This is a genomic window from Microbispora sp. CSR-4, assembly GCF_008033685.1.
In the GTDB taxonomy this organism is placed as follows: domain Bacteria; phylum Actinomycetota; class Actinomycetes; order Streptosporangiales; family Streptosporangiaceae; genus Microbispora.
Genome location: NZ_VJVX01000037.1, coordinates 1 through 56,967 on the forward strand (window position 1 = coordinate 1; position 56,967 = coordinate 56,967).

At 71.1% G+C, this 56,967-nt stretch carries 51 protein-coding genes and 1 pseudogene (1 of these 52 only partly in view); 29 read left to right on the forward strand and 23 right to left on the reverse strand.

The features are described 5' to 3' along the window. Positions 1–1,279, forward strand: a 1,279-nt coding sequence (locus FLV34_RS24855; protein WP_147944218.1) for an alpha-L-arabinofuranosidase B, incomplete at its 5' end; no start/stop codon positions are given. On the opposite strand, the gene FLV34_RS24860 is transcribed toward FLV34_RS24855, so the two are convergent. Both FLV34_RS24860 and FLV34_RS24865 read right to left on the reverse strand, forming a co-directional pair. Beyond that, positions 1,186–1,632 (reverse strand): hypothetical protein, encoded by a 447-nt coding sequence (locus FLV34_RS24860; RefSeq protein ID WP_142648741.1) that lies wholly within the window; start codon positions 1,630–1,632, stop codon positions 1,186–1,188. The two genes, FLV34_RS24855 and FLV34_RS24860, sit on opposite strands and share 94 nt — an antisense overlap. After that, entirely contained in the window at positions 1,629–2,015 is a 387-nt protein-coding gene (locus FLV34_RS24865) for a PadR family transcriptional regulator (RefSeq protein WP_261985888.1), read from the reverse strand. Before FLV34_RS24865 ends, FLV34_RS24860 begins: the two co-directional genes overlap by 4 nt. A gap of 116 nt (positions 2,016–2,131) precedes the next feature. Between FLV34_RS24865 and FLV34_RS24870 the strand changes: the two genes are divergently transcribed. From FLV34_RS24870 to FLV34_RS24890, 5 genes are all read left to right on the forward strand, one after another. Beyond that, positions 2,132–2,701, forward strand: a complete 570-nt coding sequence (locus tag FLV34_RS24870; RefSeq protein ID WP_147944219.1) for a TetR/AcrR family transcriptional regulator — start codon at positions 2,132–2,134, stop codon at positions 2,699–2,701. A gap of 19 nt (positions 2,702–2,720) precedes the next feature. Continuing rightward, the gene (locus FLV34_RS24875) at positions 2,721–3,896 is read left to right on the forward strand and encodes a GDSL-type esterase/lipase family protein (RefSeq protein WP_142648743.1); all 1,176 of its coding nucleotides are present in this window, start codon (positions 2,721–2,723) and stop codon (positions 3,894–3,896) included. 230 nt (positions 3,897–4,126) lie between these two features. Next, positions 4,127–5,476, forward strand: coding sequence for a TrkH family potassium uptake protein (locus FLV34_RS24880; protein ID WP_142648744.1), 1,350 nt, complete (start codon positions 4,127–4,129; stop codon positions 5,474–5,476). Between the two features lies 1 nt (position 5,477). Beyond that, a complete protein-coding gene (locus FLV34_RS24885; RefSeq protein ID WP_240971594.1) occupies positions 5,478–6,131 on the forward strand; it encodes a TrkA family potassium uptake protein in 654 nt (217 codons plus the stop codon). Between the two features lie 227 nt (positions 6,132–6,358). Next, a complete protein-coding gene (locus FLV34_RS24890) occupies positions 6,359–7,399 on the forward strand; it encodes a PP2C family protein-serine/threonine phosphatase (RefSeq protein WP_147944220.1) in 1,041 nt (346 codons plus the stop codon). Positions 7,400–7,428: 29 nt separating this feature from the next. Here the strand turns inward: FLV34_RS24890 and FLV34_RS24895 are convergent, their stop codons facing one another. After that, the gene (locus FLV34_RS24895) at positions 7,429–7,902 is read right to left on the reverse strand and encodes a MarR family winged helix-turn-helix transcriptional regulator (protein WP_142648746.1); all 474 of its coding nucleotides are present in this window, start codon (positions 7,900–7,902) and stop codon (positions 7,429–7,431) included. Positions 7,903–8,038: 136 nt separating this feature from the next. Here FLV34_RS24895 and FLV34_RS24900 point away from each other — a divergent pair, with 136 nt between their 5' ends. The 7 genes and pseudogenes from FLV34_RS24900 (at position 8,039) to FLV34_RS24930 (ending at position 16,058) form a co-directional block, all read left to right on the forward strand. After that, complete coding sequence (locus FLV34_RS24900) at positions 8,039–9,559, forward strand: MFS transporter (RefSeq protein ID WP_147944221.1); 1,521 nt, start codon at positions 8,039–8,041, stop codon at positions 9,557–9,559. A 160-nt stretch (positions 9,560–9,719) separates the two neighbouring features. After that, entirely contained in the window at positions 9,720–9,929 is a 210-nt protein-coding gene (locus FLV34_RS24905) for a hypothetical protein (RefSeq protein WP_147944222.1), read from the forward strand. A 75-nt stretch (positions 9,930–10,004) separates the two neighbouring features. Continuing rightward, positions 10,005–11,771 carry a thiamine pyrophosphate-dependent enzyme gene (locus tag FLV34_RS24910; protein ID WP_147944223.1) on the forward strand — a complete coding sequence of 589 codons (1,767 nt, stop codon included), beginning with the start codon at positions 10,005–10,007 and terminating at the stop codon, positions 11,769–11,771. 209 nt (positions 11,772–11,980) lie between these two features. Then, positions 11,981–13,234: an MFS transporter gene (locus FLV34_RS24915; protein ID WP_142648750.1), complete on the forward strand. Its 1,254-nt coding sequence runs from the start codon at positions 11,981–11,983 to the stop codon at positions 13,232–13,234. Between the two features lie 135 nt (positions 13,235–13,369). Next, positions 13,370–14,266, forward strand: a pseudogene (locus FLV34_RS24920) (NAD(P)-dependent oxidoreductase); the annotation flags it as partial. Beyond that, entirely contained in the window at positions 14,263–15,048 is a 786-nt protein-coding gene (locus tag FLV34_RS24925; RefSeq protein WP_147944225.1) for an SDR family NAD(P)-dependent oxidoreductase, read from the forward strand. The pseudogene FLV34_RS24920 and the gene FLV34_RS24925, both read left to right, overlap by 4 nt. 62 nt (positions 15,049–15,110) lie before the next feature. Next, positions 15,111–16,058: a hypothetical protein gene (locus FLV34_RS24930; protein ID WP_147944226.1), complete on the forward strand. Its 948-nt coding sequence runs from the start codon at positions 15,111–15,113 to the stop codon at positions 16,056–16,058. A gap of 108 nt (positions 16,059–16,166) precedes the next feature. Here the strand turns inward: FLV34_RS24930 and FLV34_RS24935 are convergent, their stop codons facing one another. After that, a complete protein-coding gene (locus tag FLV34_RS24935) occupies positions 16,167–17,024 on the reverse strand; it encodes an AraC family transcriptional regulator (RefSeq protein WP_261985889.1) in 858 nt (285 codons plus the stop codon). Positions 17,025–17,130: 106 nt separating this feature from the next. Between FLV34_RS24935 and FLV34_RS24940 the strand changes: the two genes are divergently transcribed. From FLV34_RS24940 to FLV34_RS24970, 7 genes are all read left to right on the forward strand, one after another. Then, entirely contained in the window at positions 17,131–18,177 is a 1,047-nt protein-coding gene (locus FLV34_RS24940; protein ID WP_205830447.1) for a LacI family DNA-binding transcriptional regulator, read from the forward strand. A 305-nt stretch (positions 18,178–18,482) separates the two neighbouring features. Next, positions 18,483–20,675: an alpha-galactosidase gene (locus FLV34_RS24945; RefSeq protein WP_222709614.1), complete on the forward strand. Its 2,193-nt coding sequence runs from the start codon at positions 18,483–18,485 to the stop codon at positions 20,673–20,675. Between the two features lie 46 nt (positions 20,676–20,721). Beyond that, a complete protein-coding gene (locus FLV34_RS24950; RefSeq protein ID WP_147944227.1) occupies positions 20,722–22,077 on the forward strand; it encodes an ABC transporter substrate-binding protein in 1,356 nt (451 codons plus the stop codon). A 198-nt stretch (positions 22,078–22,275) separates the two neighbouring features. Beyond that, positions 22,276–23,229: a carbohydrate ABC transporter permease gene (locus FLV34_RS24955; protein ID WP_187280723.1), complete on the forward strand. Its 954-nt coding sequence runs from the start codon at positions 22,276–22,278 to the stop codon at positions 23,227–23,229. Beyond that, complete coding sequence (locus FLV34_RS24960) at positions 23,226–24,137, forward strand: carbohydrate ABC transporter permease (protein WP_222709615.1); 912 nt, start codon at positions 23,226–23,228, stop codon at positions 24,135–24,137. The genes FLV34_RS24955 and FLV34_RS24960 overlap by 4 nt, the downstream gene beginning before the upstream one ends. A 176-nt stretch (positions 24,138–24,313) precedes the next feature. After that, positions 24,314–27,049, forward strand: a complete 2,736-nt coding sequence (locus FLV34_RS40700; RefSeq protein WP_187280724.1) for a hypothetical protein — start codon at positions 24,314–24,316, stop codon at positions 27,047–27,049. Positions 27,050–27,175: 126 nt separating this feature from the next. Further along, positions 27,176–28,516, forward strand: coding sequence for a glycosyltransferase family 4 protein (locus tag FLV34_RS24970; RefSeq protein ID WP_142648757.1), 1,341 nt, complete (start codon positions 27,176–27,178; stop codon positions 28,514–28,516). Here the strand turns inward: FLV34_RS24970 and FLV34_RS24975 are convergent. The 3 genes from FLV34_RS24975 to FLV34_RS24985 are packed head-to-tail and all read right to left on the reverse strand — an operon-like array spanning position 28,474 to position 30,570. Beyond that, the gene (locus FLV34_RS24975) at positions 28,474–29,742 is read right to left on the reverse strand and encodes a cytochrome P450 (RefSeq protein ID WP_147944228.1); all 1,269 of its coding nucleotides are present in this window, start codon (positions 29,740–29,742) and stop codon (positions 28,474–28,476) included. The two genes, FLV34_RS24970 and FLV34_RS24975, sit on opposite strands and share 43 nt — an antisense overlap. Before the next feature lies 1 nt (position 29,743). Beyond that, complete coding sequence (locus FLV34_RS24980; RefSeq protein ID WP_142648759.1) at positions 29,744–29,944, reverse strand: ferredoxin; 201 nt, start codon at positions 29,942–29,944, stop codon at positions 29,744–29,746. Then, a complete protein-coding gene (locus FLV34_RS24985) occupies positions 29,941–30,570 on the reverse strand; it encodes a TetR/AcrR family transcriptional regulator (RefSeq protein ID WP_142648760.1) in 630 nt (209 codons plus the stop codon). The genes FLV34_RS24980 and FLV34_RS24985 overlap by 4 nt, the downstream gene beginning before the upstream one ends. Before the next feature lie 125 nt (positions 30,571–30,695). Here FLV34_RS24985 and FLV34_RS24990 point away from each other — a divergent pair, with 125 nt between their 5' ends. The 4 genes from FLV34_RS24990 to FLV34_RS25005 all read left to right on the forward strand — a co-directional run bounded on the left by FLV34_RS24990 (position 30,696) and on the right by FLV34_RS25005 (position 35,255). Beyond that, complete coding sequence (locus tag FLV34_RS24990) at positions 30,696–31,826, forward strand: sensor histidine kinase (RefSeq protein WP_147944229.1); 1,131 nt, start codon at positions 30,696–30,698, stop codon at positions 31,824–31,826. Positions 31,827–32,026: 200 nt separating this feature from the next. After that, the gene (locus FLV34_RS24995) at positions 32,027–33,178 is read left to right on the forward strand and encodes a glutathione-independent formaldehyde dehydrogenase (protein ID WP_147944230.1); all 1,152 of its coding nucleotides are present in this window, start codon (positions 32,027–32,029) and stop codon (positions 33,176–33,178) included. Positions 33,179–33,318: 140 nt separating this feature from the next. Continuing rightward, positions 33,319–34,224, forward strand: coding sequence for a D-isomer specific 2-hydroxyacid dehydrogenase family protein (locus FLV34_RS25000; RefSeq protein WP_142648763.1), 906 nt, complete (start codon positions 33,319–33,321; stop codon positions 34,222–34,224). A 284-nt stretch (positions 34,225–34,508) separates the two neighbouring features. Continuing rightward, complete coding sequence (locus FLV34_RS25005) at positions 34,509–35,255, forward strand: hypothetical protein (RefSeq protein WP_147944231.1); 747 nt, start codon at positions 34,509–34,511, stop codon at positions 35,253–35,255. A 116-nt stretch (positions 35,256–35,371) separates the two neighbouring features. On the opposite strand, the gene FLV34_RS25010 is transcribed toward FLV34_RS25005, so the two are convergent. From FLV34_RS25010 to FLV34_RS25030, 5 genes are all read right to left on the reverse strand, one after another. Then, positions 35,372–36,583 (reverse strand): fumarylacetoacetate hydrolase family protein, encoded by a 1,212-nt coding sequence (locus tag FLV34_RS25010; RefSeq protein WP_147944232.1) that lies wholly within the window; start codon positions 36,581–36,583, stop codon positions 35,372–35,374. Continuing rightward, positions 36,580–37,761 (reverse strand): mandelate racemase/muconate lactonizing enzyme family protein, encoded by a 1,182-nt coding sequence (locus FLV34_RS25015; protein WP_147944233.1) that lies wholly within the window; start codon positions 37,759–37,761, stop codon positions 36,580–36,582. The genes FLV34_RS25010 and FLV34_RS25015 overlap by 4 nt, the downstream gene beginning before the upstream one ends. 8 nt (positions 37,762–37,769) lie before the next feature. Further along, a complete protein-coding gene (locus FLV34_RS25020; protein ID WP_147944234.1) occupies positions 37,770–38,600 on the reverse strand; it encodes a carbohydrate ABC transporter permease in 831 nt (276 codons plus the stop codon). Then, positions 38,600–39,412 carry a carbohydrate ABC transporter permease gene (locus FLV34_RS25025; protein WP_222709616.1) on the reverse strand — a complete coding sequence of 271 codons (813 nt, stop codon included), beginning with the start codon at positions 39,410–39,412 and terminating at the stop codon, positions 38,600–38,602. The genes FLV34_RS25020 and FLV34_RS25025 overlap by 1 nt, the downstream gene beginning before the upstream one ends. Positions 39,413–39,613: 201 nt before the next feature. Further along, entirely contained in the window at positions 39,614–40,753 is a 1,140-nt protein-coding gene (locus tag FLV34_RS25030) for a sugar ABC transporter substrate-binding protein (protein WP_168066064.1), read from the reverse strand. A gap of 263 nt (positions 40,754–41,016) precedes the next feature. On the opposite strand from FLV34_RS25030, the gene FLV34_RS25035 reads away from it, so the two are divergent. Then, a complete protein-coding gene (locus FLV34_RS25035; protein ID WP_142648770.1) occupies positions 41,017–41,784 on the forward strand; it encodes an IclR family transcriptional regulator in 768 nt (255 codons plus the stop codon). Between the two features lie 171 nt (positions 41,785–41,955). Here FLV34_RS25035 and FLV34_RS25040 read toward each other — a convergent pair whose 3' ends face one another. Beyond that, on the reverse strand, positions 41,956–43,299 hold the full coding sequence (locus FLV34_RS25040; protein WP_187280725.1) for an alpha/beta hydrolase-fold protein: 1,344 nt from the start codon (positions 43,297–43,299) through the stop codon (positions 41,956–41,958). Between the two features lie 933 nt (positions 43,300–44,232). Between FLV34_RS25040 and FLV34_RS25045 the strand changes: the two genes are divergently transcribed. After that, positions 44,233–47,049, forward strand: coding sequence for an immunoglobulin-like domain-containing protein (locus FLV34_RS25045; protein WP_147944237.1), 2,817 nt, complete (start codon positions 44,233–44,235; stop codon positions 47,047–47,049). A gap of 90 nt (positions 47,050–47,139) precedes the next feature. Beyond that, positions 47,140–47,832: an endonuclease V gene (locus FLV34_RS25050; RefSeq protein WP_142648773.1), complete on the forward strand. Its 693-nt coding sequence runs from the start codon at positions 47,140–47,142 to the stop codon at positions 47,830–47,832. A 24-nt stretch (positions 47,833–47,856) separates the two neighbouring features. Here the strand turns inward: FLV34_RS25050 and FLV34_RS25055 are convergent, their stop codons facing one another. The 6 genes from FLV34_RS25055 to FLV34_RS25080 all read right to left on the reverse strand — a co-directional run bounded on the left by FLV34_RS25055 (position 47,857) and on the right by FLV34_RS25080 (position 52,591). Beyond that, positions 47,857–48,165 carry an MTH1187 family thiamine-binding protein gene (locus tag FLV34_RS25055; RefSeq protein WP_142648774.1) on the reverse strand — a complete coding sequence of 103 codons (309 nt, stop codon included), beginning with the start codon at positions 48,163–48,165 and terminating at the stop codon, positions 47,857–47,859. A 69-nt stretch (positions 48,166–48,234) separates the two neighbouring features. Next, positions 48,235–48,720, reverse strand: a complete 486-nt coding sequence (locus FLV34_RS25060; protein WP_147944238.1) for a DUF6194 family protein — start codon at positions 48,718–48,720, stop codon at positions 48,235–48,237. A gap of 124 nt (positions 48,721–48,844) precedes the next feature. Then, entirely contained in the window at positions 48,845–49,702 is an 858-nt protein-coding gene (locus FLV34_RS25065; RefSeq protein WP_147944239.1) for a universal stress protein, read from the reverse strand. Positions 49,703–49,912: 210 nt separating this feature from the next. Further along, positions 49,913–51,301, reverse strand: a complete 1,389-nt coding sequence (locus tag FLV34_RS25070; RefSeq protein WP_147944240.1) for a cellulose binding domain-containing protein — start codon at positions 51,299–51,301, stop codon at positions 49,913–49,915. A gap of 220 nt (positions 51,302–51,521) precedes the next feature. Beyond that, positions 51,522–51,731 (reverse strand): hypothetical protein, encoded by a 210-nt coding sequence (locus FLV34_RS25075; RefSeq protein ID WP_142648778.1) that lies wholly within the window; start codon positions 51,729–51,731, stop codon positions 51,522–51,524. A 152-nt stretch (positions 51,732–51,883) separates the two neighbouring features. After that, on the reverse strand, positions 51,884–52,591 hold the full coding sequence (locus FLV34_RS25080) for a hypothetical protein (RefSeq protein ID WP_142648779.1): 708 nt from the start codon (positions 52,589–52,591) through the stop codon (positions 51,884–51,886). 17 nt (positions 52,592–52,608) lie between these two features. On the opposite strand from FLV34_RS25080, the gene FLV34_RS25085 reads away from it, so the two are divergent. Then, a complete protein-coding gene (locus FLV34_RS25085; RefSeq protein WP_142648780.1) occupies positions 52,609–52,800 on the forward strand; it encodes a hypothetical protein in 192 nt (63 codons plus the stop codon). On the opposite strand, the gene FLV34_RS25090 is transcribed toward FLV34_RS25085, so the two are convergent. The 3 genes from FLV34_RS25090 to FLV34_RS25100 form a co-directional block, all read right to left on the reverse strand. Further along, on the reverse strand, positions 52,785–53,537 hold the full coding sequence (locus FLV34_RS25090) for a sulfite exporter TauE/SafE family protein (protein ID WP_260617332.1): 753 nt from the start codon (positions 53,535–53,537) through the stop codon (positions 52,785–52,787). The two genes, FLV34_RS25085 and FLV34_RS25090, sit on opposite strands and share 16 nt — an antisense overlap. 68 nt (positions 53,538–53,605) lie before the next feature. Continuing rightward, the gene (locus FLV34_RS25095) at positions 53,606–54,049 is read right to left on the reverse strand and encodes a protein-tyrosine phosphatase family protein (RefSeq protein ID WP_142648781.1); all 444 of its coding nucleotides are present in this window, start codon (positions 54,047–54,049) and stop codon (positions 53,606–53,608) included. Between the two features lie 70 nt (positions 54,050–54,119). Next, complete coding sequence (locus FLV34_RS25100; protein ID WP_147944241.1) at positions 54,120–54,371, reverse strand: hypothetical protein; 252 nt, start codon at positions 54,369–54,371, stop codon at positions 54,120–54,122. A gap of 163 nt (positions 54,372–54,534) precedes the next feature. Here FLV34_RS25100 and FLV34_RS25105 point away from each other — a divergent pair, with 163 nt between their 5' ends. Then, on the forward strand, positions 54,535–55,584 hold the full coding sequence (locus FLV34_RS25105; protein WP_142648783.1) for a LacI family DNA-binding transcriptional regulator: 1,050 nt from the start codon (positions 54,535–54,537) through the stop codon (positions 55,582–55,584). Between the two features lie 22 nt (positions 55,585–55,606). On the opposite strand, the gene FLV34_RS25110 is transcribed toward FLV34_RS25105, so the two are convergent. Continuing rightward, positions 55,607–56,967 carry the 3' portion of a GH1 family beta-glucosidase gene (locus FLV34_RS25110; protein WP_142648784.1) on the reverse strand. Its footprint extends 10 nt past the window's final position, so 1,361 of the gene's 1,371 nt are visible here — the last part of the coding sequence; its start codon lies beyond the right edge, outside the window; the stop codon is at positions 55,607–55,609.

The following is a 56,967-nucleotide window of genomic DNA, read 5'->3' on the forward strand; positions in this document are numbered from 1 at the left end:
CGCGACGCAGGACTCGTTCTGCGCCGGCACCACCTGCGTGATCACGATCATCTACGACCAGTCCGGCCGCAACAACCGCCTCACCCAGGCGCCTCCCGGGGGGTTCTCCGGCCCGGCCGCGGGCGGCTACGACAACCTCGCCGTCGCGACCGCCGCGCCGGTCACCGTCGGCGGCCACAAGGCGTACGGCGTCTACATCTCTCCCGGCACCGGCTACCGCAACAACAACACCAACGGCGTGGCCAGAGGCGACCAGCCCGAGGGCATGTACGCCATCTTCGACGGCACCCACTACAACAACGGCTGCTGCTTCGACTACGGCAACGCCGAGACCAACAGCCGCGACAACGGCAACGGCACGATGGAGGCCATCTACTTCGGCAACAACAACTACTGGGGCTACGGCGCGGGCAACGGCCCCTGGATCATGGCCGACCTGGAGAACGGCCTGTTCTCCGGCGTCAACCAGCACTACAACGCGGGCAACCCGAGCATCAGCCACCGGTTCCTGACCGCCATCCTCAAGGGTGAGCCCAACCACTGGGCCATCCGCGGCGGCAACGCCCAATCGGGCGGCCTGTCGACCTTCTACAACGGAGTGCGGCCCAACGTCGCGGGCTACAACCCGATGAAGAAGGAAGGCGCCATCATCCTCGGCATCGGCGGCGACAACAGCGTCAGCGCCAGGGGCACCTTCTATGAGGGCGTGATGACGTCCGGTTATCCGTCCGACGCCACCGAGAACGCGGTGCAGGCCAACATCGTCGCCGCCGGATACGCCACGGCGTCGGGCGGCGTCCAGAACGGCACGCTCACCCCCGGCTCGGCGATCTCGCTGCGCGCGACCACACCGGGCTACACCGACCGCTACATCCGGCACCAGAACGACAACGCGATCACCTCGGTGATCACCTCGTCCAGCTCCACGCTGGACAAGAACGACGCCACCTGGATCGTGCGCAGCGGCCTGGCCAACAGTTCGTGCGTGTCGTTCGAGTCGAGGAACTACCCCGGCGACTACCTGCGGCACAGCTACTACCAGCTCTACCGGCAGCGCGACGACGGCAGCTCGCTGTTCGCCCAGGACGCCACCTTCTGCCCGCAGGCGGGCAAGAACGGCCAGGGCACGTCGTTCGCCTCCTACAACTTCCCGAACCGGTTCCTGCGCCACTACAACAACACCGTCTACATCGCGAGCAACGGCGGATCGAACGCCTTCGACAACGCCAACCAGTGGAGCAACGACGTGAGCTGGGTCGTCTCCCAGCCCTGGGCATAGCTCCCGGCTCCCCCGCACGACCGATGCCGCCCCCGGCCACCGGGGGCGGCTTTCCCGTCGTGGGACCTCTTCCCGCGTCCACACCCCGCCGCGAGCGGGAGCACGAGCAGGAGCCGGGCCCGCCGCGCGGGCAGGCGGGGCGGCGGGGCGTCGCGATGGAACCCGGTCGACAGCGCCAGCGCCGGGACCAGGGCAGGCAGGAGCGAGCAGGCCCAGCGCACCGCGTTCTCCCACCCCGTCATGGGCGGCGGCACCAGCACGCAGGACAGGACGAGGACCGCGACGGCCAGCAGCCGCAGCCACCGTCTGTAGCGCTCCTCGAGCACGCTGCGTTCGTCGTGGCGCTCGCTCATGCCGGCCCTCCCGCCTCGCTGAGCCCCTTACCGAACCCCTGCCTGGGCCCCTGTTTGAGCCCCTGTCTGAGCCGCAGCCGTTCGACGGCGCGGCGCGCGTTGTCGGCCAGCCGTACGGCCTCCTCCTCCAGCGCCCGCGCCCCCTCGTCGGTCAGCCGGTAGTAGCGGCGCAGCCGTCCCTGCCGCACCTCCTCGCGGTCCGCCTCCACCCACCCGTCGGCGGCGAGCCGGTCGAGCACGCCGTACAGGGTGCCGATCTTGAGGTGGACATGCCCTCCGGAGAGCCGCTCGACCTCCTGCGCGATGCCGTAGCCGTGCCGCGGCTCGTCGACGAGTGCGGTGAGAACGAGGAACGCCGGTTCCGTCATCGCCCGTGTAGTCACGACCCCCAGCATATATCGGCAGCCATGATATTCAAGCGCACCGCACATTGCGGTACGATTTGCCTATATGTATTAGGTAATTACATAATCATTGAAGGCAACGTAGGGAGAGGGTAGTGGCGCGTGCGGGACTGACCACGGAACGCCTGATCAGGGCGGGAGCGGAGCTGGCCGACGAGGTCGGCTTCGAGCATGTGACGATCTCGGCGCTGGCCCGGCGGTTCGGCGTCAAGGTCGCGAGTCTGTACTCGCATGTGAAGAGCTCACATGACCTCAAGACCGGGATCGCCCTGCTGGCGCTGGAGGAGCTCGCCGACCGGGTCGCCGACGCGCTGGCCGGGCGCGCCGGCAGGGACGCCCTGGCGGCCTTCGCCGCCGCCTACCGCGACTACGCCCGGGAGCATCCCGGCCGCTACGCCGCCGCCCGGTTCAGGCTCGACCCCGAGGCGGCGGCAGCCAGCGCCGGGGTCAGGCACGCCCAGATGACACGGGCCATCCTGCGCGGTTACGACATCGCGGAGCCGGACCAGACACACGCGGTGCGGATGCTGGGCAGCGTCTTCCACGGCTACGTCGACCTGGAGATGAGCGGAGGCTTCAGCCACACCGCCGTCGACCCGGACGAATCCTGGTCCTGGATCGTCGACTCCCTCGACTCCATGCTGCGCAACCGGACCACGCCCTGATCACGAACAGGCTGAGGCGATGAGCATCGAACACGACCGAATCACCACACCCGTCACCGCCGACCTCCTGCGCGGTGCCCTCGATGTGGAACGCACGGCGCACGGCCTGCTGCCGCACCGGCTGCCCGCCTGGGCCCGCCGGCAGATCCCCGACGGGCAACTGGCCATGGCCGAGGCCCAGCCGTCCGGCGTACGGCTGGCGTTCCGGACCCGGGCGACCACCGTCGAGCTCGACGCGCTGCCCACCAAGAGGGCCTATCTGGGCCTGCCCGCCCCGGCGGACGGCGCCTACGACCTGCTCGTCGACGGCCGCCTCACGGCCCAGGCGACCGTGAGCGGCGGCAACGTCCGGGTGATCGACATGGCCACCCAGTCGGTCGAGCTGCGGGAGGGGCCTCCGGGAACCGCCCGGTTCGCCGATCTGCCCGCGCGCGACAAGACCGTCGAGATCTGGCTTCCGCATACGGAGATCACCGAGCTGATCGCCCTGCGCACCGACGCCCCGATCGAGCCGGCGCCGGACGGCGGGCGCAGGGTGTGGCTGCACCACGGCAGCTCCATCAGCCACGGCTCGAACGCCGCCCACCCCACCGCCATCTGGCCCGCCCTCGCCGCCGCCGCGGGCGGAGTCGAGCTGATCAACCTGGGGTTCGGCGGCAGCGCGATGCTCGACCCGTTCACCGCCCGCACGATACGGGACACCCCCGCCGACCTGATCAGCGTCAAGATCGGCATCAACATCGTCAACGGCGACGTGATGCGCCTGCGCGCGTTCACCCCCGCGGTCCACGGCTTCCTCGACACGATCCGCGAGGGACACCCGGCCACGCCGCTGCTGGTCGTGTCCTCCATCCTGTGCCCGGTGCAGGAGGACACCCCCGGCCCGCTCGCGCCCGACTTCCAGGGCGGGACCGTGCGGTTCAGGGCCACGGGCGACCCGGCCGAGCGCGCCGCCGGGCGGCTGACGCTCAACGTCGTACGCGACGAGCTCGCCCGGATCGTGCTGCGGCGGGCGTCCGACGACCCGCACCTGCACTACCTCGACGGCCGCGACCTTTACGGCGAGGCCGACTACGCGGAACTGCCGCTGCCCGACGAGGTGCACCCCGGCCCTGCGGGACATCGCCGCATCGGCGACAACTTCGCCCGGCTCGTGTTCGGCGCAGGCGGCCCGTTCGCGGCCACGTCCGGCTGATCGGAATTCCCTCCGGCGGTGACAGCCCCGATGTGCCCGGGCGGAAAGGTGCTGTTACGGTAGGCCGCGGTGTGCCGGGAAGTCGGGTCGGCGCCGTCGTCCGCTGCCCCCACGGAGGTCTCGGTGGTATCGCAGTCGGCCCGCCGCCTCGGCCACGGGCGCGGGATCCCCGCCCGACGTGGCCGCCCGCGCGGACGCGTACGGGACCGCGACGGCGGAGAGCCTCGCGCATGAAGCTGTTCTGGGCCATGGTGGCGCGTTTCAACCAGCCGGCGCAGGTGATCACGACGGTGTTCGGGGTGACGATCATCCTGGGGACCGTCCTGCTGTCCAGCCCGCTCGCCACGGCCTCCGGAGTGCCCGCGGACTGGCTCACCGCCCTGTTCACCGCGACGTCGGCGGTGTGCGTGAACGGGCTGACCGTCGTCGACACGGCCACGCACTGGTCGGCGTTCGGCGAGGTGGTCATCGCCGTGCTGATCCAGGTGGGCGGTCTCGGCATCATGACCCTGGCGACCGTCTTCACCCTGCTCGTCTCGCGCAGGCTGGGCCTGCGGGCCCGGTTGTCCGCGCAGGCCGAGACCCGGGTGCTCAACGGCAGCGACCTGCGCCGCGTCGTGGGCAAGGTGGTGCTGTTCAACCTGACGTGCGAGGCGGTCGTGGGAACCGTCCTCACGCTCAGGTTCGTGCTCGGCTACGGCGAGCCCGTCGGGCGCGGCCTCTACCTGGGCCTGTTCCACGCGGTCTCGTCGTTCAACAACGCCGGTTTCGCGCTGTGGCCCGACAGCCTCATGCGGTTCGCCGCCGATCCCTGGGTCTGCCTGACCGTCGCGGCGGCGGTGATCGTGGGCGGGCTCGGCTATCCCGTGGTGTTCGAGCTGCGCCGATCCTGGCGCCGCCCGAGCCGCTGGTCGCTGCTGACCCGCATCACGCTCACGGTCACCGCCGTCCTGCTGGCGGGCGGCACCCTGGTCTTCCTCGTCACGGAGTGGACCAACCCCCGCACGCTCGGGCCGATGGACGAGCACGGCAAGCTGCTCGCCGCGTTCTTCACCGCCGTCATGCCGCGCAGCGCCGGGTTCAACAGCCTCGACATCACGCAGATGCACCCCTCAAGCTGGCTCGTCACCGAGCTGCTGATGTTCGTCGGCGGCGGCAGCGCGGGCACCGCGGGCGGCATCAAGGTCACCACGCTGGGCCTGCTGACCTTCATCGTCTGGGCCGAGCTGCGCGGCGAGAGCCGGGTGAACATCGGCCACCGCCGCCTCACCGAGGCCGCGCAGCGGCAGGCGGTCTCGCTGACCGTGCTGAGCGTGGCCCTGGTCGCGCTCTTCACCTACGTCCTGCTGGTGCTGTCGCCACAGTCCCTCGACCACGTGCTGTTCGAGGTCGTCTCAGCCTTCGGCACGACCGGGCTGTCCGTCGGCGTGGCCTCGGCCGCCTCCCCCGCCGCGCAGGTGCTTCTCACGCTGCTGATGTTCGTCGGCCGGATCGGCCCGCTCACGCTGGGCTCCGCCCTGGCGCTCAAGGAGCGCGGACGGCGCTATGAATTACCGGAGGAGGAGGTCATCGTTGGCTGACATGAGAAACGACCCCGTGGCCGTGATCGGTCTCGGCCGCTTCGGCACCGCGCTCGCCCTGGAGCTGGTGCGGCGCGGCACCGAGGTGCTCGCCATCGACCACCGCCCCAAGGTGGTGCAGAGCCTCGCGGGCCAGATCACGCACATCGCCACGGCCGACGCCACCGACCCCGAGGCGTTGCGCCAGCTCGGCCTGCCGGACTTCTACCGCGCGGTGTGCGCCATCGGCAGCGACCTGGAGGCGAGCATCCTCACCTCGTCGCTGCTGGTCGAGATGGAGATCGACGACATCTGGGCCAAGGCCGTGAGCCGGCAGCACGGCCGCATCCTCAGCCGGATCGGCGTCCAGCACGTGGTCTTCCCCGAGCACGACATGGGCGAGCGCGTGGCCCACCTGGTGAGCGGGCGGCTGCTCGACTACATGGAGGTCGACGAGAACTTCGCTCTGGTCAAGACCCTCCCGCCCAAGGAGTACGTCGGAGTGCCCCTCGGCGAGTCGAGCCTGCGCCGCAAGTACGGGGTGACGGTGGTGGCGGTCAAGCGGCCGGACGAGGAGTTCACCTACGCCACCGCCGAGACCGAGCTCGGCTATGGCGACGTCATCATCGTGTCCGGCCGTACGGACCAGGTCGAACGCTTCGCGGAGCTGCCGTGACGGCGAGCGAGGAAGGCCGGATGTCCTGCTTTACCGGCCACGGCGTCACGAATTCGAGTAACGTCACTACTCGTAGTGATCAGGTGGGGCCCGCCGCGACTTGACCGTCCGGCCCGAAATGGTGCCATCCGTCGCGGGCATAGGGGAGTGTCGTGTTCACTACGCGGGAAAGAGTAAAGCCACCAAAGGAATCATGTGCTGACGTGGGGGCCGGCTATGGAGTCGCGATGAGTTCCCAGAGCATCTTGCGTGCGTTGCCGTTCATCGCGATTCTCCTGGTCGTCATCGTCGACCTGATCACCGGGCCGGGGGTGGGCTTCCTGCCGCTCCTCACGCTGGGCCCGGCCTTCGCGTCGGTCGCGGGTAGCGTGCGCCGCACGGCCGTGGTGGGGCTGCTGGCCCTCGTCATCTGCGTCCCCCTCGCCGTGTACGACGGCCTGCTCGGCCGTACGAGCAACAATCTCACCCTGACGGCGATCGTCGGCGTCACCGGCGCGAGCATGCTGGCCAGCCGCCTGCGCAACCGGCGCGAGCGCGAGCTGGCCAACGTCCGGCTGGTCGCCGAGGCGGCCCAGCGGGTGCTCCTGCGCCCGGTCCCCCGCCGCGCGAGCGACCTGCGGATCGCGCTCTCCTACACCTCCGCCGCGGCGGAGGCCCAGATCGGCGGCGACCTCTACGAGGTGGTGACCACCCCGGAGGGCGTGCGGATCCTCATCGGCGACGTGCAGGGCAAGGGCCTGGAGGCGGTGGAGACCGCGGCGTGGGTGCTCGGCGCGTTCCGCGAGGCGGCCTACGACCAGTCCGAGCTCGCCGGTGTGGTCGAGCGGGTGGAGACCAGCCTGGCCCGGCACCTGAGCGGCGAGAAGTTCGTCACCGCCATACTCGCGGAGGTGCACGAGGGGGAGATCTCGCTGCTCAACTGCGGCCACCCCGCCCCGCTCGTGCTGCGGCGCGACGGCGGCGTGTATTTCGCGGAGCCGCAGGAGGAGGCCCTCCCGCTGGGGCTCGGCGGGCTCGGCTCGCCGCGGCCCAAGCCCCACCGGGTGCCGTTCGAGGAGGGCGACCAGATCCTCTTCTACACCGACGGCGTGATCGAGTGCCGCGACCGGCAGGGCCGCTTCTACCCGCTCACGGAGCGGGCCCATCTGCTGCGCGGCACCGATCCCCAGGTGGCCCTCGACGGGCTGCGCGCCGACCTGCTGCGCCACGCCGGCGGCCCCTTCCCCGACGACGCCGCGATGCTCCTGCTCCGTCGTCATCCCGGATGAGCGGGCTCTCCGCCGGCCTCCTCTGACCGCTATCGGCCCGGGCGCTCCCGCGCGCCCGCCGTCGCGCGCTCGGTCATGGCGACCGAGCGGCGCAGAAAGTCGTGGATCACCGCGAGCTGCTCGTCGCTGTAGTCCTCCAGCAGCTCGTCAAGCGTCCTGACGCCGGCCTCCATCGAGGCGTTGATGGGCAGTTCGTGCTCCGGGATCGGCTCGATGATCACTCTCCGCCGGTCCCCGGCGTCGCGGACCCGGCGGACGTACCCCGGCTTCTCCAAGCGGTCGATCACGCCGGTGACGGCGCCGCTGGTCAACCCGGTGAGCTCGGCGAGCTGACCGGCGGTTATCGGCCCCTTCCTGCTCAGGATGTCGAGACACCGGGCGTCGGTGGCGTTCAGCCCCATCTGGTCGGCGATCGCCTGACTGTAGAGGACCGCCCTGGCCGTGTAGGCCCGCACCGCCTCCCTGATCGACACGAGCAGCTCCGGACGCGAGACCTCCGCCATTGACGTCGCCTCCAAATTCTCTTAGTCTCCTAAGAGACTTAGCTCAGTGAAGTAAATTGCTTGCTCTACAAAAGAGACTACTTCGGCCGGGATCCCGGGGCCCTCCTCGATCCCCGGCAGTCAGGAGCGTCGTTCCATGTCCGTCACGTCACAGGACGCGCGAGCGTCCGGTCCCGAGGCAGGGCCGAGCGCCAGGCGGTGGCCCGCGCTCCTTGTCGTTCTCCTCGCCGCCTTCATGGACCTGGTGGACAACACCATCGTCACCGTGGGCCTGCCGGAGATACAGAAGGACCTCCGGGCCACCGACGCCGACCTGCAGTGGGTGGCGGCCGGCTATGCCCTGGCCTTCGCGCTCATGCTCATCACCGGCGGCCGCCTCGGCGACGTCTTCGGCCGCAAGAAGACCTTCCTCGCCGGCATCGTGGGCTTCACGATCGCCTCGGCGCTGGCGGGGGCCGCGCAGGGCCCCGAGACCCTGATCGGCGCGCGCGTCCTGCAGGGCGCGCTGGCCGCGGTGATGATCCCGCAGGTCCTGACCTACATCCAGGTCGGTTTCAGCGCCGCGGAGCGTCCCCGGGCACTCGGCCTGTACGGCATGGTCCTGGCCCTCGCCGGCGTCAGCGGGCCGCTGCTGGGAGGTCTGCTCATCGACGCCGACCTCTTCGGCTGGGGCTGGCGCACCATCTTCCTGATCAACGTTCCGATCGGTGCCGCCGCCTTCCTCGGCACCGCCGCGCTCATGCCCGAGTCCCGGGCCGAGCACACGCGCCGGCTCGATCTCGTCGGCGTCGTGCTCATCACGCTCGCCCTGGTGGCGGTGTTCTACCCACTGGTGCAGGGCCGCGAGCTCGGCCGGCCTCTGTGGACCTTCATCTCGATGGCGGCCGCTCTCCCCCTGCTGGTCATCTTTGTGGCGTACGAGCGGGGCAGGACCCGCAGGGACGACTCCCCGCTCGTCGACCTCGGCCTGTTCCGGGAGCGAGGCGTCATTCCCGGCCTGGTGGTGGCCTTGGTCTTCTTCACCGGCGGCAGCTTTTTCTTCGTCCTGACGCTGCACCTGCAGATCGCGCTCGGCTACACCCCGCTCCGCGCGGGCCTGACCTTCCTCCCGTTCGCGTTCGGCGTGATCATCGGCTCGGGGGCGGCCACCCGGCTCGCCCCGCGTGCCGGCCGCCTGGTGGTCGCCGTCGGCTCCGTCGTGATGGGGGGCGCGGTGGCCGGCATGATCTACACCCTGCACCGCAACGGCGCCGGCCTCAGCCCCTGGAATCTGCTTCCCGCCATGGTCGTCGCCGGCATCGGCCTGGCCTGCGTCTCGGCGACCCTCGTGAACATCGCCCTGGCCCGGGTCTCCGCGCGCCACGCGGGCTCGGCCTCCGGGGTCGTGAACACGACGGTGCAGCTCGGCTCCGCGGCGGGGATCGCCGTCATCGGCACCGTCTTCTTCAGCCTGCTGGCAGGCAACGCCACGGAGACGGCGGCCACCGTCGCGGTCTTCCTCCGCTCGAGCGAGCAGGCCCTGTGGGTCATCGTCGGCCTGCTGGGGGTGAGCTTCCTGGCGAGCTTCCTGCTGCCCTCCGGCCCCGTGAAAACCGGGCAGGCCGGGCAGGCCGGGCAGGCCGGGCAGGCCGACGATACCCGTCGCGAGGCGACGTGATGCGCCGGTCTGCCGCACCCCAAATCCCCGTGACCTGCGGCGTCGTTTACGCGTACGGGTGCCGGGAAGGGCCCATCGGGCGAGCCGTTCGATGCCGGATCACGAAGGTGTCGATCACGAAGGTGTCGATGACGCAGGTGTCGCATACGAGGTGTCGATCATGAACGTGCAGAGCACCGTGGTGAAGCGCGCGGGCGACACCCTGACGTCGGCGATCGGCAGCGTCGCGGGTGCCGTGGCCGACCCGAAGGGCGCCCTGAAGCAGGTCAGGTCGGCCGTGTCCTCACCGAAGCGGCTGGCCGTCGCCGCCGGTCTCGTCTCCGCGTACGCCCTCGGCTGGTGGTGCGGCCACCGTGCCGCCTCCCGCTGACCGGGACCGTCGCGGAACGCTGAACGGGACCGTCGCGGAACCCGCCCGTACGGTCGAATGCAATCGGAGGCGGACATGACCGAGATCGTGGGTGAGAGCCTGGCCCGGCGGCTGGTGGAGTGGGGGGTCGACACGATCTTCGGGCTCCCCGGTGACGGGATCAACGGCCTGATGGAGGGGTTCCGCCGGCACCGGGAGAAGCTACGCTTCATCCTGGTGCACCACGAGGAGGCCGCCGCGTTCATGGCGACCGGCTACGCGAAGGCGACCGGCCGACTCGGCGTGTGCGCCGCGACCTCGGGGCCGGGCGCCATCCACCTGCTGAACGGCCTGTACGACGCCAAGCTCGACCACGTGCCCGTGCTGGCCCTGACCGGCATGCAGGAGACCTCGGTGCTGGGCACCCACTATCAGCAGGAGGTCCACCTCGACCGTCTCTATCAGGACCTCGCCGCCTACAACCTGATGGTCACCAACCCGCAGCAGGTGCCCGGCGTGGTCGACCTCGCGGTGCGCACCGCGCTGACCAGGCGGACGGTGTCGCACCTGACCTTCCCCAACGACATCCAGGTGGCGCCCGCGAGCGAGGACCCCTACCGGCACGTCAGCCCCGGCACCCCTCCCGCGAGCCTGACGACCTGCTCTCTCCCGCCGCTGCGGCCGGTCGAGGAGGACCTGGCGCGGGCGGCGGAGGTGCTGCGGCAGGGCCGGAAGATCGCCATGCTCGTCGGCGTCGGCGCGCGGCACGCCCGCGAGGAGGTGCTGGCGGTCGCCGGCAGGCTGGGCAGCCCGATCGTGAAGACCCTCCCCGGGAAGTTCGTGGTGCCCGACGACCATCCGCTCACCACCGGCGGGCTCGGCCTGCTCGGCACCGCGCCGAGCGAGGAGCTCATGGAGGAGTGCGACACGCTGCTGATGGTCGGCACGTCCTTCCCCTACGGGAAGTACCTGCCGCCCGAGGGGCAGGCCCGGGTGGTGCAGATCGACGCCGATCCCGCCCTGCTCGGCATCCGGCGGCCGACCGAGGCCCCGGTCGCCGCCGACGCCAGGCTCGCGCTGCGGGCGCTGCTGCCGATGCTCGGCCCGGCGAAGGAGCGGTCGTTTCTGGAGAAGTACCAGCGCAGGATGGACGCCTGGCGGCGCGACATGCGGGCGCTGGAGGACCCGAGCCGTGATCCGATCGCCCCGCAGTACCTCATGGGCTGCGTCGACGAGGCGGCCTCCGGCGACGCCATCCTGACCTGCGACTCCGGGACCATCGCGACGTGGGCCGCGCGGCACTGGACGATCCGCGACGGACGGGAGTTCTACCTGTCGGGCAACCTCGCCACGATGGCCCCCGGCCTGCCGTACGCCATCGGGATGCAGCACGCCTTCCCCGGCCGCCAGGTGATCGCGTTCGTGGGCGACGGCGGGTTCGCCATGCTCATGGCCGACTTCCTCACGGCCGTGCGGCACGACCTGCCCATCAAGGTCGTGGTCAACAACAACAACAGCTACGGGCAGATCCTCTGGGAGCAGATCATCCTCGGCTACCCCGAGTACGCCGTGCGGCACCGGCGGCCCGAGGCCGACTTCTCCGCCTGGGCCCGCGCCTGCGGGGCGTACGGCGCGAAGATCAAGGACCCGAAGGACCTGCCGGGCGCGATCCGGGAGGCACTGGCGCACGACGGGCCGGCGCTGGTGGACTGCGACGTCAATCCCAACGAGCCGCCCATGCCGGGCAAGGTCAGGTATGAGCAGGCCAAGCACTTCACCGAGGCGTTCCTGCGCGGCCAGCCGCACAAGGCGGGCGTGCTCGCCACGGTCGCCCGCGACAAGATCAACGAGCTGCTGTCCTGACGGTCGCGGGAGCCGGTCGGAGTCGGCAGGGGCGGGCGCGAGGGCCGCCGACCGGGTCATCGCCGCCTACGATGTACGTCGCATCACGGGCCTGACCCGGCTCGGTGTGAGGGAGCTCACATTCCCAACATTTCGAGATTTTTGGAACTAAATCCGGGGCGCGGCGGTTACAACCGTTCGAACTATTTCGAACCATAGCCGGAGCCACGATGACAAGTCGCCTGCACGAACGACAGCACGCCCTCGACACCCCGGCGGTGAGACGCCGCGGCCTCCCGGCCCTGCCGCGCGCGGCGGCCTTCTGGCTGGTGGCGGGCACCACGGCCATCCTGCTGTCCGCTTCGAGCGCGCCGAGCCCCCTTTATCCCGTCTATCAGGCCGAGTTCGGCTTCAGCGCCCTCACGCTGACGGCGATCTTCGCCGTCTACGTGCTCGCGCTGCTGGTCAGCCTGCTCACCGTGGGGCGGCTGTCCGACTTCCTCGGCCGCCGCCCGGTCCTCGCCGTGGCGCTGGTCGCCGAGGCGGCCGCGATGGCCGTCTTCCTCGGCGCGAACGGCGTAGCCGCCCTTGTCGCCGCCCGCGTCGTCCAGGGCCTCGCGACCGGCGCCGCGATCGGTGTGGTCGGTGCGTACCTGCTCGACCTGCAACCCGCCGACGGCTCGCGGCTGGGATCGCTCATCAACGGCGCGGCCACCACCGCGGGCCTGAGCATCGGCACGGTCGGGAGCGGGGTGCTGATCGAGTACGCGCCGCACCCCACCCGGCTGATCTTCGTGATTCTCACGGCGGCGTTCGTCGTCCTCGCGATCGCGACGGCCGTGCTTCCCGAGACCGTCGAGCGGACTCCCGGCGCCGCCGCCACGCTGCGCCCGAGGGTGCTCGTCCCCGCGCCGGCCAGGCGCGCGTTCCTGCGCGCGGTCCCGGTCATGCTCTCCACCTGGATGCTCGGCGGCCTGATCTTCTCCGTCGGGGCGTCGCTGCTCGGCGCGGTGTTCGGCGAGCACAACCACGCGGCGATCGGCCTCGTCCTCGGCGCGCTCGCCGCGGTCTCGGCGCTCGTGTCGGTGCTGCTCAGGAATCGCGCGCCGGAGCGCCTCCAGCGCGAGGGAACGGTGCTGCTCCTCCTCGGGACGATCCTGCTGATCGTCGCCGTGGCGTCGTCGTCGCTGCCCCTCTTCGTCGTGGCGGCGCTCGTCGCGGGCGCCGGGTGGGGGCCGGCGTACCTCGGCGCCTTCCGGACGGTCAGCCAGCTCGCGGCGCCGCACGAGCGGGCCGCGCTGATCTCGGCGATCTACGTGGTGAGCTATCTGGCGTTCAGCATCCCGGCGCTGGTCGCCGGGGTCGCCATCACCACGCAGGGCCTGCGGGGCACCTCGCTGGTCTACGGCGCCGTCGTCGCCGTCGTGGCCGCCGCAACCCTCGTCTACGAGGCGCTGAGCCGGCGCGAGCCGGCCGCTGCGTGACGACAGCGACGGCAACGGCGACGACGACAGCGGCGGCGACGGCGAGGGCGGCACAATCGTTCAAGACCTCCGCCGCGCCGTCGCCTACAACGGTCCCCGGCGTGCCGCCGCCGCGGCACGGGACGTACGCAGGGAGGCGAACGGATGGACGTGGGCTTCGTCGGTCTCGGGATCATGGGTCAGCCCATGGCGCTCAACCTGGCCCGGGCGGGAACCCCTCTCGTGGTGTGGAACCGTACGGCCGCCAGGGCCGAGCCGCTGCGCGCCGCGGGCGCGCGGGTTGCGGGCAGCGCGGCCGAGGTGTTCCGGCGGGCGCGGGTGGTGATCCTCATGCTGGCCGACGAGGCCGCGATCGACGCGGTGCTGGAGCGGGGCACGCCCGCCTTCGCCCGCAACGTCGCCGGCCGGATCGTGGTGCACATGGGCACGACCTCACCCGCCTACTCCGCGGAGCTGGAGACCGACGTGCTCGCGGCCGGGGGCCGCTACGTCGAGGCGCCGATCTCCGGCTCCCGGGTGCCGGCCGAGCAGGGGCGGCTGGTGGCGATGCTCGCCGGCCGCCCGGAAGCCGTTGAAGAGGTCCGCCCGCTGCTGAAGCCGATGTGCGTCAAGACGGTGGTGTGCGGGCCCGCGCCCAAGGCGCTGCTGACCAAGCTCGCGGTCAACATCTTCCTGATCACCACGGTCACCGGCCTCGCGGAGTCGCTGCACTTCGGCGAGCGCCAGGGCCTCGACATCGAGCTGCTCGTCGACGTGCTCAACTCGGGCCAGATGGCGAGCGACATCTCGCGGGTGAAGGCGGTCAAGCTGGCCGGGCGCGACTTCGCCCCCCAGGCCGCCATCGCCGACGTGCTGAAGAACAACCGGCTCATCGCCGAGGCGGCCCGTGGGGCCGGCATCGCCTCACCGCTGCTGGACGTCTGCCATAGCCTCTTTGGCGAGACCCTCGCGCTGGGCCACGCCGACCTGGACATGGCCGCCGTCGTCCACGCGATCGAGGCCAGGACGGACGGGGAAGGAGCACGCCGATGACCTCTCACCCGGTCGTCATCGTCACCGGAGGGACGCGCGGGATCGGCCGCAGCACGGTGCGCCGCCTGTGCGCGGACGGGTTCGGCGTCGTCTTCACCCACTCCGGCTCCGACACGGACGCCAAGGCGCTGGAGGACGAGCTCGGCCGCGACGGCGCCCTCGTCCGCGGCGTACGGCTCGACGTGACCGGGGAGGACGCGCCGGAGCGGCTGTTCGAGCTGGCCGAGGCGGCCGGGGAGGTCACCGGCCTGGTCAACAACGCGGGGGTGACCACCAGGATCGGGCCGTTCACCGGTCTGACCGACGCCGACCTGCGGCGGGTCGTCGACGTGAACCTGGTGGCGCCCGTGCGGCTGTGCCGGGAGGCGGCGCGGCGCTGGACCGCGTCTGCGTCCGCGTCCGCGTCGTCGTCCGCGTCGTCGTCCGCGTCGTCGTCCGGGAGGGTGATCGTGAACGTCTCCTCGGTCGCGGCGCGCACGGGCTCGCCGCACGAGTACGTCGCCTACGCCGCGACCAAGGCTGCGGTCGAGACGCTGACCGTGGGCCTGGCCCGGGAGCTCGCCCCGGCCGGCATCCGGGTCAACGCCGTCGCGCCGGGGACGATCGACACCACGATCCACGCCCGTTCCGGAGAGCCGGGGCGGGCGGAGCGGGTGGCGGCCCGCATCCCGATGGGGCGTCCGGGCAGGCCGGAGGAGATCGCCGAGGCGGTCGCCTGGCTGCTGTCGGACCAGGCGTCGTATGTCACCGGCGCCGTGCTCAACGTCGACGGCGGGCTCTGAGTGCCCGTCCTGACAGGACGCGACCACCATCCTTGATGTCGGCATCGTGCGAAGATGTCGGGATGCTGTCTCGAATAGCGCCGGCCGCCGTGGTGGCCGGCGCGACGTTCATGATCATCCCCCAGGCCGAGGCCGCGACGGCCCCGCCCGTGATCCGTTATGCGGGTCTCGGGGCCTGCCTCCAGTCCGACGGCGGCCGCCAGCCCTGCGGCCCGTTGAAGCTCTGGCTGAGCGACGGCCGCGTCGTCGCGCTCCCCGGCGCCCGCAGGACCGTGGCACCCGGCGAGTACACCGTCGCCGGCGTCGTCGCCGTCTCCCAGGACGGCGCCCACGCCGCGTACTTCGCGGGCAAGGACGGCGTGCTCACGATCTGGGCGGCCGCCACCGGCAAGACGCGCGAGGTGCCCACCGTCACGTGGCCGGACGACCTCCGGATGGACGCGCTCACCCTCTCCCCTGGCGGCCGGTTCCTCGGCATGCGCGGGGTGAACGCCTCCGAATGGGAGGTGAATCGCGTCGCGGACACGACTACGGGGAAGGTGTTCAGCCTGCCGAGGGGATACCAGACCTGGGACTTCAGCCCGGACGGCAAGCGCATGATGGCGGGCGACAACCGGAGAGCGGTGCTCTACGCGACCGGCACGTGGTCGGTGACGTTACGGCGGTCCGTCTACATGCGGGGTGATCTCGGCCCCGACGGCGTCACCGTGGCCTCCCCGAAGTGGACGAAGACCGGCGGTTCGGTGAAGAACGTGGTCGTCACCCGCAACCTCGCCACCGCGAAGAAGAGCAGCATCCCCATCCGGCTTCACAAGGGCGAGACCGCCCTGGCGGCCCGCTGGGACAGGGCGGGCCATCTCGACGTGCTGACCCGCTCCGATCGTCACGTGAACGGCGACCTGCGCAGGACGCACACCTGGTATCGGGTGAACCGCACCACGCACCGGCTGCGCAGGCTCGACTCCTTCGTCATCCCGTCCTCGGTGGGAGGCTACGTCCTCGCCCAGTGACGGCCCGGAAGGCCGACACATGCCACCTGGGCTCAGAAGCCGACGCTGGAGATGATCGCCGGCACGAACCGCGCAACGCACCCAGCCGATGGAGTACGGCGCCGATCGTCAGGCGAGCGCGGCGGTCCACTTCGCGGGCGTGAGGCCGTAGGCCCGCTTGAACATGCGCGACATGTGGGCCTGGTCGGCGAACCCGGCGAGCTGGGCCGCCTCGGCCAGGGGCGCGCCGTCGCGCAGCAGCCGCCGGGCCAGGTCGAGTTGCCGCATCGTGCGGAAGCGTGTCGGGCTGGTGCCGAACGCCTCACGGAACTGCCGCGCGACCGTCCACCGGTCGAGGCCCGAGACCTGCTCGAACTCCGCGAGCGTGTGCCGCGTCGTCGGGTCGTCGGCGATCAGGTCGCGCACCCGGGTCAGCGCCTCCAGCGCCAGCGGAGCCCGCCTGCCCGGCCTCGCGGAGGAGTGACGTACGAGCGTGCGGACCACCCGGAGCGTGAGCGTCAGCCGTTCGGCCTCGTCCAGCGGGTCGTCGATGTCGCGCAGCCACGCGGCGAGCGCGGGATCGGCGTCGCGCCGCGCGATCACGGGGTCGGCGACGAACGGCAGCGGCGCCCCGCCCAGCGCCTCCTGGACCAGGGCGGGGTCGAGGTAGATGATCCGGTAGCCGACCCCCTCGTCGGTGCCCGCCACGCCGTCGTGCGGCTCGTCGGGGTGCAGGACGTGCCAATCCCCCGGCAGGCAGTGCCGCTGCTCACCGCGATAGCGGAACGTCTGCACGCCCCGCAGCGTCATCCCGATCGCGTACGTGTCGTGGCGGTGCGTGGAGAATCCCTCGCCGTCGAGACACGCCTCAAGCCGCTCGATGCCCGCGGCGCCGGAGCCGAACCGCAGCCGGTGGCCGGGCCGGGTCCCGCCGTCCGGCAGATGCCGGCGCAGGTCCGCACCGCTGTCCGGTGACTCGTGCCGCACGCGCCGAGACTACCGGCGGCCGCGGCCGTCGTACGGACCGGGGACGTGTGATCGCTCGGTCGCGGCGGTTTTGACCCCGGCTCGCCCCACCGATCACGATGGGGGCGTGAACGAAACCCCTGTCGAGGTGCCCGCGCCGCGTCCCGGCCGGGAGCCGGTGCCGAGCATCCGCGACGTCGCGGCGGCGGCCGGCGTGTCCCGCCAGACGGTGTCCCGGGTGCTCAACGCCTCGCCCAAGGTGAGCGCCGAGACGCGGCGGACCGTCATGGAGGTCATCGAACGGCTGCGGTATCGGCCCAACCGGGTGGCCCGGGCGCTGGGGTCGGGGCGGGCGCGGGGCGTGACGGTGGTCACCTCCGACACCATGCTGTACGGCTACGCCTCGACGCTGCAGGGCATCGAGGAGGCGGCCCGGGTCGAGGGCCTGGCCGTCGGGGTGCGAGTGGTCGAGTCCGACCGGGAGAGCGACGTCCGCAACGCCGCCGACTACGTCAGCGATCCGAGCGCCGGGGGTGTGATCGTGATCGCGTTCGACGCGGCCGGCATCGCCGTGCTGCGCGCGCTCCCCGAGTCGCTGCCCGCCGCGGCGGCGATCGAGCCCGGCGTGCCCGTGGTCGGCCGCCCGGCGATCTGCCTCGACGAGCAGCAGGCGTCGGCCGAGGCGACGCGCCACCTGCTGGCTCTCGGGCACCGGACCGTCCACCACGTGGCCATCCCGTCGGAGTCGGAGCACAACGGACGTCTCGCGGGCTGGCGTCGTGCGCTGGACGAGGCCGGGGCGGCCGTCCCCCCGGTGGTCCCGGCCGGCTGGGACGTGCGGTCGGCGTACGAGGCGGGGCGGGCGCTGGCCGCCGACCCCGGCGTTACCGCGATCCTGTGCGGCAACGACGACATCGCGCTGGCGGTGCGCCGCGCCCTGTTCGAGGCGGGCAAGGACGTGCCGGGTGACGTGAGCATCGTGGGCTTCGACGGGGTGCCCGGCTCGGCGTACTGGACGCCGGCGCTCACGACGGTGGAGATGGACTTCGCCGGGCTGGGCCGCGCCACGGTGGCGGCGGTGCTGGCCGAGCTCGCCGGGGAGCCGCAGCCTGCCGTGTCGCTGACGCCGCCGCGGCTGGTGGTGCGCGAGTCGACGGCGCCCCCGCGCGGGTAAGCCGGGTTCACGGGGCGGTGCCCCACGGCCGCGCCCTCGCGTCGCCCGCCGCTGCGCCCTCGCGCAGCCCGCCGCCGAGGTGGCGCTGACGATCGGCCCGGGCGCGTCGCCGGATGTTGTTAACAACACCGTAACGGGCCCTTCCCCTTACTGATGTGACCGGTCACACTCGCATTCGTGCGGATGTGACCGGTCACACGCATACAGGGGAAGGGCTCGCCCGCCGCCGTTCTCCCCGCGAGGGGCCGTCGCCCGCACGCCGCAATGACCTCCGGAGAACCCGGCGCGATCGTCAGGAGACGCAGGTGAACGCACGGCACACCGAGACCAGCCTGGTGTGGGGGCACTCGGCACTGCGGGTGGTGATCGCCATATCACCCGACGGTGTGGTGAGCATCCGCGAGCTGGGCGCGGGCGACCCGGGGCCGAGGCCGCCCGCCCAGCCGCTCGTGGAGGTGCTGCTGGCTGGACAGGGCCGCGCACGGGCCTCCCACCGCTTCTCCGACACCGCCGTGGGCCGCCGCTTCACCTACGTCGGGGCCGAGCAGGCCCGCGACGGGCGGTGGCACGAGCTGCGGATCACCCTCCGCGACGAGCACACCGGTCTGGAGGCGCACGCGCACCTGCGCTCGGCCGAGGGCGTGCCGGCCGTACGGTCCTGGACGACGATCACCAACCGGGGCGTCCGGGAGGCGGTGGTGCTGGGCGTGACCTCGTTCGCCGCCGGGTTCCCGGCCGGCTCGGCCGACGGGCTGCAGGTCGTACGCGCCGACAGCGAGTGGCTCGGCGAGAGCCGCTGGCGCGTACGCCCGCTACGTGAGGAGATGGCCGACCTCAACCTGCCGCTGCACGGCCAGGACGGCCGGGGCCGCCTGGCCGTCACCAGCACGGGCGCCTGGTCGACCGGGCAGCACCTGCCCACGGCGGGCCTGCTCGACCCGCACTCGGGCCGGGCCTGGCTGTGGCAGATCGAGCACAACGGCCCGTGGCGGTGGGAGATCGGCGAGCGCAGGGACGGCGTCTACGTCGCGTTGCTCGGCCCCACCGACATCGACCACCAGTGGCACACCGTCCTCGCCCCCGGCGAGTCGTTCACCACGGTCCCGGCGTCGGTCACCGTCTCCTCCGGCGGACCGCACGGTGCCTATGACGGCCTGCAGGGTGCCTATGACGAACTACAGGGTGTCTATGACGGACTGCATGGCGCGGCCGCCGCACTGACCGCCCACCGCCGCGCGCTGCTGCGCCCTCATCCGGACCGGACCCGCCTGCCCGTGGTGTTCAACGACTACATGAACACCCTCATGGGCGACCCGACGACCGCGAAGCTGCTCCCGCTGATCGACGCCGCCGCCGAGGCGGGCGCCGAGGGGTTCTGCATCGACGCCGGCTGGTACGACGACGACGGCGACTGGTGGGACAGCGTGGGCGAGTGGCAGCCGTCCCAGACGCGGTTCCCCCGGGGCATCGAGGAGGTCCTCGGCCGCATCCGCGAGCGTGGCATGATCCCGGGGCTCTGGCTGGAGCCCGAGGTGATCGGCGTGCGCAGCCCGATGGCCGACAAGCTGCCCGCCGAGGCGTTCCTGCAGCGCGGCGGCACGAGGATCGTCGAGCACGGCCGCTATCACCTCGACCTGCGGCATCCGGCCGCCGTCGCCCACCTCGACGAGGTCGTCGACCGGCTCGTGGAGCAGCTCGGCGTGGGCTACTTCAAGCTCGACTACAACATCGACCCCGGCGCGGGCACCGACGTGCACGCCGTCAGCCCGGGCGCGGGGCTGCTCGCCTGCAACCGGGCCCATCTGGCGTGGCTGGAGGCGGTCCTCGACCGTCATCCCGGCCTGATCCTGGAGAACTGCGCCTCCGGCGCGATGCGCATGGACTACGCCCTGCTGTCGCGGATGCAGCTCCAGTCGACCAGCGACCAGCAGGACCCCCTGCGGTATCCGCCGATCGCGGTGGCCGCTCCCCTGTCCGTGCTGCCGGAGCAGTCCGCGAGCTGGGCCTACCCCCAGCCGGACATGGACGACGAGCGGGTCGCCTACAGCCTGTGCACCGGCATGCTGGGCCGTCTCTACCTGTCCGGCCACCTGCCCACCATGACCGCCGCGCAGCGCGAGTCGGTCAGGGCGGCCGTCACCGCCTACCGGGGCATCCGCGCCGGCCTGGCCGAGGCCGCACCCGTCTGGCCGCTGGGTCTCCCGGGCTGGGCCGACCCCTGGCTCAGCCTCGGGCTCGTCACCCCCGGTCACACGTACGCCGGGGTCTGGTGCCGTACGGACGAGCCGGCGGCGGCCTCGCTGTCCCTCCCGCACCTCGCCGGACGCCGGGTGGACGTCGAGGTCGTCTATCCCCGCCATCTGCCCGCCTGGGACGTGGAGTGGGACCAGGAGCGGGGCCGGCTCACCCTCACCAAGCCGGTTTCCGGCCCTTCCGCCCGAATATTGCGTATTTCACCCGTCTCATCATCCTCGCCCGTTTCATCCCCCCTGCTCTGAAATCCCGGGCCTGCGGTCCGGGCGCCCCCGGAAGAGAGATCGACCCATGAAGAAATGGCAGACCCTGGCGGTCGTCGCCGCCCTCGCCGCGGGGGCCGCGGCCTGCAGCGACCCCTCCGTGGACCCCTCTGCGGACCCCTCTGCGGACTCCGCCGCGCAGGCCGGCGGCACCGCGGGCGGTTCGGCCGCAGTCACCTGGCCCGAGCCGACGGCCAGGCTGGACGGCGTCACCCTGACGATCTGGGCCGCGCAGAACAGCAACACCGTGCCCAAGCAGGTCGTCGACGCGTTCGGCAAGGCCACCGGCGCGAAGGTCGACATCGTCACCATCCCCGACCCGTATGAGCAGGGCGTGCAGACCAAGGTCGCCACCGGGGACAAGCCCGACCTGGCGTTCTGGCAGCCGACCGCGTCCATGCTCACGGCCGTCAACGCCAGGGCCAACCTGCAGCCGCTGGACCAGGCCCCCTGGCTGTCGAAGCTCGCGCCGCAGCTCAAGGACATCACCGGGATCCTGGACGGCACGCGGTACGCCGCCCTCATCACCAGCCCGGCCGTCGAAGGCGTCTACTACAACAAGGAGGTCTTCGCGGCCAACGGGATCACCGAGACCCCGAAGAACTTCGACGAGATGATCGAGCTCGGCCGCACGCTCAAGGCCAAGGGCGTCACCCCCTTCTACGAGATGGCCGGCGACCGGTGGGCCACGCAGTGGTGGGTCCAGGTGCAGCTCGCCGACGCCGCCAGGGACGGGCTCTGGGACAAGATCAACAAGGGTGAGGAGACGTTCTCCAGCCCGGTCGTGCTCGACGCGATCAAGAAGTACAAGTCGCTGATCGACGAGGGGCTGTTCAACAAGGACATCAAGACCGCCACGTTCGAAGACCAGGGCAAGGCCCTGCTCGACGGCAAGGCGGCCATGGTCGTGCAGGTCAACTCGTTCTTCGGCCAGCTCCAGGCGACCGCCGACACCGCCACGCTCGACAAGAGGATCGGCTTCTTCCCGATCTCCCCCAGCGGCAACGTCGGCACCTTCATCCCCGACCAGTCCAACGCCCTCGTGGCGTTCAAGACCGGTGACGCCAAACGCGAGGCCGCCGCGCGCCAGCTCCTTTCGTACTGGATGGGCCCCGGCTACAAGGACTTCGTCGCCGACCGCAACACCGTGTCCCTGGAGACCGACGTGCCGAGCCCGGCCTCGGTGCCCAAGGCGCTGCAACAGGTGCACGACTCCCTCGGCGAGGCCGTCGGCTCCATGCAGGCGCTCGCCGTGGCCAACCCGGACCTGTACATCAACCTCGCCGACATGATCACCGGCACCATGACGCCCGAGCAGGTGGCCTCCGCCACCCAGGAGCAGTTCGCCCAGCTCGCCAAGGCCGCCGGCGCGGCCGGTTTCTGACCCACGAGAACACCCGCCCGAGGACACCCGTAAAGGACACCCGCCCGATCCACACCCGCCCGACGACCCGCGCCCACCGCCAGGTTCATCGCCAGGTTCATCGCCAGGTTCATTGACAGGTTCAACGACAGGTCTATCGACAGGGCGCGGAGACCGCGGCTCGCCCGCCTCTCCGCGCCCGGCACCTGAGGACATGCCATGCTGACTGCCACGGACACCCCCGTCCCGGACCGGCCGCTCGCGCCGCCGCCCGCCCCGCGCGGTCCCGCCGGCCGCACCCGCCGCAGGCCGGACCGGACCCACCCGATGTGGTTCATGGCCCCGGCGCTCGCGATCCTGCTGGTGTTCTTCTTCCTGCCGACCGCGTTCAACTTCGTCTACGCGTTCACCGACTGGTCGGGCTTCAAGAGCGCCATCCGACCGGTCGGGTTCGACAACTTCGCCGACCTCGCCTCCAGCGGCACGCTGTTCTCCGCGCTGCGCATCACCGTCGCCTACGCCGTGCTCGTGGCGGTCTTCCAGAATCTCTTCGGGCTGGGCCTGGCTCTCCTGCTCGAACGGGACACCTGGGTCAACCGCACGCTGCGGGTCTTCTTCCTCATCCCGGTGCTGATGTCGGCCCTGGCCGTCGGCTACGTCTTCCAGGCGCTGCTCAAGCCCGAGGGCAGCCTCAACCAGCTCCTGTCGCAGCTCGTCCGGCACGACGTGGACTACGCCTGGCTCGGCGACACCCGATGGACCATCGTCGTGGTCGCCGTCGTCCACGCGTGGAAGTGGATGGGCCTGTCGATGCTCATCTATCTGGCCGGGCTCAAGACGATCCCGGAGGAGATCATGGAGGCGTCCCGCATCGACGGCGCCTCGCGCTGGCACGCGTTCCGGCGGCTGCGCTTCCCGCTGCTCGCCCCCGCGATCACGTTCAACGTCGCCACCGCCCTGCTCGGCTCCATGAACGGCTTCGACATCGTGCAGGCCACCACCGGCGGCGGCCCGGCACGGACGACCGAGATCCTCAACATCTTCATCTACCGGACCTTCGGGCAGGGCCTGTTCGCCCAGGCCACGACCATGAGCCTGGTGCTGTTCCTGCTCGTGTCGCTCATGGCCTTCCCCGTCATCCGCATCCTGCGCAAGCGCGAGGAGATCCTGTGACGCCGCACTCCCCCGCCCGCCGCAGCCCTGCCCGCCAGAATCCTGCCCGCCAGAGCCCTGCCCGCCGCAGCCCCGCCGCCTCCGGGCGTGTCTCGTTCGCGACCCGCCTGCAGCCGTTCGCCGCCACGGCGCTCGCACTGGTCACCATCGGCATCCCGTTGTGGCTCGTCGTGGCGACCGCGGGCAAGTCGCGGGGCGAGGCCCTCATCCCGAACCTCACCCCGCCCGCCCACTGGCACCTGCTGGAGAACCTGGGCGAGGTGTGGCGCGAGGGCGAGGTGCCCGCGGCGTTCTTCGGCAGCCTCCTCGTCGTGGTGCCCGCCGTGATCGGCGTCCTGCTCTTCGGGTCGATGGCGTCCTGGATCCTCGCCCGGCGCGCCACCCGGCTCAACGCCGTCCTGTACGCGCTGGCCATCAGCGGCATCATCCTGCCCCCTGCGGTGGTCACGGTCGTGCTGCTGCTGCGCCAGCTCGGCCTCGCCGGCAGCGCCGTCGGGATGATCGGCGTCTACATGGGCATCTACATGTCCACCGTGATCTTCTTCGTCACCGGTTTCGTCCGCACCATCCCCGTCTCGCTGGAGGAGGCCGCCCAGATCGACGGGGCGGGGCCGGTGCGCGTTTTCTTCCACGTCGTGCTGCCGCTGCTGCGGCCGGTGCTGGCCACCGCCACGATCCTCGTCTGCCTCTACGTCTGGAACGACGTCTTCTACGCCTTCTTCGTGGTGGGCGGCCGCCTCGACACCCTGCCGCTCAACCTCTTCCGCGTCGCCGGCGCGGGGCTGTATCTCAACAACTGGCACCTCATCTTCGCCTACGTAATCCTCATGAGCCTGCCGCTCGTCGTGGTCTTCGCCGTCGCCCAACGCAGGATCATTTCCGGCATCACCAGCGGCGCCGTGAAGTGAGCGCCATCACGTGAGCGCCTCCGGCCGGCCACGGCCGGCGCTGTTTTCGCCTCCCGGCGGTGCCCGCCGAGCCCGCCGTACCACCCCCGCCGTATCACCCCCTCCGGGGCGCCCGCGCGTCCCGGTGACAGGAGAGGACACCCATGCACCGACAAAGGTCATTCCGGCGTGCCCGCGTGACGGCCGTGACCACGGCCCTCGCCGCCGCGGCCCTGAGCACCGGGCCCGTCGCCGGACCGGCGGGCGCGGACACCGCCGCCGAAACCGCCCCCGGAACCGCCGCCGGACCGGCGGGCGCGGACACCGCCGCCGAAACCGCCCCCGGAACCGCCGCCGAAACCGCCCCCGGAACCGCCGCCGGAACCGCCGCCGGAACCGCCGCTGGAACCGTCACCGACACCGCCGCCGCCGCCGCCGACGTCGTCGCGGTGGACTTCGCACAGCGCACCGGGCCGGTTCACGGCGGCGCGACCGGCATGCTGTACGGCCTGTCCGACCCCGGAGTCCCGGGAGACCCCCTGATCGCCGGTGCCCGGCCGCGTACGGTCGCCCAGAAGGCCCCGGACGGCGACCAGCATCCCAACGGCGACGCGCTCAAGATCGCGGACGGCTTCTTCGCCGCGGGCGGGGAGGAGATCGTCGTCTACATGCAGGACGTCTACAGCAAGTGGCCCTATGAGAACCTCGGCATCGACGACTACCTCGCCAAGGTCGACGCGATGGTGCGCAAGGTCGTCGCGGAGCGCCCGCGGGACAAGGACAGGTTCGTGTGGGTGCCGTTCAACGAGCCCGACGGCATCTGGTATCAGAACTGGTCCACGATGAAGCAGAAGTTCTTCGCCGACTGGAAGGCGGTCGTCGAGCGCATCCGCTCCATCGACCCCGGCGCCCGCATCGTCGGCCCCAACGAGGCCCGCTACAACCCCGGCCGCCTGCGCGACTTCCTCACCTGGGCCAGGGACACCGCATGCGGCGGCAGGAGCTGCCTGCCGGACATCATGGCCTGGCACGAGCTGTCGCACGGCAGCCTCGCCGCCTACCGGGGCCACTACGCGGACTACCGGCAGATGGAGCGCGACCTCGGCATCGGCCCGCTGCCGATCAACATCGACGAGTACGGCAACCGGCGTGACATGTCCGTGCCCGGCCAGATGATCCAGTGGATCGCCATGTTCGAGGACACCAAGGTGGACGCCGACATGGCGTTCTGGACCTACGCCGGCAACCTGTCCGACCACGCCGTGCGCACCCGCCAGGCCAACGGCGCGTGGTGGCTGCTCAAGTGGTACGCGGACCTGACCGGGCAGACGGTGAAGGTGACCCCGCCGCGGCCGGACGTCCCCGACACGGTGCAGGCCCTCGCGGCCGTCGACCCCTCCGTACGGCGGGGCACCGTGCTGGTCGGCGGCGGCGCCGCGCCGGTCCGGCTCGACGTCTCCGGGCTCGACCCGGCGGTCTTCGGCAGGCAGGTCGACGTCGTCGTGTCCAGGACGACGTGGACCGGATATGAGGGAGACGCGACGCAGCCGCCGGTCGTCGCGGCCACCCGGACCACCCTGCACGACGGCACACTGCGGGTGGACCTGCCGGGCGGCGACGTGATGGCCGCCTACCGGGTCACGATCGTCCCGTCGAGCGGCGGGGCGCCCGCGGCCGACGCGCCGTGGAGCGTCTCGGTGGAGGCCGAGTCGGCCACGCTCACCTCGGCCCAGGCGTACGACCAGGACACCACGGCCGACCCGCAGCTCTACGCGACCTCCGGCAAGCGGGACGTCGGCTCCATGAACACGGCCCGCTCCGCCGTCACGTTCCCGGTGACCGTGCCGCGCGACGGCCGCTACCGGCTGGGGATCTTCCAGGGCGCGAACAAGGCCCCCGGCAGGCACGCGCTGTTCGTGGACGGGAAGCTCGACCGGATCGTGCAGTATTCGGCCGACCTCGGCTGGACCTACCGCGGCCGCACCGACGTGGAGGTCGAGCTGACCGCGGGCATGCACGAGCTGTCCCTGCGCACCAGCACCGACGGCACGACCCCGCTGCCGGGCAGCGACGTCACGCTCGACAGATTCGACCTCACCGAGATCACCGGCCCCGAGCGGGCGGCGTACCCGGCCGACGAGGCCCGGCTGTCCGGCGGCGCGGGCGTCGTCCGCGAGGGCAGGGGGCCCGCCGTCACGCTCGGCGGCACCGCCCGGGCCACGTTCTTCGCCGCCGTGAGCGAGGACGGCTACTACGACCTGACCTTCTCCTACAAGGCGGCCCGGGCGGGCGATCTCGACGTCCGCGTCGACGGGCGGCAGATCGCGGGTGTGCGGGCGACCCGCCCGGGCGAGGCGGCCTCCCGGGCCCGCGTCTATCTCCCGGCCGGCGTCTCGGTGGTAGAGGTGGGCGGCCCGGCCGGCCTGCGGCTGCGCGGCCTGACCACGGTCAGGGCCGAGGAGGCGGACGCCGCGGCCCACCGGATCGAGGCCGAGCAGGCACAACTCGCCGGAACGGCCCGCGTGGTCACCGTCCCGGCCACGAGCGGCTCGAACGCCTCCGGAGGCGCCTATGTGGGCGACCTCGGCAACGGCGCGGGCAACACGCTCACCCTCACCAGGCCCGCCGGGTTCGGCCCCGGCGAGTACGTCCTCGTGGCGCACTACGCCAACGCCGACAGGAACACCGGTCACCCGTACAACACCGACGTGATCAGCCGGTTCCTCGACATCACCGAGACGGGCGGGGCGACGACGCGCGGCGTGTTCCGGCACGACTACGCGTGGGACAACTTCTGGTCCCAGGCGACGCCGCTCACCTTGACGACCCCCTCCGGGGCACTCGTCCTCGGCAACGCGACGGCGTACGCGCCCAACCTCGACCGGCTCGAGCTCGCGCGGCTCGTGCTGGAGGTCGACAACAGGGCCACGTGACCGGCCCGGCCCGCCGTACCCCCGTGCGGTGGGCCTTCCTCCCCTCGCGCCCACACGAACGGAACGACCGGGGTGTCTCCGGGGCCGTCTTGGCCGGGCGCGGGGTGAGCGGCTAGGTTCGCGCCCATGCCCTCCGCCGATCACGTCTCCCCCGGCGTCCGCGTCTACGCCGTCTGCTCGGAGGTCCCGCCCGACGTCGTCGGCGGGCTGGGCCGCTACGCCGAGCGGATCATGGACGCCCTGCGGGATGCGGCGGCGCCGGTCGTGGTCTTCGGCGCCATGGCCCGCCGTGGCCCGGCGCCCCGGACGGAACGCCGGGGCGACGTCACGCTGCACCGCCTCCCCACCCCCGGTTACGGCCGGCGCGAGGGCTCGGGCGTACGCCGGCTCGCCAGGATCGCGGGACTGCTCGCGTTCAACGTGCGGGCGGCCGCCCGGATCATGGCGGCCGAGGCGGGACGGACCGGGGCGGTCGTCGCCGTGCACGACTGGATGGGCTGCGTGGCCGGGATCCTGTGCCGTGTGCTGGGGCGGCTGCCGGTGGTGTTCCATGTGCACACCCGCGAAATGAACGCCTGCGATCCCGGGCGCCGGTCGGCGTACGCCGTCCTCCTCGACCTTCTGGAGACGGCCCAGGCGAGGACGGCGCGCCTGATCGTCGTGCCGAGCGTCCGCATGCGCGACGGCCTCGCCGCCCGCGGCTGGCCCGCGGACCGGATGGTCGTCGTGCCGCACGGCTTCGAGGATCCCGATTTGCTGCGGCTGGCCGGGCTGCCCGGCGGCGACCGCGACCGGATACGCGCGGAGGTGCGGCGGCGCTACCTGCCCGGCGGGCGGGGCCGGCTCGTGGTGTTCGCGGGGCGGCCGTCGCCGCACAAGGGGGTCGGCACGCTGATCCGGGCGGTGCCGCGGGTCGTCGCCGAGCACGGCGACGCGCGGTTCGTGCTGATCGGCGCCGCGGCCCCGCAGACCGGCGACGCCGAGACGGTGGCCCGGCTGATCGAGCGGACGCACACCCGCGGGCACGTGGTCGCCGGCAACCGCTTCCTCGCCCCCGCCGAGGTGTTCGCGCACTTCCTGGCCGCCGACGTCTGCGTCTTCCCGTCTGTGTACGAGCCGTTCGGCCTGGTCGCGGTCGAGGCGATGGCCCTGGCCCGCCCGGTGGTCGTCGGGCCGGGCTACTCGCCGGAGGTCATCGGCGACGGCGCCGTCCGCTGCGCCGCCGACGATCCCGGCGAGCTGGCCGCGGCCCTGCTGCGCCTCCTCGGCGACGCCGGGGAGGCGGACCGGCTCGCCCTGCGGGGAGCCGCGTACGTGCGGGAGCGCTACAGCTGGGCGCGCACCGCCCGGCGCACCCTGGAGGCGTACGCCGTCGCCGCGCGCCGCCGCGGGGACGTGACGACGGCCGGGCCGCCCGGCGGTGGTCAGCCGATGCGGAGAGGAAGCGTGCGCGGTCCCCGCACCTGACCGGGGGCCCAGGTCACCGCCGAGGGGTCGGCGAGGCCGAACACGGGGAGCCGCTCCAGCCAGACCTCCAGCGCGACCCGGAGCTCCATGCGGGCCAGATGGGAACCGACGCAGCGGTGGATGCCGAGGCCGAACGCCACGTGCCGGTTGATCTCGCGATCGATGATCACCTCGTCGGCCCGGTCGAACTGCGCGGGATCACGGTTGGCGGCCGGGAACGACAGCAGGATCCAGTCGTCGGCCTTCATGTCGACGCCGCGCCAGTGCATGTCCTCCTTGACCAGCCGCGCCATCGTGACCGGCGCGTACGCCCGGAGGAACTCCTCCATCGCGGTCGGCAGCAGGGCCGGCACGGCGACCAGGCGCTCGCGGTCGGCCGGGGTCTTGGCCAGGTGCCACAGCGAGGCGCCGATCGCGCTCCACGTCGTGTCGATCCCGGCGATGAGCAGCAGGGCCATCGTGCCGGACACGTGCGAGGGTTCGAGCTTGCGGCCGTACAGCTCCGCGTCGATCAGATAGGTGGTGAGGTCGTCGCGCGGATTGGCGACGTGGTCGCGGATCTGCTCCAGCAGGTAGTCGAACAGCTCCGCCATGTTCGCCATCCGCTGCTCCGGCGGCAGGTTGACGCCTTCGAGCGCGTGCTCGACGAACTCCCGGAATTTGGGCCCGTCCTCGGGCGGGAAGCCCAGCATGTCGGAGATGACCCGCATCGGGATGTGCTGCGCGTAGTCACGGGCGGCGTCGACGATCTCCGCGCCCTCGAACCCGTCGATCAGCGAGTGGCAGAACGCCCGCGCGGCCTCCTCCCGCTTCGCCACCTCCTTCTTGGTGAACGCCGGGAGCAGCAGCTTGCGCGCGTCGTGGTGGAACGGCGGGTCGGAGGAGATCGGCGGCACGGCCCCCACCGGCGCGATCTCGAGGGGCGGCCGGTAGTTGCTCATGACGACCGCCCGGGAGGAGAAGCGCTCGGTGTCGTACGCGATCGCCGCGACGTCCTCGTATCGCGTCGGCAGCCACCCGCCGCCGAACCTCTCCGTACGCGCGATCGGGCAGCGCGCCCGCAGATCGTCCTGGATGGGGTACGGATCGGCGGCCCACTCGGGCTCCATGTGGGAGAAGTCGGTCGTCCAGTCGGAGACCGGGCCGGTGATGATCTCGCTGCGCACACCGAGGGGCTGCTCCTCCCCCTCCCGGAAGTCGCGGACGAAGCGATCGTCGACGGTCATCTCAGGCCTCCTCGGCGAGGACGATCGCCTTCTCCGGGCAGTTGGAGGCCGCGACCCGCGCAGCGCGCTCGCCACCCGGCGGCACGAGGCCGTCGCCGGCGACCTGGCCGTAACCCTCGTCGTCCTCGGTGAACAGGTCGGGCGACAGGTCGTAGCAGCGGCCGTGTCCCTGGCAGCGCGCGGGATCGATCTGCACTTTCACTGGTGTTCCCCTTGTTTCGGTGGCGTCCGCGAAGTCGGGTCGGTCGGGGCGATGGCGGCGACGAGGCGGGTCAGCAGGGCGGTCCACTCCTCGTCACCGACGGCGTGCAAGTCCGGGGTGAGCAGCGCGCTGCCCATCGCGAGCAGGAGGCACAGGTGGGCGACGGCGCCGGGTGAGAGCGCCGGATCGATCTGGCCGTCGTCCTGGGCGGCGCGCACGAGCCCGGCGAGCCAGCCGGCCCGCTCGCCGACGTAGTCGTGCATCGGGCGGGCGACGTCCTCGTCGCGGCGGGCCGCGACCAGCGCCTCGGCGATCAGGGAGCCGCGGGCGTCGGGACGGCACGGGAGCCGGCGGCCCACGGCGACGAACAGCTCCGCGACCGGCAGGCCGGGGTCGGCGGCCAGCATGTCGGCCAGCAGCCGCGGCCCGTGGGCGCGCAGCGCGGCCACGATCAGCTCGGCCTTCGAGCCGAAGTGCGCGTACAGGGCGCCGTTGCTCACACCGGCCGCCGCGGCGATGTCCGCCACGCGCGTGCCGTCGTACCCGCGCCGGGCGAACACGTCGACGGCGGCGAGCAGCAGCCGCTCCCGCGTCTCGGCGGCGGTGACACCAGCGATCCGGCCCACCAAAGAATTAAATGGTCGTTCATTTGATTGCGTCAAGACCACGCCCGCCGGCATGTAGGTAATCGCCGGGCAAAAAAGGAAGGTCAATGGGCCAGAGCACCGGATAAAAGTCGCAAAATAGCAGAGTGTTGAACAAATGGGACGCACATCGCGACTGGCTCGTCGACGTGGCACTGGCCGCGGCCGTCATCGCGTTCACCATCCCCACCACGCTCACCGGCTACAGCTTCTCCCTCTGGGGCGGTGCGCCGGACGCTCTCGAGATCGTGGCAGGGGTGCTCACCGCGGCGGCCATGATGGTGCGGCGCCGGACCCCCTGGCCCGCGATCATCACCTCGGTGGTGTGCGCCTGCGTCACCGGGCAGGTCGTGCCGATGATCCTCGCCGTCTTCTCGATGACGGCCGAGCACCGCGTGCGCCGGTGGCAGTACATCGCCCTGGCCCTGACGGTCTTCTACTTCGCCGTCGACTACCGCAGCCCGCACAGCGACCACTCGGTCTACCTGAACCTCGTCCGCGCGGTGACCCTCATCTATCTGCCCGCGGTCGTCGGCACCTGGGTCAACGCCTACCGCCGGCTCATCCGGGAGCTGCGTCTCGGCGTACGCGAGCGCGAGGAGATCGCCGCCTCCGAGGAGCGCCGCAAGATCGCCAGAGAGATGCACGACACCGTCACCCACGCGGTCACCGCCATGGTGCTCAACGCGGGCATGGCACGCGACGCCACCGAGCCGGACGAGATCCGGTCGCTGACGGCGACCATCGAGGACAAGGGCGTGCAGGCGCTCGGCGAACTGCGGCAGCTGCTCACCGTGCTCCGGCGCGACGAGGGGGACCTCGCCGAGGGCACCGACGCCATCACCCGGCTCGTCGGCGAGGCGAAGGCGAGCGGGCTCAAGGTCGATCTCCGCCTCCACGCTCCCCCGGGGGCGTTGCCACGGCAGGTCTCGCACGCGTGCTACCGCCTGGTGCAGGAGGGGCTGAACAACGTGCGCAAGCACGCGCCGGACTCCATCGTCAAGGTCACCTGCCAGGTCACCGGCGACGAGGTGGACGTCTCCGTGGTCGACACCCCGGACCACGCCAACCCCGGCGCGAAGGCGGTCAAGCCGGCGCCCTCCCTCGGCGGCGGCTACGGCCTGGCCGGCATAAGGGAACGCGTCTTCCTCGCGCAGGGCCGGTTCTCCTCCGGCCCGACCCCCGAAGGCGGGTTCGCCCTCGCCGCCCGGCTTCCCCTCCGGGTCTCCCACGATTGAAGCGGTTTTTCCCTCATCCAGTGGGGTAGGTGCCTGTCGTACCCACGGGTACGGCGGGCACCTGAGCCCGAAAACGCAGCGGCCCGGAGCGCAGTGGCCGGTCCGCACGGGCCCGGCTCGCATCGACGCCGGGCCGCCGTCGCGGAAGCGGGGCGGCACGCCGCTTCGCACGCGCCAAACGATCTCGTTTGAGGGTAGCCATGAAAGCCGTGGTCTACGAAGGCCCCCGGCGGGTCAGCGTCACCACCGTGCCGGACGCCCGGATCGAACGGCACACCGACGCGCTTGTCCGCGTCACCACCTCCAACATCTGCGGCTCCGACCTGCACATGTACGAGGGCAGGACCACCTTCGAACCCGGCCGGGTCCTCGGGCACGAGAACCTCGGCGAGGTCGTGGAGATCGGAGACGCCGTCGACCGCGTCAAGGTCGGCGACATGGTGTGCCTGCCGTTCAACATCTCCTGCGGCTTCTGCGCCAACTGCGAGCAGGGCCTGACGGCCTTCTGCCTGACCACCAACCCCGCACCGGGCCTGGCCGGCGCGGCGTACGGCTACGCCGACATGGGTCCGTACAACGGCGGCCAGGCCGAGCTGCTGCGCGTGCCGTACGGGGACTACAACTGCCTCGTCCTGCCCGAGGACGCGTGGGAGAAGCAGACCGACTACGTCATGCTGGCCGACGTGTGGCCCACCGGCTGGCACGCCACGGTGCTCGCCTGCGTGCATCCGGGCGACACCGTCGTGGTCTACGGCGCGGGCCCGGTCGGGCTGATGGCCGCCTACTCCGCCCTGCTCAGGAACGCGAGCTGCGTGATGGTCATCGACCACCATCCGGACCGGCTGGCCAAGGCCGAGGAGATCGGCGCGATCGCGATCGACGACTCCCGGTCCAGCCCCGTCGACCAGGTCCTCGAGCTCACCCAGGGAATGGGCGCCGACCGCGGCTGCGAGTGCGTGGGCTTCCAGGCGCACGATCCGGAGGGCGGCGAGCACCCCAACATGACCCTGAACAACCTGGTCAAGTCGGTCAAGTTCACCGGGTGCATCGCCGTCGTCGGTCTGTACGTCCCCCGCGACCCCCGCGGTGGGAACAACCTCTACAAGCGAGGCGAGGTGTCCATCGACTACGGCACCTTCTGGACCAAGGGCCAGACGATGAGCACCGGCCAGTGCAACGTCAAGAACTACAACCGCCAGTTGTGCTCCCTCATCCACGAGGCCGGCGCCCGGCCGTCCTGGATCGTCTCCCAGGAGCTGGGCCTCGACGACGCCCCCAAGGCGTACGCGCACTTCGACGCTCGGGAAAAGGGCTGGACCAAGGTGGTGCTGCACCCGAACGGGTTTCACTGACCGCGCGGCGGTCGCCCACCTGGCGTCGCGCCCCGATCACGATCCGCCGGACCCCGTGATCAGGCGAAGCGGACGGACCCTACTCTTGGGGAGGAAAGCCGCGCCAGGGAGGCGTTCGGCGCGACCAGGAAGGGACGGGCGTGCTCACCGTCTGCGTTGCCCCAGCGGACCCGCCGCTGATCGTCGAATCCGTCCGTGCCGCCGGAGGCGAGGTCGTCGGCGATCCCCACCGGGCGGAGGCGCTGGTCTGGACCGACCCGCGGCCGGAGGGCGTGCGGGATTACCTGACGCCGAGCGTGCGCTGGGTCCAGCTCCCCTCCGCGGGTGTCGAACGGTGGACGCGGGAGAGGCTCGTCGACTCCACCCGCGTCTGGTGCTCGGCCGCGGGAGCGTACGCCCCGCAGGTCGCCGAGCACGCCCTCGCCCTGCTGCTCGCCGGGGTGCATCGGCTGGCCGCCGCCGCCCGCAGCCGTACGTGGCACCGCGACCAGCCCGGCACGCTGCGCGGGAGCACGGTGGCCGTCGTCGGCGCGGGCGGGATCGGCAGAGCCGTCATCCCCCCGCTGCGCGCCCTGGGCGCCGGCGTCATCGCGGTCAACCGCTCGGGTGAGCCCGTCGAGGGCGCGGACGAGACCGTGCCGTTCGAAAAGCTGGCCACCGTCTGGACCCGCGCCGATCACGCCATCCTGGCCGCGCCCGCCACCCCGGAGACCTACCGGATGGTCGGGCGTGACCAGCTGCGGGCCCTGGGCCCGCACGCGTGGCTGGTCAACGTGGCCCGGGGCGAACTGGTCGACACCGACGCCCTGCTCGCCGCGCTGCGCGCCGGGGAGATCGGCGGCGCCGCCCTCGACGTCACCGACCCCGAGCCGCTGCCGGACGGGCACGGCCTGTGGGCCGAGCCGAACGTGCTGGTCACTTCGCACAGCGCCAACCCGCAGGACCGCCTCACCGAGAGCCTCGCCGAACGGGTGCGCGAGAACGTCGCCCGCTACCTGCGCGGAGAGCCGCTCCTGGGCCGCATCGATCCCGTACGGGGCTACTGACACGACGCTGCCGACGCGGGCCCGCTGACCCGGCAGCCCGCACGGTTCGCACGCTCTACGCGGGCGGAGCGAGCGCGGTTTGCGAGCGGCCGGGGCGGTTTTACGCGCGGCCTGGCGCGCGCGGCTCGCACGGCACGGCAGGCGTGGTTTACGCGGACCGGGCGGGCGCAGCTCTCGTGGCGCGGGAGGCGCGGGAGGCGCGGGAGGCGCGGGAGGCGCGGTTTGCGCGCGGCAGGGGCAGACGCGGTTTGCGCGGATTGTGCGGGTGCGGCGAAGATCGCCGGATGGTCTCCCCCAGCCCGTCGCGAGGGCGATTCGCGCTCTTCGCGCTCGCCGCCGCCATCGTCTGCGTCTGCTTCCCGCTGGCCGAACCGGCTCTGTGGAACGCCGACGGGAGCCTCAGGCCGAAGCTCCTCATCATGTTCGACCAGGCCGTGGAGCCGGTCGCGATCTTCGTGCTGGCGCTGCCGCTGGGAGCGCTGGTCGACCGGGCACGGCCCCGGTCCGTGCTTGTGCTGTCGGCGCTGTTGGGAGCGGTGGCCTTCGTGTCCGTCGATGAGCGCGCCCGCGTACGTCCCGCCCGGTTTCGGGGCGCTGGCGGCGCTGCTGCTGCACCGCAGGCTCGGGGCCTTCCGTCTGGCCTGGTGGGCCCTGATCGTGACCGGACCGTTCACCCTGTTGCTCGCCTGTCCGGCACCGGGCCCGGGTGGGTCTGGTACGTCCTCGGGGCGGCCGTCCCGGCGACCGGAAGGCTGGTCGCCTCCGTCGCCCTGCTCAGTCATCGGCAGGCAGTCACGCCCCACCGGCTGCTCGGACGGACGGGCGCCGTGCTGGTCGTCCTCACCAGCGTGGCCGACGGCGTGGCGGGCCTCTTGGAGAGGCCCGCGGAGGGGCTGGCCGAGCTGGGCGGCGTCGCACCTGCGGCCCTCGCCACCCTCGCCGCGCTCGCCGCCGCCGTCCCGCTGCTGCGGGCCCGGCGATCCGCCGATCACGTTGCCACACGGCCGCCTATCCCGGAGCGTGCCGGCTGACGGACCGTGGTGGCAGGACGAGCCCGGCGGCCACCTGGGCTCCCGTCACTCCTGCACCGGCGGCGAGGCGACCAGGCGCGGCGTCGGCCGTGTGGTGGAACGACCGACGACGATGATCACAGGAGTCCCCTCTTCACGAGATTCCCCATGAGATCGCGGACTCCGAAGTTCCATGGCTCGCACTCCTCGGCGTGCCGCACGCGGTTCACCAGGGTGCCGAGCGCGCCGGAGCTGATCCTGACGATGTCGCCGACCTTGTGCGTGAACCCCTCGCCGGGGCGGTCGCGGTCCTGGATCGGCGCGAACATGGTGCCGAGCATGAGGACCGCGCCGTCGGGATAGTGATGATGCGGGCCGATCATCTGCCGCACCAACGCCTCCGGATCACGTGACATCCGCGCCATCTCCGAGACGGTCTCAAGGCGGAAGCCGTCCACGCCCTCGATGTCCAGGCCCACCACGAGGCCGCGTACCCGTTCCAGGTCGAACCGCTCGTCGAAGAGCCGGATCAGCGGCCCCAGCGCGCACGAGGCGTTGTTGTCCTTCGCCCTTGGCAGCAGCAGCGCGGATCGGCCCTCGACATCACGGAGGTTCACGTCGTTGCCGAGGGTCGCCCCCACGATCCGGCCGCTCGACTGGACGATGAGCGCCACTTCGGGCTCAGGGTTGTTCCAGGTCGAGGCGGCGAGTACGCCGACGGGGACCGCGGTTCCCATGGCCGAGAGGATCTGACCCTTGGTGAAGATCTCGGCATCCGGTCCGATCCCGACCTCCAGGTACTGACTCCAGATGCCCTCGGCGACGAGGAGGTCCTTCAGCCGGGTCGCCTCCTCCGAGCCCGGTGACAGGCCGTGCAGGTCGGCTCCGAGGCCGGCGAGGATCCGCTGGCGAATGTCCGCCGCGAGCAGCAGGTCGCCGCGGGCCCGTTCTTCGATGATGCGCTCGATCATCGAGACGGCGAAGGTCACCCCGGCGGCCTTGAGCGCCTGGAGGTCGACCGGTGCGAGCAGCCAGGGCCGGGTGCGGTCCCGGTCCGCGGCTCCGGTGTTGGCGAGCACGTCACCGAAGCTGCCGACCCGCCGGCCGTCGAGCCTGGACACCACCGCGGCAGGGTCCGGCAGTTCACAGACGTCGCGGATCGTCGGGAACTCGGCACTGATGTCGAAGACGTCGCCGTCGCGGACGACGATGGGTGACGGCCCTTCGACGCCGGGATCCCAGATCCGGCCGATCAGGATGCTCTCCTCGGCGTCGTCCGGCAGCGCGTCGGCGGCCGTGCCGAACCAGTCGGCCTCGGCGGAATACGCCTCGGACGATGCCCGGCTCATACGTCATCTCCCAGGTTGAAGAAGGACCGCTCGTCCGAGGGCCGGATGTCGAAGACGGCGTCCCGGAACATCCGCAGGGGGTGGGGTGCGAAGGGGTGCCGCGCGATCGCCTCGAGATCGAGTTCGATGCCGAGTCCGATCCCTGTCGGGATGATGACGTCGCCCTCCTTCGTGAGCACGAGTCGTTCGTTGGTGATCTCCGGGCGCCATGGCACGTCGGTCGCCATGATTTCCAGGTATCGGAAGTTGGGCAGGGTCGCCCCGAGTTGCAGTGTCGCCGCGGTGCTCAGCGGCCCGCTGGGATTGTGCGGGGCGAACCCGACGTAGCTGGTCGCGGCGAGCGTCGAGATGAAGGCCAGTTCGGCGATGCCGCCGGCGTGCGTCACGTCCGGCTGGACGAAGTCGACCGCCTGGCGGGCGATCGCCGGCGCGAAACCCTGCCGGCCGAACCATCGCTCTCCGGCGGCGATGGGCACCGGAGACGCCCGGCGGATGTCCACGAGGGCGTCGAGGTTGTCCGGCGGGCACGGCTCCTCGAACCACACCGGGTCGAACTGCGCGATCTCACGTGCGACCTTGATGGCGTGGCGGACGTCGAACCGGCCATGGCCCTCGATGAACAGCTCGACGTCGCGCCCGACGGCAGAGCGGACAGCGTCGATCTGCGCGAGCACGCGGTCCAGCTGCCGGGATGTGATCGTCAGGTCGAAATTCTCGAAGGGATCCCACTTGAGACCGCGGAAGCCGCTGTCGACGGTCCTCCTCGCGGCGGCCGCGTAATCCTCCGGCGTGACGGCTCCCGAGAACCAGCCGTTGGCATAGGCGCGAACGCGATCCCGGGTGGCGCCGCCGAGAAGCCGGGAGACCGGGACACCGAGCTCCCGTGCCGAGATGTCCCACAGTGCCATTTCGAGCGAGCTCAGCGCGGTCATGATGACCGGGCCGCCTCGCCAGTACCAGTCTCTGGCCAGCTCGTACAGGATGCCGGAGATACGGGTGGGATCGAGCCCCACCACGGCTTCGGCGACTTCGGCGATGGCCCCCTGGACGGCGCGCTCCTTGCCCTCCAGGGTCGCTTCGCCGAGTCCGACGATCCCCTCGTCGGTGGTGACGCGGACGATCACGAGATTGGTGCGGTAGAAGTCGACGACGAGGGTGTCGACCGAGATGATCTTCATGCTCCCGTTTACCCCTTCACGGCGCCGGCGGTCATGCCGGCCACCACATGCCTCTGCGCGAACAGGTAGAAGACGACGGCGGGCAGCGTGAACATGAAGGCGACCGCCATCACCGTCTGGATCGGCGTGCCCAGCTCGCCGATGAAGTTCGCGATCCCCACCGAGGCAGGCTGCTTCCCGGGCGTGAAGATGAATGTCACGGCGAACACGTACTCGTTCCAGGCGTGGAAGAACGCGATGACCGCGGTGGCCGCGATGGACGGCGCGATCAGCGGCACGTTGATGCGCGTCAGCACCGTGAGCGGCCGTGCTCCGTCGACACGCGCGGACTCCTCCAGCGCGCGCGGTATGCCGTCGATCGCACCCTTGAGAATGAGGGCGACGATCGGCAGGACGAAGGCGGAGTTGACCAGGATGAGGCCGCCCAGGGAGTCGAGCAGGCCGAACCGCCGGAAGAGCGAGAACAGCGGCACGACCATGAGCGCCTCGGGAAGCATCTGCGTGAACAGCAGAAGCACGGTCACGACGGCCTTGCCCCAGAACGAGAACCGCGAGAGCGCGTAGCCGAGCGGAATGCCGAGCCCGATCGAGAGGACCGTCGTGCCGACGGCGATCACCAGGCTGTTACGCAGCCAGCCCAGCGCCTTGCCTTCGGCCAGCGCGTCGATGAAGACCCCGAAATGGGAGAGGTCGGGGACGAGCCGAGCCTTCGCGGCGAACAGATCCGAGTTGCTCGACAGCGCCGTGACGATCATCCAGTACAGGGGGAAGACGGCGACGCCGAGCACGACGAGAACGCCGAGGATGCGCAGGGTCAGACCGATGCGAAGCGGCCTCATCAGCGGGCCTCCCTTTCGGCGGCGCGGGCGACGAACCGGCTGCCGGCGACGACGATGAGCGACACGACCACGCCGACCATGCCGATCGCCGCCGCGGAACCGAGCTGCTTGGAGTCGAAGGCCTGTGAGTAGAGGTCGATGACGAGCGTCTCGGTCGCGCCGACCGGTCCCCCCTTGGTCATCAGCCAGATGAGCTCGAACCGCCGCAGCGACCAGATGGTCATGAGGATGGCGAGCAGTCCGATGGTGGGCTTGATGACCTGCCAGGTGACGGCGCGGAAGGTCCACCACCGCCCCGCGCCGTCCACCGTCGCGGCCTCGGTCAGGTCCGAGGGCACGGACTGCAGCGCGGACAGCAGCACCACCGAGGTGAACGGGAACAGCTGCCAGATGGTCGTGGCGAGGATCGCCGGGAGGGCGTACGTCGGGCTGTCGAGGATGGCGCCGCCCGGGACGCCGAGGCCGACCGCGTCCAGGAAGCGGTTCACGATCCCGTAGTCCGGGTTGAGCATCCACGTCGCGATGAGCGCGACCGCGATGCCGGGCGCCGCCCACGGAATGGTGACCAGCGCGCGCGCCCACCCCCTGCCGCGGAATCCTTTGTTGAGAAGCAGGGCGACGGCGAGCCCGGATCCCACCGCGCCGACAACACACACGATCACGTAGATGAAGGTGGTGAGAAGGGTGCGGCGGAAGTCCTTGTCACCGAAGATGTGGGAGAAATTGTCCAACCCCACCCAGGTGCTGTGCGTGGGATTCAGCAGCGACGTCCGCGTGAAGCTCAGGAAGATCTCCTGAACCAGCGGAACCACCTGGAAGACGAGGATGAAGACGGCGGCGGGCGCCAGGAAGAGGTAGGGGGTCCATTTGCTCCCCCGTGGGCTGCCTCGACGCCGGGTCTCGGTTCGAGACCCTGAGGTTCGCTGTTGTTTCTGCACAGTCATCGCGTTCGGTCCTTGTACGGGTAGGACGCCGCCGGCGCGAGGCGTGCTCGCGCCGGCGGTCTCGTCCGATCAACCGACCAGTTGGGTCGCCTGCTCCTGGGCGCGGTCCAGCGCGGTCTTCAGGTCGACCGTGCCCTGGAGCGCCGCGATGACGTTCTGCACGACGATCTTGCGGATGTCCGGCGTCTTCGCTTCGAATCCCAGGACGATCTGGGGCAGGCTCGATTCGGTGAGGTCGTCGAACACCTTGAGGAACGGCGTCTCCTTGAGCTTTTCGGCGCTTCGCTGGGTGACCGTCGCCACGCTGCTCGCGCCGAGGATCTCCTGCAGCTTCACCTGGTTGGCCGGCTCGAGCGCCCAGCGGATGAAGGTGGCGGCCGCCTCCTTCGACGGACTCGCCTCGTTGATGACGATGGGCGCGAGGATCGCACCCTGGCTGCGGACCGGGAACGGGATGGGCGCGACGCTGAAGTTCAGATCGGGGTTCTGGCCGCGGGTCGCGGTCACGTAGCCACCGTTGTTGAGCTCCATGCCGACCTTGCCCTCGGCGAACATGCGGCGGAACGTCGCCGCGTCCGCGCCACGCGGGATCACCTTCGCGTCGTACAGGTCCTTGTACGCCTGCAGGCCCTTGAGGTTCTCGGGCGAGTTGATGGTCAGGTTCTTGCCGTCCGACCACTTGCCGCCGAAACCGTAGACGTAGTTGAAGATGTCCTGCCAGACACCGGCCTCCTCGGCCTCCGTCTGGCGGAACGCCAGGCCGTAGACGTCGCCCTTGGTCAGCGACTTCGCCGTCTTGACGAACTCCTCGTAGGTCGTCGGCGGTTTCGGGATCAGGTCGGCGTTGTAGAACATCGCGTAGTTCGACGCCTCGAAGATGATCCCGTCACGCCTGCCGTTGTGGACCATGAACTGGTCCGGCTGCTTGAGCAGGTCATACTTGCTGACGTCGATCAGGTCGTCGAGCGGCGCGATGAGGCCGGCGTCCGAGGCGGCCTCGAACTCGGGCATGTCGAAGCGGATGAGGTCGGGCCCCTTCCCGCTGCCCATCTGGGTCAGGACGGTCTGGCCGAAGGTCGGGTACGGCACCGCCGCGGCGGACACCTTGATCGCGCTCTGGCTCTTGTTGAAGTCTTCGAGCCACTCCGTGAGCAGCGGCCCGCGACCGGGGTCGCCGAACGTCGAGGCGGCGAAGGTCAGCGTGGTCACGCCGCCGGATCCGCTGCCGGAATCACTGTCAGAGCCGCAACCACTCAGGAAGGCGACGGCCGTACAGATGAGACTGGTCGCCACAGCCAGGCTACGGCGAACGCGATGTTGCTCCATTAGTTACTCCCATTTCCAACCGTTCGTTCCCCCCGAAACGCCGTTTTCTGCAACGATCGTAGCGACATGTGCAACACTGTCAAGAAGTGCACGGTTGCGTGCCCTATGCTCTACATTGCGCATAGTGCAACGCAGGGAGGGCAGTAGTGGCACAATCCATCCAGCGTGCGATCAACCTGATCCGGGTGGCAGCGGAGCATCCGCTGACGCTCACAGAGGCCTCGGACGTGCTCGGCGTCCACAAGTCCACGGCTTTGCGGATCTTGCAAGCGCTCGAGGCCGCACGGTTCGTACGCAAGACAGGAGCGGGGACCTACGTGTTCGGAAGCGGGCTCATCGAACTGTCCGAGCTTGCGCTCAGTTCGATGGACCTGCGCCAGCTCGCGTCCGCGCATCTGCGCCGGCTCCAGCGGCAGACGGGCCATACCGTCCACCTGGCGCAGCTGACCGGCGACGAGATCATCTATATCGACAAGGTCGACAGCCCCGCGTTCGACGCGGTGAAACTACCGTCTCGGATCGGCCGGGCCGTCTCACTCTATGCGAGCGCCGTCGGAAAGGCGATCCTCGCCTACCTCCCCAGAGAGGACCGCGATCGCCTGCTCGCGCACGTCACGTTCGAGCGGCACACCGACACGACCATCACCGATCGCGACTCCTTCGAAGCCGAACTCGCCCAGGTCCGCGAGCAGGGCTGGTCCGTCGACAACGGCGAGCACGACGCCTACGTCATGTGCGTGGCCGCACCGGTCAGGGATTCCCGGGGCAAGGTCGTCGCCGCCGTCTCCGTCACCGCGATCGAGGTGATCGAGACCTTGGACCAGTTGAAGGAGAAACTTCCGCTGGTGCTGGAGACCGCGGCGCTGATCTCGGAAGAGGCCGGATACACGCCGGAGCCGCCGTCGGCGAGCTGAGTCGCGGCCTGTGGAGCATTTCGAGGTGCCGTCGGCGTTGGCCTGACACGCCGACTTCTCCCAAGACCTCCCCAGGCCGCGGGCTCGGATCGTTCGGAGGCCTTGCCGTGGCGTCCCCGCAGGTGAGAGGCGCCACGGCAAGGCCTCGCCGGATCGGCGGGATGAATCAGATCAGTCGACGGTCACCTGCGTGCTCTGTGATGCGTTGAACAGTTTGTCGCCCGGGTAGCGGGCGACGACGGGGTTGTCGAGAAGCGCGCGGTCGACGGCCTTGCGGAAGGTGGCGACACCGTTCTTGACCGGCGCGGATCCGAGGTGGGTGTCACCGGCGTAGAACTCGACCTTGCCGGTCGGGGAGGCGACGTTGGCGGTCACGGCGCCCACCGCGGCGGTCGCGGTGAGCCTGACGTTGTGGGAGTTCCCGGCGGGCGTGGCGGTGATGTCCAGGCCCGTCGTGGGGGTGCGGAACGCCACGTCACGCAGATAGAAGTCGAGCATCGGACGCCAGACATGCCAGGTGTGCATGCCGTCCACGTAGTACTCCTTGATCTCGACGCCGACGGACCGCAACGCCTCGGCGCGCGTGTGCAGGCTCTGGGCACTGGTGCCGTCCTGCCGTCCGGTGCCGAAGAGGAGGCCGCCGGGCACCGTCTTCAGGCGGTCGATCTGCGCCTGCGAGGCGGCCGGCCCGCCGATGCTCCAGGCGGCGTCGTAGGCGAACAGGTCGGTGTTGTCGTACATGATGGTGAACGCACGACTCCCGCCCGCGGAGAACCCGCCGAACGCGCGGTCCTCCGGCCGGGTCGAGACGTGGTAGTTCTGCTCCACGAACGGGATGACGTTGTTGCGCAGCTCGTCGGCATACCCCTGATTGCCACCGGGCAGGCCGTTGAAGTCGGTGGACACGACCACCATGGGCTGCGCCACGCCGTCCTTGATGGCGTTCTCCACGATGTGGTGGGCCACGCCCTGCATCGTCCAGGCGATCGAGCTGTCCCCGGCGCCGTGGCTCAGATACAGCGTGGGGTAGGGCGTCGCCCGGTTGGGGTCGTAACCGTGCGGCGTGTAGACGACGATGTCATGCACCCCGGCCGGGTTGGTCGACAGCGGCGACGGATACCGCCGCGACTCCAGTTTCCCGGCCTCATGGGCTTTGACCGGCGCCTGGTAGCCGTTGTCGTAGGTGGGGAACTTCTTGCTGCCCGGCACGTAGATCGTGCTGCGCACCGCACCCGGCGCGCTCGGGTACTGGGGCTGCACTTCCCACCGGTTGGCCGGGTCGTCGTGCAGGGCGCAGCCGGTGGCCTCCACGTCGGTGCAGTCGTGGGTGAAGGCGTAGCGGAACGTTCCGGCGGGTAACGGGACGGTGATCTCCCATATCCCGTCGGCGCCGAGTTGCATGGGCAGGATGCGCCAGGGAGTGGCCGCGGTGTCGCCCGGCTGCCACTGTGACGGCGCGTGGTTGTCACCGACGTTGTCGGGCTGAGCGAAGAACCAGTCACCGTAGATTTGCACGCTGTCGACACCGGCGGGTGCCTGGTATCGGAACGTCACCGCGTACCCGGTCGGGGGTGCGTCGGTTTTGACCAGGGTCGGCCCCAGCGGCTTCGCCGGTGCCGCCGAGGCCGGAGGCGCCGACACCCCCACTCCCGTCACTGCGGCCGCGACAGTCAGGCCGGCCAGAAGCGACCTCAGCCTTCTACCTCGTTGGGTCCTCGGCGAACGATGGGGATAGGCGACCTGCACGTTGCTCTCCCTCCGAGAGTGAAATGTGGTCAGACGTAACGAATCGGACCTGACCGTTGCCGTGATCGTATGTGGGCACTCAACGATGTCAAGAGAAAATTGCATATGAGGTTTCAGGCGTTGCAGCATACGCAATGCAGCGCGCCCCGCTCGATCGGCAGCAGGTCCTCGATCTGCACTGACCGCGACGAAGCCACGACCCGGCCGAGATCTTTAGCCTAGTCCAGAGCGACTTTCATCTATTGACTCACAAAGTTTGCTCATGTTAGCGCTATCTTTCGCTGCGCCCGAAGGTTATGGTCGGCATTCAAGACCCCGACACCTGCGTCATATGGACCAACACCCCCCAGTTCACGCCGTCCCCCCACAACTGACAGCGAGGTGACCCTTGCCTGTGCTGCCCTCGTCCCATCGGGGCGCTCGACGGGGCCTGATCACGCTTGGCCTCGGCACGCTGACCACTCTTTCCGGGCTTCGCCTCTCCGCGCCCGCGGCCGGCCCCGCCCCGGACAGGGCCGTGCCTCACGTGTCCACGGCGACCGGATCAAGGAGAATCGATTGAGATCGCGACAGCAAGGATCGCGTCGCAGACCGGGCCGAACGGGGAGAGGTGTCGCGGGCCTGGCGCTGGGTGCGCTTCTCTCGGTCTCGCTCGCGGCGACGCCTTCACAGGCTGCCGAGGAGCAGCTCGACGAGGGCCTGGTGCACCACTTCGCCCTCGACGAGACCAGTGGGACGACGCTGGTCAACTCGGGTAGCGCGGGCCCGGCGGCGAACGCCACGCTCGTGCATCCGGAAAAGGCGACCTTGACCGGCGATGGAGTCAGGTTCAACCCCGACTCTTACGAGAGCGCACTCGACGGTGCGTACGTGGCTCTGCCGGACGACATCACCGCCGGCATGTCGAACCTCACCGTCGACTATGACGTGTGGATCGACCCGGCGAACGTCGGCGAGCACCAGATGTGGAGCTTCGGCGCGAAGTCCGGCTCGTGTGACGCCGACACCGGCGCTCAGGGCTCCATCTTCGCGTCCAACACCCAGCGGTTCCGCATCGCGGTGGGTTCGGCGAACCTCCAGCAGAATCGGGTCCGCATGCCCGAGGGAGCCTGGACGCACGTCACCTACACCCAGTCGCTCAACGCGAACGGCGCGAGCTGGACCGGCCGGCTTTACCTCGACGGCGTGCTGCACGCGACGTCGACGAACCTGACCACACCGCCGTCGCTGAACGCCGCGGGGACCAACTGCAACTTCCTCGCCCGCTCGCAGACGTCGGGCCACTACTCGTTCCGCGGAACGATCCGGGATTTCCGGGTCTACGACCGGGCAGTGAGCCTCGACGAGACACTCGCCCTGGCGGAAAGGACCGTCTCCGATGGCGTGCGCGCCGACGCCGAGGCCATCGATCTCGGTCTGACCAGCGCGATCGTACGCGACATCGTTCTGCCCAAGGTGGGCTCCGTGGCGGGCTCGGCCATCACGTGGACGAGTTCTGACCCGTCGGTCGTCGAGGTCCGCACCCCGCCGGCCCTCCCCAGCGCACGCAAGGTCGCGGTGATCGGCAAGATCACCCGGCCCGCGCGGGGACGGCCCGACGCGACGGCCACGCTCACGGCGACCGTCCGCAAGGGCGCCCAAGAGGTCACCACACGGGAGATTCCCATCGTGGTGAAGGCCGAGTTCGACGACGCGCAGGCGGTCGACCGTGACGCATCCGACCTGACCCTGCACGCCACCGACCACGTGCGGGGAAACATCGACCTCCCCGCCACCGGCGAGTTCGGCTCCGCGATCACCTGGAAGTCGACCACCGACCTCGTCACCCCGACGGGTGAGGTGACCCACCCCGCCTTCGGCCGTACGGACGTCGACGCCGTCCTGACGGCGACCATCACCAAGGGCTCGGCCTCGAAGACGAAGTCGTTCCCGGTGACCATCACCGCCATGCCCCGGTCCGAGGAGTACGAGCGGTACTTCATGGGGTACTTCAAGGGCGAGGGGATCGCCGACGGCGAACAGATCATGTTCGCGACGTCCAACGGGAACACCGCCCTGGACTGGACCGGTCTGACCGGAGGCCGGCCGTCGCTCATCTCGCAGCTTGGCGACCAGGGCCTTCGTGACCCCCACATCGTCCGCTCCCCCGACGGCGACACGTTCTACATGATCGCCACCGATCTGAACTGGTACGACCAGGGCGGATACGCCATCAACGACACCCAGTACATCGAGGTGTTCGAGTCGCACGACCTCGTGCACTGGACTCCCCAGCGACACGTGAAGATCGCGCCCGACAACGCGGGCAACGCCTTCGCACCCGAGTCGCTGTGGGTCGACGAGATCGGCGCCTACGCCGTCTTCTGGGCACAGTCGCTGTGGAACGACCCGGTGAACCGCACCGGTCAGGGGAACGCTCAGATGTGGTACGCCACGACGCGCGACTTCCAGACGTTCTCGGATCCGCAGGTGTGGCAGAACCCGGCCCCGCTGTCACGGATCGACACGACCGCCATACGCGTCGGCGACTACTACTACCGCGTGACGAAGAACGAGGCCGGCAACCAGGGCTCGGACATCTTCTCGGAGAAGCACACCGACTTCCTGGACAGCGACATCGACCACTGGACGTTGGTCGCTCCGGCTCTGGGGCGCACGACGTGGGTCGCCAACCAGGGGTACGAAGGGCCGATCATCTTCAAGGCCAACCCCGGCGACACCTCCTGCCCCGGCCAGTTCTACCTCTGGGGTGACCGGTACACGAACGGCGGCGGATACCAGGCCGCATGCCACGAGAACATCGAGGCTCCGACCTGGAACGCCAAGGCGCTCACGATGACCAACGCGGGCGTGGCCCGTCCGCGGCACGGCACCGTGATCCCAATCACCCTCCGCGAGTGGAACGACATCCGCGGGATCCCGAACAGCGACGTCACGACCACCACCGAGGGGGCTGTCGAGCCGTACGCGACCGGGGCCCAGACGACCACGGCCACCGCCACGGTCGAGGCGGCCGACGGGTTCGAGACCGGCGGTCAGGTGCGGGTCAGCGTCGGCTCGTGGTCGAAGCTCGCCCACCTGAAGGACGGCACGGCCACGGTCACGCTGCCGGCGGATCTGCCTGCGGGTGCCCGCACGGTGAAGGCCGAGTACCTCGGCTTCGACTACCTGAAGGCATCGGAAGGCACGGCGTCGTTCCAGGTGCCGTCCGGCCAGAACGCCGTCAAGGTCAAGGCGAAAACCGCGCCCGCGTCGGTCGTCCGCGGGAACACGTTCGCGCTGGACGTGACCGTCGGTCCGGCGGGCGGGCAGAAGAAGAACGCTCCGACCCCGACCGGCGAGGTCACCGTCACCTTCGGCGGCACCGTGCAGGTCGTGCCGCTGGCGGACGGCGAGGCCGTCGTCACACTGCGGACCGCCGATCTGCAGCGCGGGGTCTACCCGGTCCACGTGGCCTATTCCGGCAATCCGACCTACCGGCCCCACGCCGCCGACTACCAGAAGTTGACGGTGCGATAGCCGGCGAGTGGCGGGCCGGCGACCTCGTCTCGCCGGCCCGCCACGAGCGCCCTGTGCGGGTCGGCGACCACGGCGTCTATCGTTCCCGGCATGAAGGTCTGTTCCATCGCCGCTCCGGCCTCGGCGGAGGAGGCGGAGGCGATCCAGGACGCCCTGCGGCCCAGGCTGGACCTGACCGGCCCGGGCCCCCGCGACCCCGCCCTGGTGGCGGGGGTGGACGTGGCCTACGCCGGCGACCTGCTGGCCGCCGCGGTCGTGGTGCTCGACGGGGCGAGCCTGGACGTGGTCGAGCAGGTGACGGTGCCGGGACGACCCGCCTTCGGCTACGTGCCCGGCCTGCTCGCCTTCCGCGAGCTGCCCAGCCTCGTCGAGGCGCTGGAGCGGCTCACCGTCACGCCCGACCTGATCGTCTGCGACGGGTACGGCCTGGCGCATCCCCGGCGGTTCGGCCTCGCCTGCCACCTCGGGGTGCTCACCGGCCTGCCCACGATCGGCGTCGGCAAGACGGCCTTCGTCGGCTCCTTCGAGCCGCCCTGCCGGGAGCGCGGCTCGTGGAGCGAGCTGCTTCTGGACGGCCAGGTGGTCGGCCGGGTGCTGCGTACCCAGGACGGCGTGAAGCCGGTCTTCGTCTCCGTCGGCCACCGGGTCGACCTCGACACCGCCTGCCACGACGTGCTGGCCCTGACCCCGCGTCACCGGCTTCCCGAGACGACGCGCGCCGCCGACCACCTGTCCCGTTCGGCGCTGAAGGCCGCCCTGGCCGGCTCCTCCGCCATCACCTGACCGTGGCCCACGCCCCGGCCCGGGTCAGGAGGCGCCTTCGGCCAGGTGGCGTTCGACGGTGGCGACCTTGGCGTCGAGCCTGCCCTCACCGGCGCGGGCGTCGGCCTTGAGCACCAGGCTGACGCGGGAGCAGCGGGCCTCCACGGCGGCGACCGCGTCCTTGACGACGGCGAGCACCTCGTCCCACGTCTCGCCCTCGATGGTGGTGAACATGGCGTCGGTGCGGTTGGGCAGCCCCGACGCGCGGACCACGCGCACCGCCTCCGCCACCATCTCGCCGACGTCCTCACCGGCGCCGATCGGCGTGACGCTGAACGCGACGAGAACCGACATGGAACCTCCTCGGAGATCGCATCCCCGGCCACGCTAACACCCGCCACCGGGCGGCGGCGGGCGCGGGGGTCACGCCCGGGTGGTGCACTCGCCCGTCCTGTGGCGGGCGGCCGCGCGGGTGTGCGCGCCGGTGAGGAGAGCGCGCACCTGCTCGGCGGTGCCGTCGCCGGGGTTGAGCACGCAGACCCACGACTGGGTGGCGTACAGGGGATGCGGCAGGATCCGGTCGGACACGCGGTAGTCCAGCGCCTCGTGGTGGTCGGCGTGGGCGGCCGGCGGATAACCGAGCAGCTCCTCGAACACGGCGCGGCCGACCCCGATGTTGACCCGGAACACCCCGGGCCGGTTCAGGTCGGAGGCGGTGTCGAACCCCTCGTAGTCCTTCACGACGATGGTGGCGAAGGGCATCTTCCGGTTGGCCGGCTCGTCGTCGGGGTCGTAGTAGAAGAAGGTGTCTCCCCATGCCGCCTGCGGGGCGCCGTTGTCCTCCGCGGCGGTGAAGGCGACGACACCCGGCAGGCCGGACACGAATGCGATGACGTCGTTCTCGGTCACACGAGGTCCTTTTCTCGCTGGATTCCTCCTTCAAGTTTCTCATTCAAGTCCTTTATAAGGCTTTTCCGGGAAATCCGCTGACGACCGTGCGTCAACCCTCAAGTCGGGGGTGGAACCTCCGCGCTCAGCTCCGGGGAGCCCGCACCACGGCGACGGGGCAGTGCGCGTGGTGCAGGACCGCCCGGCTCACCGAGCCGAGCACCGCCGCTCCGACGGCGCCGCGCCCGCGCGACCCCACGACGAGCAGGTCGGCCTTCTCCCCCGCCTCCACCAGTGCGGTGACCGGATGCCCGCAGACGGCCCGCATCTCGGCGGCGACGTCGGGATACCGGTCCCGGTGGCCCCGCGGGCCCCCCGCCACGTAGTCCTCCTGGGCCTTGCGCACCTCGTCGACGTCGTACGCGATCTCGGGAGCGAAGGGGTGCACGGGAAGCTGCCAGGCATACACGGCGAGCAGGCGGCAGTCGCGCAGCCGCGCCTCCTCGAACGCGTAGGTCAGAGCGGTGGCGGCCTCGTCGGAGCCGTCGACGCCGACGACGACAAGCCCGTGGGGCGCCGACACCCCGGCCCGCACCACGACGACGGGGACGTCGACCTGACCGGCGACGTGCATGCCGACCGACCCGAGGAGCATGCCGGTGAACCCGCCGTGGCCCCTGCTGCCGATCACGATCTCCGCGGCGTTCCCGGCCTCCTGACGCAGCACCCGGGACGGGTCGCCCTCGATCATGGCGGTGGTCACGCGTACGGCCGGGGGGGTCTCGCGCACGGCCTGTTCGGCCTCCTCCAGGATCCGCCGGCCGGCCCGGTCGAGCTGGTCCTCGATCGGGATGGGATAGCGTGCGATCTCGTACGGCAGGCGGTCCACCGCGTGGACGATCCGCAGCGGCAGGCCCTTGCGTGCCGCGTCGCCCGCTGCCCATTCCACCGCGGCGGCCGCGGGGCGTGATCCGTCGGTGCCGACGATGACGGGTTCGGCCATGGCTCCTCCTTGTGCTCCTGCCTCCATCCGACCGCCCGCGCGACGTCCGGGGCAGGGCCGCTGGTCCCCGCCCGGCGGGACCTTTCTCCTCCCCGTGTCAGGGTTCATGGGCGGGCATGACGCGGCCGGCTCGCGCGGCGACGAGGCGCGCGAGCCGGCCGGAGGTCGGGAACGGAAGCCGGGAGCAGGCCCGAGAGTCAGGAGCAGAACTCAGGAGCAGGTGAACCCGCTCGCCCCCGGTGAGGAGGGGCCGGACGCCTGGAAGCCGAAGCTCGCCGACGCGCCGGGCGCGAGGTTCGTCGCCCACGAAGGCGCCTTGGCCGTCCAGCGGGTGCCGCCGGCGGTCACGGTCGCGCTCCAGCCGCTGACGAGGCTCACTCCGGACGGCATGTCCCAGGTGACCGTCCAGTTCTGCCAGGTCGTCGTGCCGGTGTTCTTGACGGTGACGTTCGTCGTGAAGCCGTCCTGCCAGGAGCTGGCCACCTGATAGGTCACCTGGCAGGTGCCCGGATTCGCCGACGGCGACGGGCTGGGGCTGGGCGACGGGGAGGGGGACGCGGAAGGAGAGGCCGACGGCGACGCGGACGGGGACGCCGAGGGCGAAGGGGAGGCCGAGGCAGACGCCGACGGCGACGGGGACGGCGAGCCGCTGGGCGTGGTCGTGGTGTAGCTCGCCGCGGTGTAGTCCGCGCCGCACTGCGATCCGCAGGACGCGGGCAGGGAGAAGCTGTAGACCCGGCCGCCGTTCAGCAGCGCGTCGGACGCGTCGCGCACCCGGATCTGGAACTGCGTCGCGCCCTGGGTGACCCCGCCGATGATGTACGACTGGCCCATGTCGGAGTTCATCTGGGCCTGCTTCCAGGTGCCGTCGGCGTAGTACTCCACTCCGTGGATGCCGTTGGGCAGGTGGGAGACGGCGATCGCGGGCCACCACGCCTGCGCGCCCTTCATGAACCCGATCCTGATGTCGCCGCTGTAGCCGGGCGCCGGGACGAACGACCAGGTCACGTGGCGGTTGTTCCAGTGGTTCGGGTACATGTCCCCGACCGGCGCCCCGTTCTTGACGAACTTGTTGAGCGACGGCTTCGACAGGTCCAGGTGATACCGGTCGTCGCGGCACCAGCCGTTGGAGTCGCCACAGCTGTCCGCGACGAGCATGGTGAGCGTCGCGCCGTTGTACGCGTCGGAGACCCACGAGCCGTTGCGGCAGAACGCCTGGCCGGGCGCGCCGTCGTTGACGCCGGTGCAGTAGTCGGAGATCGTCACCTGCACATACCGGCCGCAGTTGAGACCGTTGTTCCACAGCCCGGCCTTGGACGCGTTCGCGCCGGTGAGCGGCCGGGGGTAGAAGGAGTAGTCGCCGGGCGTGTCGTACACGTTGAGCGCGACGAAGTCCTGCGAGTCCAGCTCCGACTGCGGCAGCCCGCAGCCGCCGTACGGCGAGCCGAGGGCGTCGAAGTAGGTGGCGCTGCCGGTCACCGGCGCGGGCGGATCGTCGACCGCGCCGGCGGGTGACGCGGCGGGCCAGGCGGTGAGCAGCACCGCGGCGACGGCTGCCGCCCCTATGCGGCGTCGGACGGGGGGTGGGCGGCCGGGCATCGGGCTCCCTGCGCTTACGGTCGGGCGTGGGACGCGCAGATCGTGGCGCGGGGCGATGGCCCGGTCAAGGCACGCTCGCGGGTCGGCCCGGTGAGCTGGGCGATCCTCAGTGAGTGCCTGCAACTTTCAGCAGCACACCAAACCGAAGACGCGCGTGATGCACACCGAGGCGCGCGCCCGGCTGACCGGGGTGGCCTCGGGGTGACCGCCGCCGCGGCGCTCAGCGTGACTCGTGCAGCCGCGCCAGGTCGCTCTCCATCTTGGCGATGACCCGCTGGTACCCCTCCCAGCCGTACAACCGGAACAGCTCGGACTTCATGCGGAGCGTCTCCTCCTGCACCGCCTCTGGACCCTGGCGGCGTAGGGCGTCGAGTGCGAGACGCGCCTGCCTCTCCCGCTCGGTGGTTCCGGCGAGATCCTCGCGTCTCATCTCAGGAGTAGGCATGGGGCTCTGCCCTCCGGGTCTGGACGAACGGTGCCTACACCTGACGCGCCTCGACGGCCCTAGGTTGACCGCTGTGAGAAAAACTTTGAAACATGTGCGTACCGGCCGGTAGTGAGACCGGTTTCGCCGATGACCGGTCAGGGCGCCTCGCCGCCGGGGACGTCGACCGCGATCTCCCCGCCCAGCCGGTGACCCCCGCTCAGCGCCAGGTTGTCGCCGCTCCAGAACCTCCCCGGGTCATACCAGTTGGGACGGCGGCCGGCGGGCAGCAGGCCCATCGCCTCGTACGTCACGGCGACGACCTCGGCACAGTAGGCCGTCTCCAGCGCACGATCGATCGCGCCCTCCCCCGCGCCGTCCTCCGTACCTCCACGGGCACCTTCCGCCGCGCCGATCCGCGCCGCGCGGCGCAGCGAGGGCAGCCGCCCGCGCAGCCAGCGCCCGGCCAGGCGGGCCGTGGACGGGAACGGCGTGCCGTCCAGCCGCGCGATCGTCCGCAGGACGGCATCCTCCATCTCTCTCGTGGCGGACGGCTCGAGCTGCCGCAGCCAGGCGCGCTGGCCGTACCTGGCCGCCCAGACGCGGACCGCGTCGCGCAGGTCGTGCAACTGGACGCCGCGCTGGTGCGTGCCCGACCACATGTCGGGCAGCGACCGGCCGAGCTCGGCGTGCCACATGAGCGGCGGCAGGTCCTCGATGACGACGGCCATGCCGACGTGGTTGACCGGGCTGTTGGTGGTGACCTGGATGGCGCGGTCCGGTGCACTGCGTCCGCGGAACACCCAGACGTCGCCCGTGCGGGCTAGTTCGAGCGCTTTGTCGAGACTTATCCGCGTATGAGCCACGGCAGTAGCCTAGGCACATGCGCTGGTGGAAGATACTCGGTCTGGCGGCCTTCGCGGGGGTCGCGGCGACCGGTGTCGTGATCGCCCGGGCCGAGCGGCGGCGGCGTGCGTACACGCCGGAGGAGATCCGGGAGCGCCTGCGTGCCCGGCACGCCGAGGCCGTCGCCGCGGCGGAGCAAACCGGGATCGCCGCTCAGCCGCCGCGGTAGGCGTCGACGCCGAGCTTGACCGCGACCGCGAGGCCGCACAGGGCCGCGGCGATCCGCAGCGTCTGGCCGGGCAGGCGGCGCGCGACCGCCGGGCCGAGCCAGCCGCCCGCGAGGAACCCCACGGCCAGCGGGCCCACCGCCGCCCAGTCGACCGGGCCGAGCAGGGCGAACCAGACGGCCGCGACGGCGTTGGCGAGCGCCGAGACGATGTTCTTCACCGCGTTGACACCCGCCGCCGGCCGGTCGAGCGCCGCCGCGAGCACGGCGAACATGATGATCCCGCCCGCGGCGCCGAAGTAGCCCGTGTAGACGGCGACGCAGAAGACGCCCGCGCGCAGCGCCAGACCGCTCTCCCCGCCGAGGCCCACCTGCCCGGGACGCTGCGGGCGCAGCAACAGCAGCAGCGAGGCGCCCGCGATCAGCCACGGGGCGACCATCTCGAACGTCCGCGACGGCGTGACCAGCAGCAGCCCGGCGCCGGCCGCGCCGCCCAGCCCGGCGGCGAGCCCGAGGCGGCCGAGGAGACGTCCCTGACCTGCCAGCTCGGGCCTCGACCCGGCCGCCGCTCCCACGCCGGTGAAAAGCAGCGCGACCGTGTTGGTGACGTTCGCGGCCAGCGGCGGCAGGCCGAAGGCCAGCAGCGCGGGGTACGACACGATCGTGGCCAGGCTCACGACCGTGCTGACGACTCCTGCGACCAGGCCGATCCCGGCCAGCTCCAGCACGTCCACAAGCACAGAGGCACCCAACCATACGGATTTCGGACGACCGCTACCGGCCTCCTCCTCCCGGCGCCCGGCGTCCGTCAGAGGGCGGGAAAGCGCAGCACCCAGCGGCGCTGCCAGGGTGTCTCCACGGCCCGCGGGTGATATTCGGCCCGGGCCCAGGCGACGGCCCGGTCGGCGGGCAGGCCCGACAGGACGGCCAGGCACGCGATCACGGTGCCGGTGCGCCCGACTCCCCCGCCGCAGGCGACCTCGACCCGGCGGCCCGCCCGCGCGTGCGCGTGCAGCTCCCGGATGCGGCCGATCGCGTGCTCGTGGTCGCGGGGCAGGAGGAAGTCGGGCCAGTCGATCCACTCGTGCGGCCAGGTGAGGGCGTGGTCGTGCTTGTCCCTGAGCCGCCGGCCGCCCAGGTAGAGACCGTGGTCGGGCAGGGCGCCCGGCGGCGTGGGCCTTCTCAAGCCGCGGCCCCGCACCGGGGTGCCGTCCGGGAGCCGGATGGCGCCGGGAAGATCATCGATGGCCATGCCTCATCCTCCCCTCCGAGGTGGCGGCCTTGCAGGCGATTTCCGGGCTCATCCGGACGCGAGGTCGAACTCAGCGCCGCTCCAGCCACTCGACCCGCCCCGCGAGCTCGCCGTCCACCGTGACGGCGAGCATGTTGTCGGCTCCCGCCAGGAGCCCGCGCGTGCGCAGCGCCTCGCGCAGCGCGATGGTCGGAGTGAATCCGAACCACTGGTGCGGGGTCGCGCCGCTCTCGCTCTGGAAGGCCGCGTCGAAGGCGTCCAGGTCGGCTTCCGTGACGGCCGCAGGGCCAGGTGGTCGGGCATCAGAGACGCCCTTCCTCACATGTCGTCCGAGTGACGGCGGCCTCGCGCCGTGGCGTTCCCGTGGCCGCTCCGGCGGCACGCAGGCGCAGCCCGAATCATGCCATTCCGGCCCGTCCCCAACGCCGTCCGGCCGTCCGCGCGAAACCGGAGAGCGCTCTCCACCTCGTGCTATAAATGGCTGCATGAGCACCGATCTCCCGCGCACGTCGGGAGCCCCCACGCTGGAGGATGTCGCCCGTGTGGCGGGAGTTTCCCGGGCGACCGTCTCGCGTGTGATCAACGGGATCCGCAACGTCGCGCCGGACATCCAGGAGGCGGTGCACCGCGCCATCGAGACGACCGGCTATGTGCCGAACCGGGCCGCCCGCTCGCTCGTCACCCGCCGTACGGGGGCGGTCGCGCTGGTCGTGTCGGGCGCGGGCGACGCGAAGGGCGGCGAGCCGTTCGAGTCGCGCGTCTTCGCCGACCCGTTCTTCGGCCGGGTCGCCAGCGGCGTGGTGGGATATCTGCGGCCCCGGGGCATCCATCCGGTGCTGATGCTCGCGGACTCGGCGCAGACCCGCGACGACGTCGTGTCCTACCTGCGGCAGGGCAGCGCCGACGGCGCGCTGGTCGTCTCGACGCACGCGGAGGACCCGCTGCCGAAGCTGCTGGTGGACGCCGCGCTGCCCGCCGTGCTGTGGGCGCGGCCCGCCCGGCCGATCCCGATCAGCTTCGTCGACCTCGCCCACCGGGCCGGCGCGGCGCTCGCGGCCGACCGGCTGGTGGCGCGCGGCTGCCGCCGGGTGGCCACCATCAGCGGCCCCTTCGACGTGCCCGCCGCGCAGGACCGGTTGTCGGGGTTCCAGGAGGCCATGGCCGGGCACGGCCACCCGTACGTGCCGGCCGTGGAGGGCGACTTCATGCCCGCGAGCGGAGAGGCCGGCATGCACCGGCTCATCAAGGAGCACCCGGACATCGACGGCGTCTTCGTCGCCAACGACCTCATGGCGCAGGGCGCGCTGCTCGCGCTGCGCGACCTCGGGCGCCGGGTGCCCGAGGACGTCGCCGTCATCGGGTTCGACGACAGCGCCGCGGTGACCTGCCGCCCGCCGCTGACGACCGTGCGCCAGCCGATGGAGGACATGGCCGCCGAGATGGCCCGCCTGCTGCTCGCGCACGTCGCGGACCCGGACTTCCAGGTCACCTCGGTCATCGTGCAGCCGACGCTGGTGGTCCGCGAGTCGGCCTGACGGACCACCGGCGCCGCGTCCGTCACGCCACGCGCAGCCCCTTGCTCGCCTTGACGATCTCGGCGTAGCGGTGGCCGCTCGCCTTCACGGTCCGCGCCTGCGTCTCGTAGTCGACGTGCACCAGGCCGAACCGCTTGTCGTATCCGTACGCCCACTCGAAGTTGTCCAGCAGCGACCACGCGAAGTAGCCCGCCACCGGCGCACCCTGTTCGATGGCCCGGCCGCAGGCCGCGATGTGGTCCTCCAGGTAGGCCAGGCGCTCCGGGTCGTCCACCGTCCCGTCGGGGCCGACCGTGTCGCGCCAGGCGGACCCGCTCTCGGTGACGTACAGCCGGGGCGCGGCGTACTCGCGGGCGAGGCGCACCAGCAGACGCTCCAGACCGGTCGCGTCGACCTCCCAGCCCATGGCCGTGGTCGTCGCCCCCGGCACCTCCAGCTGCCGCGCGTACGGCACGGGCCCCTCGGGGTCGGCCGTCACCACCTGGCGGAAGTAGTAGTTGACGCCCAGGTAGTCGAGCGGCGCGGCGATCGTCTCCAGGTCGCCCGGCCGGATCGGCAGGTCGACGCCGTACACCGCGAGCATGTCCTCGGGGTAGCCGCGGCCGGTCACCGGGTCGAGCCACCAGCGGTTGACGTGCCCGTCGAGGCGGCGCGCGGCGGCGTGGTCCTCCTCGCCGTCGGTCGCGGGGTCGATCGGGCTGAGGTTGTTGACGATCCCGATCGACGGCGTGAGCCGCGCCGCCGCCCGTACGGCCTGCACCGCGAGGCCGTGGCCGAGGTGGAGGTGATAGGAGGTGCGGACGGCCGCTTCCAGGTCGCGCACCCCGGGGGCCATGGAGCCCTCCAGGTGGCCGTGCCAGGAGCAGCACAGCGGCTCGTTGATCGTCGTCCAGTCGGCGACGCGGTCGCCGAGCCGTTCGGCCACGACGGCGGCGTAGTCGGCGAAGCGCTGGGCCGTGTCGCGCTCGGGCCAGCCGCCGCGGTCCTGCAACGCCTGGGGCAGGTCCCAGTGATAGAGGGTCACGAACGGCCGGATGCCGGCGTCGAGCAGGGCGTCGACGAGGCGGTCGTAGAAGGCGAGCCCGCGCGGGTTGACCGGGCCCGTGCCGTCGGGCACCACGCGGGGCCAGGCCACCGAGAAGCGGTAGGCGTCCAGGCCGAGCTGTCCGAGCAGGCCGACGTCCTCACGCCACCGGTGGTAGTGGTCGCAGGCCACCTTCCCGGTGTCGCCGCCGTCGATCGCCCCGGGCACCTCGCAGAAGGTGTCCCAGATCGAGGGCAGCCTGCCGTCTTCGAGGGTCGCGCCCTCGATCTGGTAGGCCGAGGTGGCGACGCCCCAGACGAAGTCGGTGAAAGCGGTTACATCGGGGACATGGCCGCGCT

What these genes read in the sequence shown, in the direction of transcription:
- FLV34_RS25095 (WP_142648781.1), bottom strand. Translation starts at nt 54,049, where the DNA reads ATGGCCATCGATGATCTTCCCGGCGCCATCCGGCTCCCGGACGGCACC.
- FLV34_RS25050 (WP_142648773.1), top strand. Translation starts at nt 47,140, where the DNA reads ATGAAGGTCTGTTCCATCGCCGCTCCGGCCTCGGCGGAGGAGGCGGAG.
- FLV34_RS25010 (WP_147944232.1), bottom strand. Translation starts at nt 36,583, where the DNA reads ATGAGCCGGGCATCGTCCGAGGCGTATTCCGCCGAGGCCGACTGGTTC.
- FLV34_RS25070 (WP_147944240.1), bottom strand. Translation starts at nt 51,301, where the DNA reads ATGCCCGGCCGCCCACCCCCCGTCCGACGCCGCATAGGGGCGGCAGCC.
- FLV34_RS25075 (WP_142648778.1), bottom strand. Translation starts at nt 51,731, where the DNA reads ATGAGACGCGAGGATCTCGCCGGAACCACCGAGCGGGAGAGGCAGGCG.
- FLV34_RS24915 (WP_142648750.1), top strand. Translation starts at nt 11,981, where the DNA reads ATGACAAGTCGCCTGCACGAACGACAGCACGCCCTCGACACCCCGGCG.
- FLV34_RS24925 (WP_147944225.1), top strand. Translation starts at nt 14,263, where the DNA reads ATGACCTCTCACCCGGTCGTCATCGTCACCGGAGGGACGCGCGGGATC.
- FLV34_RS24875 (WP_142648743.1), top strand. Translation starts at nt 2,721, where the DNA reads ATGAGCATCGAACACGACCGAATCACCACACCCGTCACCGCCGACCTC.
- FLV34_RS24910 (WP_147944223.1), top strand. Translation starts at nt 10,005, where the DNA reads ATGACCGAGATCGTGGGTGAGAGCCTGGCCCGGCGGCTGGTGGAGTGG.
- FLV34_RS24950 (WP_147944227.1), top strand. Translation starts at nt 20,722, where the DNA reads ATGAAGAAATGGCAGACCCTGGCGGTCGTCGCCGCCCTCGCCGCGGGG.
- FLV34_RS24890 (WP_147944220.1), top strand. Translation starts at nt 6,359, where the DNA reads ATGAGTTCCCAGAGCATCTTGCGTGCGTTGCCGTTCATCGCGATTCTC.
- FLV34_RS24885 (WP_240971594.1), top strand. Translation starts at nt 5,478, where the DNA reads ATGAGAAACGACCCCGTGGCCGTGATCGGTCTCGGCCGCTTCGGCACC.
- FLV34_RS25085 (WP_142648780.1), top strand. Translation starts at nt 52,609, where the DNA reads ATGCGCTGGTGGAAGATACTCGGTCTGGCGGCCTTCGCGGGGGTCGCG.
- FLV34_RS25055 (WP_142648774.1), bottom strand. Translation starts at nt 48,165, where the DNA reads ATGTCGGTTCTCGTCGCGTTCAGCGTCACGCCGATCGGCGCCGGTGAG.
- FLV34_RS24995 (WP_147944230.1), top strand. Translation starts at nt 32,027, where the DNA reads ATGAAAGCCGTGGTCTACGAAGGCCCCCGGCGGGTCAGCGTCACCACC.
- FLV34_RS25020 (WP_147944234.1), bottom strand. Translation starts at nt 38,600, where the DNA reads ATGAGGCCGCTTCGCATCGGTCTGACCCTGCGCATCCTCGGCGTTCTC.
- FLV34_RS25005 (WP_147944231.1), top strand. Translation starts at nt 34,509, where the DNA reads ATGGTCTCCCCCAGCCCGTCGCGAGGGCGATTCGCGCTCTTCGCGCTC.
- FLV34_RS24880 (WP_142648744.1), top strand. Translation starts at nt 4,127, where the DNA reads ATGAAGCTGTTCTGGGCCATGGTGGCGCGTTTCAACCAGCCGGCGCAG.
- FLV34_RS24955 (WP_187280723.1), top strand. Translation starts at nt 22,276, where the DNA reads ATGCTGACTGCCACGGACACCCCCGTCCCGGACCGGCCGCTCGCGCCG.
- FLV34_RS24895 (WP_142648746.1), bottom strand. Translation starts at nt 7,902, where the DNA reads ATGGCGGAGGTCTCGCGTCCGGAGCTGCTCGTGTCGATCAGGGAGGCG.
- FLV34_RS25105 (WP_142648783.1), top strand. Translation starts at nt 54,535, where the DNA reads ATGAGCACCGATCTCCCGCGCACGTCGGGAGCCCCCACGCTGGAGGAT.
- FLV34_RS24900 (WP_147944221.1), top strand. Translation starts at nt 8,039, where the DNA reads ATGTCCGTCACGTCACAGGACGCGCGAGCGTCCGGTCCCGAGGCAGGG.
- FLV34_RS24970 (WP_142648757.1), top strand. Translation starts at nt 27,176, where the DNA reads ATGCCCTCCGCCGATCACGTCTCCCCCGGCGTCCGCGTCTACGCCGTC.
- FLV34_RS25015 (WP_147944233.1), bottom strand. Translation starts at nt 37,761, where the DNA reads ATGAAGATCATCTCGGTCGACACCCTCGTCGTCGACTTCTACCGCACC.
- FLV34_RS24930 (WP_147944226.1), top strand. Translation starts at nt 15,111, where the DNA reads ATGCTGTCTCGAATAGCGCCGGCCGCCGTGGTGGCCGGCGCGACGTTC.
- FLV34_RS24975 (WP_147944228.1), bottom strand. Translation starts at nt 29,742, where the DNA reads ATGACCGTCGACGATCGCTTCGTCCGCGACTTCCGGGAGGGGGAGGAG.
- FLV34_RS24905 (WP_147944222.1), top strand. Translation starts at nt 9,720, where the DNA reads ATGAACGTGCAGAGCACCGTGGTGAAGCGCGCGGGCGACACCCTGACG.
- FLV34_RS25065 (WP_147944239.1), bottom strand. Translation starts at nt 49,702, where the DNA reads ATGGCCGAACCCGTCATCGTCGGCACCGACGGATCACGCCCCGCGGCC.
- FLV34_RS24860 (WP_142648741.1), bottom strand. Translation starts at nt 1,632, where the DNA reads ATGAGCGAGCGCCACGACGAACGCAGCGTGCTCGAGGAGCGCTACAGA.